The 57,671-nt window shown below is 44.2% G+C and carries 50 protein-coding genes, 1 tRNA gene and 1 rRNA gene (1 of these 52 running past the window's edge); 20 read left to right on the forward strand and 32 right to left on the reverse strand.

The features are described from left to right. The 4 genes from DVG78_RS21780 to DVG78_RS21795 all read right to left on the reverse strand — a co-directional run. Window positions 1–116: ribosomal RNA gene (locus DVG78_RS21780) — 16S ribosomal RNA — on the reverse strand; the annotation flags it as partial. 507 nt (window positions 117–623) lie between these two features. Then, window positions 624–980, reverse strand: coding sequence for a hypothetical protein (locus DVG78_RS21785; protein WP_114463155.1), 357 nt, complete (start codon window positions 978–980; stop codon window positions 624–626). A gap of 48 nt (window positions 981–1,028) precedes the next feature. Further along, a complete protein-coding gene (locus tag DVG78_RS21790; RefSeq protein WP_114068168.1) occupies window positions 1,029–1,373 on the reverse strand; it encodes a carboxymuconolactone decarboxylase family protein in 345 nt (114 codons plus the stop codon). 29 nt (window positions 1,374–1,402) lie between these two features. Further along, a complete protein-coding gene (locus tag DVG78_RS21795) occupies window positions 1,403–4,090 on the reverse strand; it encodes an MGH1-like glycoside hydrolase domain-containing protein (protein ID WP_114463156.1) in 2,688 nt (895 codons plus the stop codon). Window positions 4,091–4,193: 103 nt separating this feature from the next. On the opposite strand from DVG78_RS21795, the gene DVG78_RS21800 reads away from it, so the two are divergent. From DVG78_RS21800 to DVG78_RS21830, 7 genes are all read left to right on the forward strand, one after another. Continuing rightward, window positions 4,194–5,030: a 5'-methylthioadenosine/adenosylhomocysteine nucleosidase gene (locus tag DVG78_RS21800; protein WP_114463157.1), complete on the forward strand. Its 837-nt coding sequence runs from the start codon at window positions 4,194–4,196 to the stop codon at window positions 5,028–5,030. Window positions 5,031–5,081: 51 nt separating this feature from the next. Further along, window positions 5,082–6,650: a neutral/alkaline non-lysosomal ceramidase N-terminal domain-containing protein gene (locus DVG78_RS21805; RefSeq protein ID WP_114463158.1), complete on the forward strand. Its 1,569-nt coding sequence runs from the start codon at window positions 5,082–5,084 to the stop codon at window positions 6,648–6,650. Between the two features lie 148 nt (window positions 6,651–6,798). Continuing rightward, the gene (locus tag DVG78_RS21810; RefSeq protein ID WP_114463159.1) at window positions 6,799–8,427 is read left to right on the forward strand and encodes an acyl-CoA carboxylase subunit beta; all 1,629 of its coding nucleotides are present in this window, start codon (window positions 6,799–6,801) and stop codon (window positions 8,425–8,427) included. 2 nt (window positions 8,428–8,429) lie between these two features. Next, on the forward strand, window positions 8,430–9,236 hold the full coding sequence (locus DVG78_RS21815) for a glycosyltransferase family 2 protein (protein WP_510186800.1): 807 nt from the start codon (window positions 8,430–8,432) through the stop codon (window positions 9,234–9,236). A gap of 67 nt (window positions 9,237–9,303) precedes the next feature. Beyond that, complete coding sequence (locus tag DVG78_RS21820; RefSeq protein WP_114463161.1) at window positions 9,304–10,476, forward strand: glycosyltransferase; 1,173 nt, start codon at window positions 9,304–9,306, stop codon at window positions 10,474–10,476. Window position 10,477: 1 nt separating this feature from the next. Continuing rightward, window positions 10,478–11,086 (forward strand): sugar transferase, encoded by a 609-nt coding sequence (locus DVG78_RS21825; RefSeq protein WP_114463162.1) that lies wholly within the window; start codon window positions 10,478–10,480, stop codon window positions 11,084–11,086. Between the two features lie 4 nt (window positions 11,087–11,090). Continuing rightward, window positions 11,091–11,693: an acetyltransferase gene (locus DVG78_RS21830; RefSeq protein WP_114463163.1), complete on the forward strand. Its 603-nt coding sequence runs from the start codon at window positions 11,091–11,093 to the stop codon at window positions 11,691–11,693. Here the strand turns inward: DVG78_RS21830 and DVG78_RS21835 are convergent. Beyond that, a complete protein-coding gene (locus DVG78_RS21835) occupies window positions 11,680–12,012 on the reverse strand; it encodes a phage holin family protein (protein ID WP_114463164.1) in 333 nt (110 codons plus the stop codon). The genes DVG78_RS21830 and DVG78_RS21835 overlap by 14 nt on opposite strands. A gap of 203 nt (window positions 12,013–12,215) precedes the next feature. Between DVG78_RS21835 and ubiE the strand changes: the two genes are divergently transcribed. The 5 genes from ubiE to DVG78_RS21860 all read left to right on the forward strand — a co-directional run bounded on the left by ubiE (window position 12,216) and on the right by DVG78_RS21860 (window position 18,224). Next, window positions 12,216–12,938: a bifunctional demethylmenaquinone methyltransferase/2-methoxy-6-polyprenyl-1,4-benzoquinol methylase UbiE gene (gene ubiE, locus DVG78_RS21840; protein WP_114463165.1), complete on the forward strand. Its 723-nt coding sequence runs from the start codon at window positions 12,216–12,218 to the stop codon at window positions 12,936–12,938. 26 nt (window positions 12,939–12,964) lie between these two features. Beyond that, complete coding sequence (gene porT, locus DVG78_RS21845; protein ID WP_229598291.1) at window positions 12,965–13,621, forward strand: type IX secretion/gliding motility protein PorT/SprT; 657 nt, start codon at window positions 12,965–12,967, stop codon at window positions 13,619–13,621. Window positions 13,622–13,774: 153 nt separating this feature from the next. Further along, a complete protein-coding gene (locus tag DVG78_RS21850) occupies window positions 13,775–14,734 on the forward strand; it encodes an isopenicillin N synthase family dioxygenase (RefSeq protein WP_114463167.1) in 960 nt (319 codons plus the stop codon). 89 nt (window positions 14,735–14,823) lie between these two features. Next, a complete protein-coding gene (gene chrA, locus DVG78_RS21855; RefSeq protein WP_114463168.1) occupies window positions 14,824–16,029 on the forward strand; it encodes a chromate efflux transporter in 1,206 nt (401 codons plus the stop codon). 44 nt (window positions 16,030–16,073) lie between these two features. Then, window positions 16,074–18,224 (forward strand): S46 family peptidase, encoded by a 2,151-nt coding sequence (locus DVG78_RS21860; RefSeq protein WP_114463169.1) that lies wholly within the window; start codon window positions 16,074–16,076, stop codon window positions 18,222–18,224. A 59-nt stretch (window positions 18,225–18,283) separates the two neighbouring features. On the opposite strand, the gene der is transcribed toward DVG78_RS21860, so the two are convergent. Both der and era read right to left on the reverse strand, forming a co-directional pair. Next, complete coding sequence (der, locus tag DVG78_RS21865; RefSeq protein WP_114463170.1) at window positions 18,284–19,591, reverse strand: ribosome biogenesis GTPase Der; 1,308 nt, start codon at window positions 19,589–19,591, stop codon at window positions 18,284–18,286. A gap of 326 nt (window positions 19,592–19,917) precedes the next feature. After that, complete coding sequence (gene era, locus DVG78_RS21870) at window positions 19,918–20,844, reverse strand: GTPase Era (protein ID WP_114463171.1); 927 nt, start codon at window positions 20,842–20,844, stop codon at window positions 19,918–19,920. Between the two features lie 125 nt (window positions 20,845–20,969). Between era and DVG78_RS21875 the strand changes: the two genes are divergently transcribed. Beyond that, window positions 20,970–21,042: transfer RNA gene (locus DVG78_RS21875), tRNA-Met, on the forward strand. Window positions 21,043–21,100: 58 nt separating this feature from the next. Here the strand turns inward: DVG78_RS21875 and DVG78_RS21880 are convergent. Continuing rightward, window positions 21,101–22,198 carry a Gfo/Idh/MocA family protein gene (locus DVG78_RS21880; protein ID WP_114463172.1) on the reverse strand — a complete coding sequence of 366 codons (1,098 nt, stop codon included), beginning with the start codon at window positions 22,196–22,198 and terminating at the stop codon, window positions 21,101–21,103. A gap of 114 nt (window positions 22,199–22,312) precedes the next feature. After that, window positions 22,313–23,581 (reverse strand): aminotransferase class I/II-fold pyridoxal phosphate-dependent enzyme, encoded by a 1,269-nt coding sequence (locus tag DVG78_RS21885; protein WP_114463173.1) that lies wholly within the window; start codon window positions 23,579–23,581, stop codon window positions 22,313–22,315. Between the two features lie 229 nt (window positions 23,582–23,810). Here DVG78_RS21885 and DVG78_RS21890 point away from each other — a divergent pair, with 229 nt between their 5' ends. Beyond that, on the forward strand, window positions 23,811–24,167 hold the full coding sequence (locus tag DVG78_RS21890) for a hypothetical protein (RefSeq protein WP_114068187.1): 357 nt from the start codon (window positions 23,811–23,813) through the stop codon (window positions 24,165–24,167). Between the two features lie 25 nt (window positions 24,168–24,192). Here DVG78_RS21890 and DVG78_RS21895 read toward each other — a convergent pair whose 3' ends face one another. From DVG78_RS21895 to DVG78_RS21910, 4 genes are all read right to left on the reverse strand, one after another. Then, entirely contained in the window at window positions 24,193–25,455 is a 1,263-nt protein-coding gene (locus DVG78_RS21895; protein WP_114463174.1) for an O-antigen ligase family protein, read from the reverse strand. A 63-nt stretch (window positions 25,456–25,518) separates the two neighbouring features. After that, entirely contained in the window at window positions 25,519–26,655 is a 1,137-nt protein-coding gene (locus tag DVG78_RS21900) for a glycosyltransferase family 4 protein (protein WP_114463175.1), read from the reverse strand. A 3-nt stretch (window positions 26,656–26,658) separates the two neighbouring features. Further along, entirely contained in the window at window positions 26,659–27,420 is a 762-nt protein-coding gene (locus tag DVG78_RS21905) for a class I SAM-dependent methyltransferase (RefSeq protein ID WP_114463176.1), read from the reverse strand. 151 nt (window positions 27,421–27,571) lie between these two features. Then, on the reverse strand, window positions 27,572–28,618 hold the full coding sequence (locus DVG78_RS21910) for a glycosyltransferase (RefSeq protein ID WP_114463177.1): 1,047 nt from the start codon (window positions 28,616–28,618) through the stop codon (window positions 27,572–27,574). 155 nt (window positions 28,619–28,773) lie between these two features. Between DVG78_RS21910 and DVG78_RS21915 the strand changes: the two genes are divergently transcribed. Beyond that, on the forward strand, window positions 28,774–30,066 hold the full coding sequence (locus DVG78_RS21915; RefSeq protein ID WP_114463178.1) for an acetylxylan esterase: 1,293 nt from the start codon (window positions 28,774–28,776) through the stop codon (window positions 30,064–30,066). Between the two features lie 48 nt (window positions 30,067–30,114). On the opposite strand, the gene DVG78_RS21920 is transcribed toward DVG78_RS21915, so the two are convergent. From DVG78_RS21920 to DVG78_RS21945, 6 genes are all read right to left on the reverse strand, one after another. Continuing rightward, window positions 30,115–30,348 (reverse strand): PspC domain-containing protein, encoded by a 234-nt coding sequence (locus DVG78_RS21920; protein WP_114463179.1) that lies wholly within the window; start codon window positions 30,346–30,348, stop codon window positions 30,115–30,117. Window positions 30,349–30,504: 156 nt separating this feature from the next. Beyond that, complete coding sequence (locus DVG78_RS21925) at window positions 30,505–31,500, reverse strand: phosphotriesterase family protein (protein ID WP_114463180.1); 996 nt, start codon at window positions 31,498–31,500, stop codon at window positions 30,505–30,507. A 15-nt stretch (window positions 31,501–31,515) separates the two neighbouring features. Further along, window positions 31,516–32,586, reverse strand: a complete 1,071-nt coding sequence (locus DVG78_RS21930) for a GRAS family protein (protein ID WP_158550073.1) — start codon at window positions 32,584–32,586, stop codon at window positions 31,516–31,518. Between the two features lie 9 nt (window positions 32,587–32,595). Further along, complete coding sequence (locus DVG78_RS21935) at window positions 32,596–32,931, reverse strand: DUF5615 family PIN-like protein (RefSeq protein ID WP_114463181.1); 336 nt, start codon at window positions 32,929–32,931, stop codon at window positions 32,596–32,598. Continuing rightward, window positions 32,931–33,158 (reverse strand): DUF433 domain-containing protein, encoded by a 228-nt coding sequence (locus tag DVG78_RS21940; RefSeq protein ID WP_114463232.1) that lies wholly within the window; start codon window positions 33,156–33,158, stop codon window positions 32,931–32,933. Before DVG78_RS21940 ends, DVG78_RS21935 begins: the two co-directional genes overlap by 1 nt. A 155-nt stretch (window positions 33,159–33,313) precedes the next feature. Continuing rightward, entirely contained in the window at window positions 33,314–35,716 is a 2,403-nt protein-coding gene (locus DVG78_RS21945; RefSeq protein ID WP_114463182.1) for a 3-hydroxyacyl-CoA dehydrogenase/enoyl-CoA hydratase family protein, read from the reverse strand. Between the two features lie 285 nt (window positions 35,717–36,001). Between DVG78_RS21945 and prfA the strand changes: the two genes are divergently transcribed. The 3 genes from prfA to DVG78_RS21960 all read left to right on the forward strand — a co-directional run bounded on the left by prfA (window position 36,002) and on the right by DVG78_RS21960 (window position 38,811). Then, entirely contained in the window at window positions 36,002–37,078 is a 1,077-nt protein-coding gene (prfA, locus tag DVG78_RS21950; protein WP_114463183.1) for a peptide chain release factor 1, read from the forward strand. Window positions 37,079–37,163: 85 nt separating this feature from the next. Beyond that, on the forward strand, window positions 37,164–37,592 hold the full coding sequence (locus DVG78_RS21955) for a (4Fe-4S)-binding protein (protein ID WP_114463184.1): 429 nt from the start codon (window positions 37,164–37,166) through the stop codon (window positions 37,590–37,592). 94 nt (window positions 37,593–37,686) lie between these two features. Further along, complete coding sequence (locus DVG78_RS21960) at window positions 37,687–38,811, forward strand: acyltransferase family protein (protein ID WP_114463185.1); 1,125 nt, start codon at window positions 37,687–37,689, stop codon at window positions 38,809–38,811. 58 nt (window positions 38,812–38,869) lie between these two features. On the opposite strand, the gene DVG78_RS21965 is transcribed toward DVG78_RS21960, so the two are convergent. Further along, entirely contained in the window at window positions 38,870–40,642 is a 1,773-nt protein-coding gene (locus DVG78_RS21965; RefSeq protein ID WP_114463186.1) for a VRR-NUC domain-containing protein, read from the reverse strand. 163 nt (window positions 40,643–40,805) lie between these two features. Here DVG78_RS21965 and DVG78_RS21970 point away from each other — a divergent pair, with 163 nt between their 5' ends. Continuing rightward, complete coding sequence (locus DVG78_RS21970; protein WP_114463233.1) at window positions 40,806–42,371, forward strand: OmpA family protein; 1,566 nt, start codon at window positions 40,806–40,808, stop codon at window positions 42,369–42,371. 55 nt (window positions 42,372–42,426) lie between these two features. Here DVG78_RS21970 and DVG78_RS21975 read toward each other — a convergent pair whose 3' ends face one another. The 6 genes from DVG78_RS21975 to aat form a co-directional block, all read right to left on the reverse strand. After that, window positions 42,427–42,831 carry an Hsp20/alpha crystallin family protein gene (locus DVG78_RS21975; protein WP_114068200.1) on the reverse strand — a complete coding sequence of 135 codons (405 nt, stop codon included), beginning with the start codon at window positions 42,829–42,831 and terminating at the stop codon, window positions 42,427–42,429. A gap of 83 nt (window positions 42,832–42,914) precedes the next feature. Further along, window positions 42,915–43,430: a uridine kinase family protein gene (locus tag DVG78_RS21980; protein WP_114463187.1), complete on the reverse strand. Its 516-nt coding sequence runs from the start codon at window positions 43,428–43,430 to the stop codon at window positions 42,915–42,917. Between the two features lie 136 nt (window positions 43,431–43,566). Continuing rightward, complete coding sequence (locus DVG78_RS21985) at window positions 43,567–45,360, reverse strand: acyl-CoA dehydrogenase (protein ID WP_114463188.1); 1,794 nt, start codon at window positions 45,358–45,360, stop codon at window positions 43,567–43,569. A 182-nt stretch (window positions 45,361–45,542) separates the two neighbouring features. Beyond that, window positions 45,543–47,696, reverse strand: coding sequence for a xanthine dehydrogenase family protein molybdopterin-binding subunit (locus DVG78_RS21990; protein WP_310589133.1), 2,154 nt, complete (start codon window positions 47,694–47,696; stop codon window positions 45,543–45,545). A 56-nt stretch (window positions 47,697–47,752) separates the two neighbouring features. After that, window positions 47,753–48,241 (reverse strand): (2Fe-2S)-binding protein, encoded by a 489-nt coding sequence (locus DVG78_RS21995; RefSeq protein ID WP_114463190.1) that lies wholly within the window; start codon window positions 48,239–48,241, stop codon window positions 47,753–47,755. Between the two features lie 144 nt (window positions 48,242–48,385). Then, window positions 48,386–49,021 (reverse strand): leucyl/phenylalanyl-tRNA--protein transferase, encoded by a 636-nt coding sequence (aat, locus tag DVG78_RS22000; protein WP_114463191.1) that lies wholly within the window; start codon window positions 49,019–49,021, stop codon window positions 48,386–48,388. 53 nt (window positions 49,022–49,074) lie between these two features. Between aat and DVG78_RS22005 the strand changes: the two genes are divergently transcribed. After that, a complete protein-coding gene (locus DVG78_RS22005) occupies window positions 49,075–49,776 on the forward strand; it encodes an SGNH/GDSL hydrolase family protein (RefSeq protein WP_114463192.1) in 702 nt (233 codons plus the stop codon). 88 nt (window positions 49,777–49,864) lie between these two features. On the opposite strand, the gene DVG78_RS22010 is transcribed toward DVG78_RS22005, so the two are convergent. From DVG78_RS22010 to DVG78_RS22035, 6 genes are all read right to left on the reverse strand, one after another. After that, complete coding sequence (locus tag DVG78_RS22010; RefSeq protein ID WP_114463193.1) at window positions 49,865–50,479, reverse strand: outer membrane beta-barrel protein; 615 nt, start codon at window positions 50,477–50,479, stop codon at window positions 49,865–49,867. A gap of 12 nt (window positions 50,480–50,491) precedes the next feature. After that, the gene (locus tag DVG78_RS22015; RefSeq protein WP_114463194.1) at window positions 50,492–52,252 is read right to left on the reverse strand and encodes a serine/threonine protein kinase; all 1,761 of its coding nucleotides are present in this window, start codon (window positions 52,250–52,252) and stop codon (window positions 50,492–50,494) included. 33 nt (window positions 52,253–52,285) lie between these two features. Then, window positions 52,286–53,182, reverse strand: coding sequence for a Stp1/IreP family PP2C-type Ser/Thr phosphatase (locus DVG78_RS22020; RefSeq protein ID WP_158550074.1), 897 nt, complete (start codon window positions 53,180–53,182; stop codon window positions 52,286–52,288). After that, entirely contained in the window at window positions 53,158–54,042 is an 885-nt protein-coding gene (locus tag DVG78_RS22025) for a serine/threonine protein kinase (RefSeq protein ID WP_147277142.1), read from the reverse strand. Before DVG78_RS22025 ends, DVG78_RS22020 begins: the two co-directional genes overlap by 25 nt. A 91-nt stretch (window positions 54,043–54,133) precedes the next feature. Further along, complete coding sequence (locus DVG78_RS22030; RefSeq protein ID WP_114463197.1) at window positions 54,134–55,822, reverse strand: trypsin-like peptidase domain-containing protein; 1,689 nt, start codon at window positions 55,820–55,822, stop codon at window positions 54,134–54,136. 193 nt (window positions 55,823–56,015) lie between these two features. Further along, window positions 56,016–57,671, reverse strand: the 3' portion of a protein-coding gene (locus tag DVG78_RS22035; protein ID WP_114463198.1) for an ABC transporter ATP-binding protein. The gene runs 150 nt beyond the window's last position; 1,656 of the gene's 1,806 nt are visible here — the last part of the coding sequence; its start codon lies beyond the right edge, outside the window; the stop codon is at window positions 56,016–56,018.

Genomic DNA, 57,671 nt, shown 5'->3' on the forward strand with positions numbered 1-57,671 from the left:
GTAGGTTGCATACGCGTTACGCACCCGTACGACAGTGACATTGCTGCCCCTTCGCCTTGCATGTATTAGGCCTGCCGCTAGCGTTCATCCTGAGCCAGGATCAAACTCTCCATCGTAAATTCTATTCTATTGACTTTCACAAGTCAGTTAATTGTACTGTGTACGCAATTTGTCGTTTTTTCTCACCAACCTGTCAAAGAACTTTTGCTTGTTAACTCTCAAGCATTGTGCTGAATCGCTTCCAGCTTACTTCTATTTTACTCTTCTCTTTTTCTCCCGCCCTATTCGTTTGGGGTTGCAAAGGTCTGAAATTAAATTCGTATCTCCAAATATTATTTTAAGTTTTTTTAAACCCTAAAACTTACTCAGAACTTCCTCCTTAACTTCTCTTCTCCCGCCCTCTCTGTTTGGGGTTGCAAAAGTCCGAACTATAATTCAATTATCCAAATTTTATTTTAAAAAAATTTCACTTTCAAAATTTTATTCGGACTCTAAACCCCGCCCTCTCCGTTTGGGAGTGCAAAAGTATGAATAAATACCTGAAACACAAAAATCAAGACCTATTTTTCTTTAAAAAATATTCCATTTTATTGCAAAAGACTGAAAAAGAGGGATATATAATTTTAAAAAAACTCAAGTTCTTCTTTGAAATAACGAATCACATGCATTTTTAACAGCGTTTCTTGAGAGATAAGACTAAAATGAGGTAGCTTTTCGACTACTCTCCAGTGGGGCCATCCATCTTTATCTAGCCCTTCCAACTCATAAAAACCCGAAAGACTCAATACTTTGCAGATAGCTATATGCATTAAATCTTGCTTTTGTTCTTTTGTAAACGTGATGGGGCCTTTCCCTAACTCTTGTACACCAATCAAAAACAGTACACCGTTTAAATCCGCAGGTCTCTTTCCAAGCACTTTTTCAAGTACATTGAGAAGTTCTTCCCACTCTTCGACTAACTGCTCATCCACATTTGTCATGTCTTATGCGTTTAATTTGCTCCAGGAGCGCCAAAAAATAACGTTTATTTAGGGATTCTCGGATAAAGCATCCCAATACTCCACGGCTCGGCGGAGGTGAGGAATCACAATTGTACCACCAATAAGTGTTGCAATGGAAAATACTTCCTGAATCTGCGCTTCTGTAACACCAAGCTCTTTGCATTTGCCCAGATGGTATTTCACACAATCATCACAGCGAAGAACCATTGAACATGCCAGCCCTAACATCTCTTTTGTGGCTTCATCGAGATGCCCTGGAGCGTAGCAATTGGTATCAAGATTGAATATTCTCTTAATAACGAGATTATCGGAGTCCATAATACGGTCGTTCATCCGACTCCGATAATCATTGAATTGTTCTACTAATGACATACTGTATATATATAAGGTACAAAATTCACTTACTCGGGTGTTGTTTCGACAGATGTGGGGAGGCTTCCGTATTTGATTTTATGGACAGAGGTGTGTTCTATTAAATCCGCCACCAAGCCCGTCCAACCCGTTTGATGAGCCGCACCTAAGCCTGCGCCCGTATCTCCATTGAAGTATTCGTAAAACAGATACAAATCTTTAAAGTGAGGGTCTTCCTGAAATAACTCATTTCCAGTATAAACAGGCACATTATCCTGCTTATCTCTACGAAAAATACTAATAAGACGTTCTGCGAGCGAAACCGCCGCTTCTTTCACCGTCATTACATTCCCAGAATTGGTGGGATATTCTATTTCATAATCATCACCATAGTAATTATAGAACTTCAACAGGGAGTCAATGATGAGAAAATTGAGAGGGAACCAAATAGGGCCACGCCAGTTGGAGTTTCCGCCAAAAATACTGCTATCAGATTCTGCGGGGGTATATTTTACCCTAAGAACTTCTCCGTTTACAAAAAATTCGTAGGGATGTTCATCGTGGTATTTGGACAATGCCCGAATTCCATAAGCCGAAAGGAACTCGGTTTCATCAAACATGCGCTTTAGCAACATTTTCATCCGGTGCCCCCTCAGTAAAGCCAATAAATGTGACTCTCCTTTGCCGGGCTCGTGCCAACGCGAAATCAACGATGCCAAATCAGGGCGGTTATTTAATACCCATTCTACGCGGCGTTTAAAGTCGGGTAGTTTTGTAAGAAGTTCTTCATCCAAAATTTCAACGGCAAAAAGCGGAATCAAGCCCACCATCGAGCGCACTTTCAGCAGTTTACTTTTACCGTCGGGGGTATGAAGTACATCGTAATAAAACTGGTCTTCTTCGTCCCAAAGGCTGATTTTTTGATCTCCAAGGGATTTCATTGCTGCTGTAATGTGCAAAAAGTGCTCAAAGAATTTGGAAGCCATGTCCTGATACACTGGGCGCACCAGCGAAATCTCACACGCAATCCGGAGCATATTGAGGGTATACATTGCCATCCATCCAGTACCGTCGGCCTGTTCGAGGTGTCCTCCCGTAGGCAATTCAGCACTTCTATCAAATACCCCAATATTATCGAGGCCTAAAAAGCCTCCCGCAAAAATGTTGTTTCCTTCCGCATCCTTACGGTTTACCCACCAAGTAAAATTAAGGAGCAGTTTATGGAAAATCCGTTCTAGAAAGGCTACATCTCCAATTCCATTTAATTCCCGGTCAATTTCATATACTTTCCACGTAGCCCACGCATGTACGGGTGGATTAACATCCGAGAAATTCCATTCATACGCGGGAAGCTGTCCGTTGGGGTGCATATAATACTCTCGAAGAATTACTGCCAATTGGCGTTTGGCAAAATACGGGTCCAAACGAGAGAGTGTAACGGTATGAAAAGCTAAATCCCACGCAGCAAACCACGGATATTCCCACTTATCGGGCATCGAAAGGATATTCGCGGTATACATGTGTTTCCATGTAAGATTGCGAGGGTAAGCGCGGCCTTTAAACTCAAATGGCATTTTAGGGTCGCCTTTGAGCCATTCATTTATGTTATAATAAAAAAACTGTTTGTTCCAAAGCATCCCAGCAAAGGCTTGACGCTGAATGGTACGCAGTTCAGGGTCGGTTACATTTTGCTGGAGGTCGTCATAAAACTCATCGGCTTCGTCTTGACGCAGCTTGAATATTTCGTCAAAGTCACTAAAAGCATTGGTCTGATTAGTTTGATTAGAAAAACGTAACCGAATCGAAACGCTTTCGCCCGCAGGTACTACTTTCTTAAAATGCCCAGCGGCTTTAGAACCTATCTGATTAGGATTTACATACTGTTTTTTACCCGTAACTACATAATTATTGATTCCGTCTTTAGCGTATGGATTGGCGTTAGGCTTTCCAAAAATACGCTCACTGTTGGTTTCATTCTCGCAAAATAGCAGCTCATCCGCCCCTTCTAAAAACAGTTTATATTTTCCAAGTAAGCGGTGATTTACTTCTATCTGCCGATTGGCGATTCCATTTAATATTGGTTTATAATTAAATTGATCATACCCCCACGACCATGTATTTCTAAACCAAAGGGTCGGCAGAATGGTCAGTGGCGCATCTTCAGTATAACGGTTATGGGCCGTTATTTTGATGAGAATGTCATTTTCATCGGCCTTGGCGTACTCAATAAATATATCAAAGTAGCGATTGTCATTAAAAATACCCGTATCCACAATCTCGTATTCGGGCTGGAGGCGATTGCGTTTACGGTTCTCCTCGGCGAGTTTGGCGTAAGGAAACGCCACCTGTGGATATTTGTAGAGCATTTTCATGTAAGAATGCGTAGGGGTACTATCTAAGTAGTAGTACAATTCCTTTACATCTTCTCCATGGTTTCCTTCGGGACCAGTTACGCCATAAAAACGCTCTTTGATAATTGGGTCTTGGTGATTCCAAAAGCCAAAAGCCAAACAGATATGGCCTTTATTATCGGAAATACCCCCAAGGCCATCTTCACCCCAACGATAAGAATAAGAGCGAGAGAGCTCATGAGAAATAAAGCCCCAAGAGTCTCCCCAGTAGCTATAATCTTCGCGAACGGTTCCCCACTGGCGTTCGGCCAAATAAGGACCCCATTTCTTCCAACCTTTGTTATCGGCCCGCGCATGAATACGTTTTCTTTCGGCAGTATCTTTCATCGTAAGTTAAAGTGGGTTAACTGGGAATCCACAAAAATAGTGAATACCCAATACGTTTTTGTGCAAATTTGTACCAAATAAGCATTTATTAACCCTCATCGCTATGGTATTTAATTCTTTTTTTCGCCAGAAGTTAATAATTCTTCTGATTATCACCCCTTTTCTGGCTGGTTTTGCGCAGATTTATCCCCATAAACCCATCACGGCGTTGTTGGGCGCCATGGATGAAGAAATCGAATTATTACGTAGTTCGTTACAAAAACCCAAGATGAAAATGGTTCATGGAATACCATTTTACTACGGTAAAATCGGAAAGCACCGCGTTGTAATTGTAAAAACGGGAATCGGGAAGGTCAATGCAACCATGACTGCCGCCTTTTTACTACAAAAATTTCACCCAGAGCGCGTTATATTCACTGGCATTGCAGGAGGGCTTCATCCCGATTTAAACCCTGGCGACATTGTTATCGGGAAACAAACCTTGCAATACGATTTCGGGCAATTTACCAACGAGGGCCTCCAAACTGGAAAAACCCGCAACCCCATCAATCGTGAGCTGAACCCTTTGTTTTTTCAAGCCGATTCTTTGTTGCTGGTTGCTGCGCAATTGGCCGCAAAAACCACAGATTTTCAAAAATTAGCCAATCAAACCAAACTTCCTTATATCATAACAGGGACCATAGTCACAGGCGATTTGTTTGTTACCTCAGAAACAAAAGTCAATGACCTTCGTAAACAATTTAATGCCGATGCCACCGAAATGGAAGGCGCCGCCGTGGCACAGTTATGTTGGCAACAACAAGTCCCTTGTTTGGTCATTAGAAGTATGAGCGATAAAGCCGACAGCAAAGCGCGGGAAAGTATTGACAGCTTCAAAAAAACTGCCTCTTACAATTCCGCCCATCTTTTACTCAATATGTTATCTAAACTGCCTGATTAGTAAACTTTTTGCGCTTAATTTGCCTTTCAACCTTACCTCTCATAATCGGTCATGAAAAAAATCAAATGGTCAGCCTTCGGGTGGGTGTTTTTAGCCATTATTTTAGTTCTGACGGCGTTTGCCCTCTATAATGGCAGAGACCATCACCCTGGCTATTCACTCAATTTAGACATCAAATCACCCAAAGACTCTGTCACCTACAAAGCAGGATTTTCTGCTTTAAAAATTACGCCTAAAATAACGGAGAAATGGGTTGACAGCAACAAAGATGCCGCTTTTAACGAAAACGACGGAGATACCTTTGAAGACAAAAACGGCAACGGAAAATTTGATACTTATTGGATAGCTGGCTTTAGTAAAAAACGCGCGGCCAACGGTATTCATGATGATTTGTGGGCGAGAACGATGGTTTTGGATGATGGTCATACGCGCATGGCGGTCGTTGCGGTTGACTTGATTGGCTTTCCGCACACCAATGTATTGAACGTTCGTAAAAAACTCGCGGACCAATTTGGCATCACTTACACTGTTATATGCAGCACGCACAACCACGAAGGCCCTGATATGCTCGGACTCTGGGGTGAGGGAACATTTACGAGAGGCGTCAACCCCGTTTATGAAAAATGGGTGGAAGACCGCATCGTTGAATCCATCGGTGTTGCAGTAAAAAACTTAAAAACCGCGCATCTCCGCGTAGCCCAGGATATATCAGGGACCGCCGACTCCCTCAATATGGATACCCGAAAGCCTATTGTGAAAGATGCTGGCGTTTATATTATACAGGCAACTGATGCCCAAACAGATTCCACATTGGGCAGTTTTGTGGTTTGGGGAAATCATCCCGAAACCATGTGGAGCAAAAACACATTAATTACCTCGGACTTCCCCCATTATGTGCGTGAGGGGATAGAAAAAGGCATTTATGATGATACAACTTTAGCTAAAAAAGGTTTAGGGGGCATTGTCGTTTATGCTTCAGGTTGTGTCGGTGGCTTAATGACCACTCGCCCAGTTGTCAAAATCAAAGACCCATTTAAAGACGTTTATTATGAAGAACCCTCCTTCGACAAAATTAATGCGCAGGGAACAACTTTGGCTTTATTGGCGCTAAATGCCCTAGAAAAGGCCGAGCCAGTCTCGGGCGGAATCAGTCTTTTGGCCAAAACGATTGAATTGCCCTTGGGAAATTGGCTATTCCGTTTAGGAATTGCGTTGAACGTTATTGAGGGTGGTTACAGTAGTTGGGGACATTTGCGGACAGAACTAGCCGCCTGGACCATCGGCGAAGTCAGTTTTATTACCATTCCGGGAGAATTATACCCCGAAATCGCCAACGGAGGTATTGAAACACCCAAAGAAGGTGATTTCAAGTTGACAAACGCCGTAGAGACCCCGCCATTGCGGCAACTCATGCCTGGGAAGTATAAGTTTGCATTGGGACTGGCCAATGACGAACTCGGTTATATCATTCCTAAATCCGAATGGGACAAAGAGGCTCCTTTTTTGTACGACTCACCCAAGGCACATTACGGAGAAGTAAATTCTTCGGGGCCCGAAACCGCACCTATTCTGCATAAAACCCTGAAAGAAATGCTCGAAAAGCTCTCTCAAAAAAACTAAACGTTTAGCGCATAAAATCGCGGTTTTAAAAGAAAGACGAAATGTTCTATCTTTCTTTTAAAACAACGCATATTTCAACTGTGTCTTTAGCGTTACATACTGTATTCCCAACAATCAGCGTCTATCAAGCGCAAAACCTTCATCACTTATGACAAATCGAGAATTTCATCAACAACTGCTGGACCAACTTCAAAAACGATATGAACAAGTCAAACTTGGCGGTGGACAAAAAAACATTGAAAAACACAAAGCAAAAGGAAAACTAACCGCCCGCGAACGAATTGCGTACTTGTTGGACAATGAAAATGATTTTGTAGAAATCGGCGCTTTTGTCGGCGACGGCATGTATGCCGAAGAAGGCGGCTGCCCGTCGGGCGGGGTGGTGATTGGAATTGGCAATGTATCGGGTCGGCAATGCGTGATTGTCGCCAATGACGCTACCGTCAAAGCGGGGGCATGGTTTCCGATAACGGCCAAGAAAAACCTGCGGGCGCAGGAAATTGCCATTGAAAACCGTTTACCCATCATTTATTTGGTCGACAGCGCGGGCATTTATCTTCCCCTTCAAGCTGATGTTTTTGCTGATAAAGAGCACTTTGGGCGTATTTTTCGCAATAATGCCATCATGTCGTCCATGGGCATTTTGCAGGTAGCGGCCATCATGGGAAGCTGCGTGGCGGGGGGAGCTTATCTGCCGATTATGTCCGACGAAGCCCTGATTGTAGAAGGAACAGGTTCCATCTTTTTGGCAGGTCCTTACTTGGTCAAAGCCTCCATTGGCGAAGAAGTAGATGCCGAAACTTTAGGCGGAGCGTCTACGCATTGCGAAATTTCGGGCGTGACCGACAATAAATATCCTGACGACCCTTCTTGTTTGGATGCTATCAAACGCATTTTTGATAAAGTAGGCCACAACGAAACCGCTGGTTTTGACCGTATTGCGCCTACTCCGCCAGTCAAAAATCCCGATGAAATTTTTGACATTTTGCCCGCCGACCGCAATAAGCCGTATGATATGCGGGAAATCATTGAGCGGATTGTGGATAATTCAGAATTTGAGGAATATAAAAAGCTGTACGGGCAAACGATTCTCTGCGGATATGCACGCGTAGAAGGTTGGGCGGTGGGCATCGTGGCCAACCAGCGCAAAATTGTGAAAGCCAAAAAAGGAAGCGGTACCGCTAATGAAATGCAAATGGGTGGCGTCATTTATTCAGATTCGGCCGACAAAGCCGCTCGGTTTATCATGACCTGTAATCAGAAAAAAATTCCGCTCGTTTTTCTGCATGATGTCACTGGTTTTATGGTGGGCAGTCGGTCCGAACAAGGCGGAATTATCAAAGATGGCGCCAAAATGGTAAACGCCGTTGCCAACTCGATTGTCCCCAAATTTACGTTTATTATCGGTAACTCTTACGGTGCCGGCAACTACGCCATGTGCGGAAAAGCCTACGACCCTCGGTTGATTTTTGCGTGGCCCACATCGCAATTGGCCGTCATGAGCGGGGCATCAGCTGCCAAAACGTTATTACAAATTCAGGTGGCAACGCTCAAAGCCAAAGGCCAAACCATCACCCCTGAAGCCGAAAACGAGCTATTGACCGAAATCACGGATCGTTATACTACGCAACTTTCCCCTTATTACGCCGCTTCTCACCTCTGGACCGACGGCATCATTCATCCTTTGGAAACCCGCCATATTATTGCCACGGGGATTGAAGCCGCTAATCACGCACCACTTTCAAAATCGTTCAGTGTAGGTGTCATTCAAACATAAAAATCAAATTTTCAAGGCATTCAGGGACCATGACAAAAGAATCTGCCGCCAATATCCCAAAAGTCACCATCATAATGCCCGTATACAACGGAGCAAAAACATTGGAACGAGCCGTCAGTTCAATTCTTAATCAAACCTATCACAACTGGCAACTTCTTATACTGGACGACGGCTCTACTGATGAAACCGTTGAGGTAGCAAACCACTTTCAGGATATTCGGATTCAAGTATTGACTGACGGCCAACATAAGGGTATTGCCGCGAGACTAAATCAGGCAGTTACCCTAGCCACTGGAAAATACATTGCCCGAATGGACTCAGATGATTTTTCTTATCCTGAGCGTCTTTCCAAACAAGTGGAATTTTTGGAAACGTACCCTAGCGTTGATCTGGTAGGGACCCATATTCGTCTCCTCAACCGTGAAGGTCAAGACATAGGCACCCGTATTTTCCCGAACTACCATGCCGAAATTACCGCAAAACCTTGGCTCAAAAGTATTTCAGTTGCCCACCCCACTTGGTGTGGCAAAACGACATGGTTTCAACAATGGAAATACCGAGACATTCTAAAAAACGAGGATCAGGATCTTCTGCTCCGTGCGCATGAAGGCAGCACTTACGCCAATTTGCCCGAAATCTTATTAGACTATACTTTCATTTACTCCTTCCGAAAATCCCTTTTTTCTCGTTGGGGCTCCGCGGTGACAATGCATCATTTTTATATACAAAAGAGGATGCCCATTTGGTATAAAATTAGCTTAATTTTTGTTTTTATTAAATTTTTCCGTGATTTTTTCACAAAAAGATAGCCAGAAAAAGTTGACATACCGAAGATAATAGCGTCTAACCAGTAGACCTAAATTACTACCGGTAGGGATGATTCATATTGTACAGACCTTCACCATGCCCATGTCGCTTCTCTTTTTGGAGGGGCAGACATATTTTTGGCAGCAAAATAGCTATAAAGTACATGTTCTAACCAGCGGAAGTGATGAGCTATCGCGTTTCGGGACACTTAATAATGTATCAACTTCCTCAATTTCATTCTGCCGAGCCCCGTTTTCTATCATCAAAGACCTCAAAAGTTGCTTTCAGCTAATCCATTTTTTCCAAAAAATAAAGCCCCTTTTTGCGCATGGAAACACTCCAAAAGCGGCTTTATTGACAATGATTACGGCCAGAATTACAAATATTCCAATCCGAATATACGAAATGCACGGCTTACCCCTCGAAACTGCCAACTGGAGAATGAAAATAGTTTACTTTTTAGCCGAAAAAATATGCTGCCGACTCGCCACTCACGTCATCGCCGTTAGTCCTTCGTTAAGAAAAGTGGTAATTACAAAAGGGTTGATAGTTCCTTCAAAAATATCGGTTATGCACAATGGTAGCTGCAATGGTATTGATGCGATGCTTAAATTTAACCCTTCATTCACGAACATTCAGGAAGTTGAAGCCCTCAAAACAAAATACGGGATTGCCCCTAATCAGTCTGTTGTGGGTTTTGTGGGGCGTTTGACCAAAGAAAAAGGTGTTATAGAACTTTATGAAGCTTGGCAAAAAGTCAAACAACGGTTTCCAACGGCGATGTTATTGGTCATAGGCAGCGTGGATGAACGGGTCCCGCTTTCCAATAAATGGTTGGACAAATTGGCCGCTGATGAAACCATTGTTTGTGCGGGGGAAGTTAAAAATATGGCATCACACTATGCATTGATGGATTTTATGGTGCTTCCAAGCCACCGCGAAGGCCTTGGAAATGTAGTCCTAGAAGCAGCTGCCATGAAAAAACCGTCTATTGTTTCGTATGTGACGGGATTGAAAGATGCGATTTTAAAGAATCATACTGGTCTTTTTTGCCAAGCCCATTCAGCAGACGACCTGATGCTTAAAATCATCTATTATCTTGAAAATAAACCTACTATGGAAGCACACGGAATCGCCGCCCGCACCTGGGTTATTCAACATTTTTGTCCAGTTGATGTATGGGAAGCAAAATTACAGTTATACCAACGCTTGGTCGCTGAGTACGAATCTGTAATTTTGTAAAATGAGCTATCAACGATTTCTTAAACCGGTCATTGATAAAATTGCCGCCCTTTGTATCCTTCTACTGACCCTTCCCATTACGTTGGTAGTCACCGCATTATTGTATTTTTACAATCAGGGAAAACCTTTTTTCTTTCAATTACGTCCTGGGCAAAACGGTAAAATTTTTAAAATTATAAAATTCAAAACCATGAACGACCGCCGGGCGGTCAATGGAGAATTATTGCCAGACAGCGCCCGCTTAACGCCCGCGGGACGGTTTGTACGCAAAACATCTTTGGATGAATTGCCACAGTTAATCAATGTTTTGAAAGGTGATATGTCGCTGGTTGGGCCAAGGCCACTACTGCCCGAATACTTGCCTCTTTACAGCCAACGTCAGCAACGAAGGCATGAAGTAAAACCAGGTATCACGGGCTGGGCGCAAATCAACGGGCGCAATACTATTTCGTGGTCTCAAAAGTTCGAATATGATATTTGGTATGCAGAACATATATCTTTGAGCCTTGACATTAAGATACTTTGGCTTACGCTGATAAAAGTTTTCAAACGCGAAGGCATCAGTTCGGAGACGTCGGTTACAATGGAGAAATTTAAAGGAAACAACTAATACAATGCTTTTATACGGCGCAAGTGGCCATGCCAAGGTCATTATCAGTTGCTTACGGGCAAACGGAGTTCCTATTTCTGGAATTTTTGATGATGATTTACAAAAAAAAAGTTTATGGTCGATTCCCGTTATTGGCAAGTACGACCCCAATTTTGATAATAAAAGCTTACTTATCATTGCTATCGGCAACAATCAAATCCGCCGCAAAATAGCCAGTTCCATTCATCATCAGTTCGGGAAAGTAGCGCACCCTTCGGCCATTATCGACGATTCGGTAAAGATGAGTGCAGGTTCCGTCATATTTCATAATGTGGTGGTACAAGCCGATGTAAGCATTGGCAAACACGTCATTATCAACACTTCATCGTCGGTAGATCATGATTGTACCCTAGGCGATTTTGTACACATTGCACCCAATGCAACACTCTGCGGAAATGTACAGGTAGGCGAGGGAACGCTCATTGGTGCTGGAACCATTGTTACTCCCAACATCACCATTGGAAAAAACTGCCTGATTGCGGCAGGGAGCGTTATTACGAAGGATATTCCTGACTTTGCCATTGTCCGGGGAAATCCAGCGCGTGTCCTTAAAATTACTTTTGATTAAACACCCGAAACAATAATTGACGCACCGCTTGTTGTACCTGTCGTCCAGCTCCCGCCCAAAAAACGGTACCTGCCGCCAACAATCCAAAGACAATAAAAAAACCTATATAGCGGCTATCGAGCCATTCGTTGATACCAACCGCCAACATAATAAACAGAAAAATACCAGTCAGACCTGCCAACAACAATAGCACCACTAAATAAATAAGCCGGATGGCAATGTTTTCAAGGCGCTCCTGTGTTTCTGTTTTTATCAAATCCAGGCGCGTTTCTAGGTATTTAAAAAGGTAATTTCGGACCTCTTCTATTTTTTCAAACATTGGTTTTTGAATTGATGATGTATATTTTTTTGTTATCCGACGCTGATTAATTGTGTCTGATAACAATTTTACATAAAACTATTGAGTCTTACAAAGCGTTTCCAATTTGTGGTTCGTAACTTTGTCGCTTTGAAAAGTTCCAGTTGCAGAACTGCAAAGGAGTGTTGTTTTCACTTTCTTTCTTATTTTGACTTCAAACTATTATGACGGTTGTACCATACAAAGACAAAGATTCAAGCAAACGCGAACAGATAGCGGAGATGTTTGACAATGTTTCGCCCAAATATGACTTTTTGAACCACCTCCTCAGCGCGGGCATTGATATTTATTGGCGCAAACGTGCCATCAAACTCCTAAAAAAAGAAAATCCACAAACGATTTTGGATATTGCTACTGGTACGGGCGACTTTGCCATTGAAGCCTTAGCTCTCAAACCAAAAAAAATTGTCGGTATTGATATTTCGGAAGGTATGCTTTCAGTGGGGCGGGAGAAAATCAAAAAACTTGGCATGGAAAATGTCATTGATCTCCGTACGGGAGACTCGGCCAATTTGCCTTTGGAAAGTAATTCTTTTGATGCAGTGATTGCCTCGTTTGGTGTTCGAAATTTTGAAAATCTGCTTCATGGCCTCACTGACATGTGTCGGGTGATGAAACCAGGTGGCACTTGCGTGATTTTGGAATTTTCAAAACCGAAAACTTTCCCGTTCAAACAATTATACAACTTTTACTTTCGTTACATTTTACCGATTGTAGGACGAATGGTTTCCAAAGATTCTGCGGCGTATACCTATCTTCCCGAATCGGTGCAGGCGTTTCCAGACGGAAACGACTTTTTGAAAATTTACGAACAGGCGGGCTTCAAAAACACAAAATGCATACCACTCACGTTTGGAATTTGTTCGATTTACATTGGAAAAAAATAATACTCGGATTATTGATAGGCTCCGGCATGCTTAATACTGCCGATGCACAAACCGTCGGCTATTTCCGAAAACATCAGGAGTTTTATGACGACAAGCCTATCCACTACGGTTTTTTGTTTGCGCTGCCCGTTACACGCTTTCGCCTTGTTCATGACGATTCATTCTTAACACAAGACACCACAAACCGCATTACGGCCCCCGTCACCGTCGGATTTCGTTTTGGTTTTGTCATGAATGGGTATCTCAATGACCACTGGGACATTCGCACCACCCCCTCCGTATCACTCTATAACCGCGCCGTAGAATATGAGTACGGCAGCGGCAAAAAACGCCGTGAACTACGCGAAGCTACGTGGATAGAAATTCCACTTTTGTTTAAATACAAATCGCAACGGCGAATGAATTCTCGCATGTATATGTTGGCTGGGGCAACGTTTGGGTTTGAAACCAATGTTCGCAAACGTCAATTACCTGGTTCTGACCGTCTGAATGCCAAAAGTGCTGACTTGACCATTGATTATGGATTTGGATTTGAGCAGTTTTTGGCATATACCAAATTTTCTCCTGAACTACGATTTTCTCACGGAATCGTAAATTTATACCGTACCAACGACCCAAACTCTACTGCTAGCATCCGCCGGCTTACGTCGCATACCGTTACGTTGTATTTGATGTTTGAATAAACCGATTGTTTTTCTAAACTTTGCAGTAAGTGTTTATCCCCGCTTACTGTACGTGATTTATTAAGTACTTGTTTATCAAATCATTAATTTATTTAGATGAATAAAACAAGGATAATAATCGCGTAGAATTGTTCACTACCAACTTTCCAAATCATGTCAGAAACTGCACTTCTAGACGAAATTCCGTCATTAGATATTTCCGATTTTACCAGTGGAGACCCCGCCCGCAAATCCCAATTTGTCCAAGATTTAGGCACCGCTTTTAACAACATCGGTTTTGTTTGCATCAAAAACCACGGCCTTTCTGAAGACCTTCGCCTAAAGCTGTATGATTCAGTACAGCAATTTTTCAAACAACCCGACGACGTAAAGAAAAAATACGAATTCTCGGAGTTGTCTGGCCAGCGCGGCTACATCGGTAAAGGAAAAGAGACCGCCAAAGGCTTTAAAGTAGCCGATTTGAAGGAGTTTTACCACGTAGGACAGCCTGCGCCAGAAGGCGAAATGCCACACAATATTTTTCCCGAAGAAGTCCCCGAGTTTAAAGAATATACGCTAAAAGTCTACGAAACTTTTGAGAACACGGGCAAAACCCTCCTGCGGGCCATCGCCGTATATTTGGGGCTAGATGAAAATTATTTTGAGGATAAAGTCCGCAACGGCGACAGCATTTTGCGGGCGCTTCATTATTTTCCCCTTGACCCCACAACGGTTCCCGACGGGGCCGTTCGGGCGGCGGCGCATGGAGACATCAACCTCATTACTCTGCTCATGGGTGCCAGTGCCGAAGGTCTTGAAGTACTTCGCCGCGACGGCAAGTGGATTGCTATCACGGCATTACCGGATCAAATTGTGGTCAACGTAGGTGATATGCTCGACCGATTGACCAATCATAATCTCAAATCCACGATTCACCGCGTGGTCAATCCCCCTCGGGAGAAAATGAATACCTCTCGGTATTCTATTCCGTTTTTTATGCATCCACGAGGCGATATGAATTTGACGTGTCTGGAGAGTTGTGTCGATGCCAATCATCCAAAACTCTACGTCGACATGACGGCGGGAGAATTTCTCAATGAGCGCCTCATTGAATTGGGTCTAAAAAAAGCATAAATTGCTTTTTCTCCAGTCGGGTAGTTTTCGAAAAGGCAGAAAACTACCCGACAGATTTTTTTGTTAACCCCTAAAATCCCTTCTTCAGCGTGTCAGAATCACTCCTTCACCCGCCCGTTAAGCGGATTCGACACCTCATCTTTTTGAAAGATGTGCTGATTCTAGCGTTAACCTGCTTTGGAGGACCACAAGTACATTTAGTAATGTTTTTGGAACGGTTTGTGCAAAAACGCCGCTACCTTACCGAGGAAGAATTGCTTGAGTTACAGGCCCTTTGCCAAATACTGCCCGGCCCAACCTCTACCCAAACAATCACCGCTTTAGGTTTTAAATTAGGCGGGCCTAATCTGGCCTACGCTACGGTTTTGGTTTGGTCATTGCCCGCAGTACTAGTGATGACACTCGCCGCACTCGGGATTTATTACCTCCAACAAAATCAGATTTCGCTCACTTTCATGCGTTTTGTGGAACCGATGGCAATTGGTTTTTTGGCGTATGGTGGATATACGATTGGCGCCAAGGTTATTCACAAAAACACGCATTGGTTCATTTTGATTACGGCTGCGATTATCGCTTATTTGTTCCCGTCTCCTTACATGACCCCCATTGTGATTGTTTTGGGTGGATTTATTACTTCTTTGGGGTTTCGCAAACACGAAAAAATGGACAAAAACCCTATTCACATTCAGTGGGCCAATTTCATTCTATGGCTTAGCGTATTGGTTTTTGCGGCCGCGCTTGGAGCAATTACCCAATCGCTGCCAGTTCGTCTTTTTGAAAACTTTTATCGCAACGGTAGCCTTGTTTTTGGAGGGGGGCAGGTACTAAATCCGATGCTTTACACGGAGTTTGTTGAATTTAAACAATACCTGACCCGACAAGAGTTTTTGAGCGGTATGGCGTTGGCCCAAGTAATTCCAGGGCCTGTTTTTTCGATTGCTTCGTACATCGGGGCTTTATCCATGCGCTCCGAAGGCGGGCTAGGAAGTCAACTTTGGGGAAGTTTAGCGGCTACCACTGGGATTTTTTTGCCCGGAACATTTTTAATATTCTTTGTTTATCGTTTTTGGAACAGCCTAAAAAAATACCGTGGTGTACGGGCCTCACTCGAAGGGATAAATGCCGCAAGTGTAGGTCTTACCGCAGCCGCTGTAATCAGGATGTTTATTCCTACCGCCACCAATACCACGGCAATCATTACCATCATCGGAACACTCGGTATACTGCAATATACCAAAACCCCTCCTTATGTGATTGTGCTGGGAGGCATCTTGTTAGGAATCCTTTTTCATTAATTTTATTGTATATCTTTTCTTTTTCAATCATTCCAAACTTTTCTATGAACAGACTAAAAATCACACTCTTATCTTTTGTTTTGGGGATAAGCGTGTCTTATGCCAGCGACCCTACCGACGAAGGTATGTGGCTGCCTTCTTTGATTGGCAAAAACGAAGCCCAGATGAAAAAACAGGGCTTCAAACTAACGACCAAAGACATCTACGATATCAACAATGCCAGTCTTAAAGATGCCATTGTACGCATGGGTGGCGGGTTTTGTACAGGAGAAATTGTCTCTGATAAAGGGCTTTTATTTACCAATCACCACTGCGGGTATGATGCCATTGCCACGCTTTCTACCCCTGCCGACAATATCTTAGACAATGGTTTCTGGGCTAAATCCAACGCCGAAGAACGCGCCGTAGAAGGATTATTTATTGATATTTTGGTCAGAATGGAAGATGTGACGGATAAAATTATGCCCGAACTCAAAGGACTCAGCGAAAAAGACAGAGCAGCAAAAGTCAACCAGTTGGGCAATGAGCTTTCAAAAAAAGCTACCGACGGAACGACTTACAACGCCTCTGTGCGTGAATTTGCCAAAGGAAACGCCTATTATTTGTTTGTTTTTGAGAAATTTTCGGACATACGCCTAGTAGGGACCCCTCCCCAAAGCATTGGTAAATACGGCGGCGACACCGACAACTGGGAGTGGCCACGCCATACGGGTGATTTCTCGGTGTTTCGTATTTATGCCAACAAAGACAACAAAGGCGCGGACTACTCGCAGGAAAATGTTCCTTATAAACCTAAGAAATTTTTACCAGTGTCGCTCAAAGGAATCAAACCAGGCGATTTTACCATGGTTTTTGGTTTTCCGGGCCGCACCAATCGGTACGAAACATCAATGGGCATCAAACTGGCAATTGAAAAGGTAAACCCAGGCATTGTTAAAAATCGGGACATTCGCCTAAAGGCCTGGAAAGAGGAAATGGACAAGGATGTGGCCACCAAGCTTGCCCTTTCGTCAGAGTACGCCAACATTGCCAACTACTGGAAATATTTTATCGGTCAAACCCAACAGCTTCAACGCCTCAAAGTGTATGACCAAAAGGTAGCGATGGAAGCCAAATTTAACGCATGGGCCAAAGGCAAAGCCGAGTATGAAGGGATTTTTGAAGAATGGCAGAAAGCATACGCTGCTTATGAACCTTATGCTACTCACTCAACTTACCTTAATCAAGGCATCATCGGCGCCAATATCGTCAATCTAGCGATGCCGTTGGTCATGGCCGAAGAACAACTCAAAGATCCCGTGAGAGCTAAGGCAATGGCCGAACGCATGAAAGGCTCGGCGGATGAGTTTTTTAAATCATTCAATTTGCCTTCTGACCAAAAAATTGTAGCTCAAACGTTACTGGCGTTTTATAACGATATTCCCAAAGAACAGCATCCAGCCATTATTCAGGAGATTTTGACGAAGTTTTCGTCGGGAACCCCCGAAGAGTCATTCAAGAAGTTTGCGCAGGAAATGTATCTAACAAGCGTTGTAACCAACAAAGACCGTTTTGCTAAATTTATAGAAAGCCCTTCGGCTGAGGTACTTGCCAACGACTGGGCATTGAAATATTTCAGCGATTTTCGAAAGAACTATATCACTAAATATGCAAAATATAACGCTGATTTTCAGGAAGCTGACAAAAAACTTTCGCGTATTTATATCAAAGGACTAACCGAAATGGACCCTTCTTTGGTTCAATATCCAGATGCCAACAGCACGCTGCGCGTCAGCTACGGAAATGTGCAGGATTATGACCCGCGCGATGGCGTACATTACAATTATAAAACGAACATTACGGGTGTAATTGAAAAATACAAACCCAACGATTACGAGTTTGACCTGCCCAAAAACTTTTTGGAGTTGTATAAAAACAAAGATTTTGGCCAATACGCTGATGCACAAGGAGAAGTACCCGTAGGGTTTATTACCAACAACGACATTACGGGAGGAAACTCAGGTAGCCCCGTACTGAATGCCAAAGGCGAATTGATTGGTTTGGCGTTTGACGGCAACTGGGAAGCAATGTCGGGCGATATTGTATTCGATAAAAAATACAAACGCTGCATCAACGTAGACATTCGCTACGTACTCTGGTGCATCGAAAAACTCGGTGGCTCCGACTTAGTAAAAGAATTAAAAGTAGTAAAGTAACAGTTAGTAAGCAGTTTACAGTAGGCAGTTTTTAAAGGTTGCCTACTGTAAGCTATTTTCTATTTCTCTCTGAAGAAAATGGTAATCGGTGCACCTTCAAAACCGAAGTTATCACGCATCCGGTTTTCCAAATACCGCACATACGGCTCCTTGATGTGTTTGGGATAGTTACAAAACATCACGAAGGTCGGCGATGGTGTCGGTAACTGAATCATGTACTTGATTTTGATGTGCTTACCACGGTGCGCAGGCGGCGGATATTTCTCAATTTCAGCCTGCATTACTTCGTTCAACCTAGAAGTTGTAATCTTCTTCGTCTTATTTTCGTACACCTCCATTGCTTTTTCCATGACTTGGAAAATCCGCTGTTTTTCAACTACGGAAGCAAAGATAATGGGCATATAATCCATCGGCGCTAAACGTTCGAGCATCTCTTTTCGGAGTTTATCGACCGTTTTTGAGTCTTTTTCGACCAAATCCCATTTGTTAATCATAATCAGAATACCCTTTTTGGCCTTGTGCGCCATCCCAATGATGTGCATATCCTGCGCCTCCAAGCCACGGGTTGCATCGAGCATTACGATGACTACGTCTGATTCTTCCATCGCTTTTACGGTACGCAACGTAGAGTAAAATTCAATGGCGTCTTTGACCTTGGCTTTACGACGGATACCAGCGGTATCGACCAAAATAAAATCTTTTCCAAAAGCTTTGTAGTGGGTATTGATGGCATCCCGCGTGGTGCCTGCAATATCCGTTACAATGCTGCGCTCTTTGCCCGTCAAAACATTCAAAAATGATGATTTTCCAACGTTAGGGCGTCCCAAGATGGAGATTTTCGGAATTCCTGCATCAGGATCTTCTATTCCAGCCGTTTTGAAGTGTTTTACCACATCATCTAGTAAATCGCCAGTTCCGTGGCCTGTTTGCGAAGAAACAGGATAAGGATCACCCAAACCCAATTCATAAAACTCCGCTGTAGCGTGTTGACGTTCAACCGTTTCAGCTTTATTGGCAATCAGAAAAACGGGTTTTTTAGATTTACGCACCACATTGGCAAAATCTTTATCCAAATCGGTAAGCCCAGACATACTGTCTACCATAAATAGAATCACTGTGGCCTCTTCCATGGCTATTTCGACTTGCTCGCGGATTGCATCTTCAAATACATCTTCCGAGCCTACCACATATCCACCCGTATCAATGACGGTAAAATACTGCTCAGTCCAAAAGGCATGGCCGTAGTGACGGTCACGCGTTACGCCGCTTTGGTCATCCATGATGGCCTGGCGTTCTTTAATCAAACGGTTAAAAAGCGTTGATTTGCCCACATTGGGGCGTCCTACTATTGCTACTATATTTGACATTGTAATAAGTGTAAAGGAGAGAGTGTAAAGTGAAGCGTTTTACTTAATACGCTCTCTTAATCGTTTGATAGGCAAATAATATTTTTTATTTGCCTACATTTTTGTCTAATTCAATAAAACTAACTGTTATTTATTACGCCAATTTTACGATAAGTCCCAGCATTATTCCGTTTCTTATCATACACTAAGTGGAATTTCAGAAGAAATTAGCTATATATTTGAAGCTTCTGTATAAAATAACAATGCCTCAAACGCGAGAAAGCCAGCCCATTATTAGGAAGTTACCTTACAAAAACGCGGCGTTTTCTTAAACCTTTCCCTTATACTTAGCCTTCGTACCCAAACTGTTTCAATTTCTGTACTTTATTGCGCCAATCAGGTTCCACTTTGACGTATTGTTCTAAGAACACCTTTTTACCAAAGAACTGTTCCAAATCTGCGCGTGCTGCCGAACCTATTTTTTTTAGCATGGTTCCTTTATCACCAATAATGATTCCTTTTTGGCTCTGGCGTTCCACCAAAATCACCGCCCTGATAACCAGAATGTCCTTTTTATCTTTAAACTCCTCCACAATGATTTCGGTACTGTAAGGAATTTCTTTTTTATAATTCAGGAATACTTTTTCCCGGATTATTTCAGCCGCAAAAAAGCGCTCAGGTTTATCGGTTAGCTCATCTTTGGGGAAATACGGTGGATGCACCGGCAAACATTCCATGATGGCCGTAAATAAGGTGTTTATTCCTTCCTGTTTGAGCGCAGAAATGGGAATAATAGCCGCCGTAAAAAGTTTTTCTTTCCAGAAAGCGATTTTTTCATTGATTTGTTCCTCCGTGGCAAGGTCGGTTTTGTTGATAATCAAAATGACCGCTCCCTCGGTTTTGGCCAATCGTTCGAGCACCTCTTCGTCGTCGTGTTTTTCAAAAATATCTGTCACAAAAAGCACCACGTCGGCGTCTTCAAGCGAGCCCTGCACAAAATCCATCATCGATTCGTGCAGTTTGTATTGAGGCTTAATAATCCCTGGCGTATCGGAGTAAACCAACTGAAAATCAACACCCTCGTGAACGCCATTCAAAATTCCCATAATACGGTGGCGTGTTGTTTGGGCTTTAGAGGTGATAATTGACATCTTCTCACCCACCAATACATTCATCAACGTTGATTTTCCTACGTTGGGTTTTCCCACAATACTCACGAATCCTGCGCGGTGATTGGGGTTGTTGTAAACTTCTATATTTTCTGTAGTCTCCATTCGTATTCCGTCTTTACTGCGCTATTTTTCTTTTGTTTTGGTCAAAGAAAAATATTCAATAAAATATTTTTTCACAAAGATAGTTGTTTTTTCTATAAAAGCTCTTACCTTTGCACTCCCAACATCGCGGGATAGAGCAGTTGGTAGCTCGTCGGGCTCATAACCCGGAGGTCACAGGTTCGAGTCCTGTTCCCGCTACGAAAAAAGTCGCTGAAATTCAGCGACTTTTTATTTTTTTTACCAGTAATTGTTTTTTCTACAACTTTACTGGCTTACCCGTTTTGGAAGATTGTACCGCTGCTTCTAAAATTTCCACTACAATTTGATTCACTTCCAACGAAGAAAGGTCTTTTTGGGGCTTAATATCTCCCTTTACGACGGCCGCAAAATAAGAGAATGGGTCGTCATAAGGAGCAGAAAGGGCAGGAATATCGCGCTTTTCTTCTGATGCATCCCGTTTTATGCCATCACCGAGGCGAACGCGCATTTGCTGGGTTTTATCACATACTACGTAGCCTTTTTGCCCATAAATTTCCATGTCCTTACGGTCAAATGGCCAATTCCACGAGGCCTGAATAATGGCCTGCGCTTTGGGATAGGTCAAAATAATGGTGGCTTCGTCGTCTACTTTCGGATACACATCTGGCTTTATTTGTTGGGTCACGGCCGTTACTATCAGCGGGCGTTCACCTTTCATGAGCCAAGTCATCAGGTTGGCTCCGTAGCAACCAAAATCAATAATGGCTCCACCACCGTTCTGTATGGGGTCGGTCAACCAACTCAAAAACTCCTGCGAACAACCTATTTCTTTGGGACCACGGTGCCCATCATGCACTACTACTTTACGAATATCTCCCATTGCATTTTGGGTATGAATCAAATCATACGCTTGCTGATGGCTTGAATACCAAGTGGTTTCAAAGTTAGTTAGTAATTGAATATTGTGCTTTTGGGCCAACTCAATCATCGCCTTAGCATGAGCGGTATTGACCGCTAATGGTTTTTCCACCATGACGTGAATACCTTTGGGCGCACAAATGTCAACGACTTGTTTATGCTCATAAATGCTGTTGAACGCACAAACGGCTTCGGGCTTGGTAGCCGCAATCATGGCTTCGAGTGAGGCATACCAAAGCGACTCAGGCAGTTTATAGCGCTTTAGATAGCGCATCGCCAATTCTTTATTTGGCTCCGCAACACCTACAATCTCAACATCTCCCTGCGCAGGACGCCGTAAAATCTGGTGTACGTGGTCGTGTGTAAAGCCTGCAATGCCTAACCTGAGTGGTTTGGCAGCAACGGCAGATGCCCATAAAATTAAAATGAGCGAAAGAAAGCGTAGCGAAAGGTTCATAATCAACGAGTTTTGGTACTAAAAGTAAACGCTGTTCTAAACTTCCCCATTGGATTTCAATAAAAAGGGGCGCTTTCGATGAAAGCGCCCCTTTTTATTGAAAAAATATTTTAGCTAGGCAGGTACGGCCAAATTGGCCCGGTAGATACCAGCGTCTAATTTTTCACGCATTGTATCAAATGCATTTAGTGTTTTCTCAACGTCTTCAAGCGTGTGTGAGGCGGTAGGAATAAGGCGTAAAATAATTTGCCCTTTCGGAATCACTGGATACACGACAATAGAACAGAAAATGCCCATATTTTCGCGTAAATCACGTACCATGTTGGTCACTTCTGGCAAGCCGCCTTCCAACCCCTGCATGAACACCGGCGTTACAGGCGACTCAGTGTCACCAATGTTAAAGCCCCGACTACGCAAGCCATTTTGAAGCGCATCGACGATTTCCCATAATTGTGTACGCAATTCGGGATGCGCCTTGATTAGCTCCAACCGTCTACGTCCTCCTTCTACATACGGCATGGGTAGTGCCTTTGCGTAAGTTTGCGAACGCATATTGTATTTGAGGAACATGATAATGTCTGGATCATCGGCCGCCACAAAAGCGCCGATTGCGGCCATTGACTTGGCAAATGTGGAGAAATAGAGGTCAATCTCTTTGGATACGCCAAACATCTCCCCTACGCCGCCGCCGTTTTCGCCCATCGTTCCAAAACCGTGTGCATCATCAACCAACAAACGGAAATTATATTTTTTCTTGAGTTCAACAATTTTATCTAAACTCCCGACTTTGCCCGACATTCCAAAAACTCCTTCCGTAATCACCAATATCCCTCCACCTTTTTCTTCGGCGAGTTTGGCCGCTCTAATCAGGTTTTTCTCCAAACTAGCCATGTCGTTATGGTTATACTTATAGTATTGCCCCATTTTGGCTTTATGCAGTCGAATTCCGTCAATCAAACACGCGTGGGCTTCGGCGTCGTACACAATCACGTCGCGGTGGTCGCACACACACTCAATGACCGACATCACCCCTTGGTATCCATAATTGAGCAAAAACGCATCTTTCTTTCCCACAAACTCCGCCAACTCTTTCTCAAACAGTTCGTGCAGGTCAGAATTTCCAGACATCATACGGGCACCCATTGGGTAAGCAAGGCCCCATTTTGCAGAAGCTTCCGCATCGGCTTTGCGGACTTCTGGGTGATTGGCCAAACCCAGATAGTTGTTCAGGCTCCAGTTGAGCACGTTCATACCGCGAAACTTCATGTGCGGTCCGATTTCGCCTTCCAGTTTCGGAAATGAGAAATAATGATGACTGTTTAGCGCTTTTGCAGAAGCCCCAATTGGTCCCCAGTTGTTGCGTAGTTTCTCGAAAATATCCACTTTACTATGCTATTTTTTGGGTTTGATACCGTTTTTGAATAAATTTTGTGCAAAATTATATATTCCTAACTCAATTTCAAAGAGTTAGGAACTATGACGTGATTAAGACAAAGTTTAATACTACGAATTTTACCCCAAAATTAAAAATGAATCCGGGCGAATAATCCATCTGTGAATATTCTAACTTTGTGTGTTGCCTTATTTTACATACTTTAAACCAATAAACTTTATGGACGAACAATTGAAGTCTGCCGCAGAACAAGCCAAAGCGAAAGCGCAAGAATTAGCGGCTGAAGCACAAGAAAAATTTGAGGAAATAAAAGGTGAAATCACCGAAAAACTACAAAGTGTTGACGTAGAAGCGCTGAAAGCGCAGGCCTCCGCCAAAGCCGAAGAAATGAAAGCAGAAGCAACCGAAGCCTTTGCCGAAGCGAAAGTAAAAGCGGGAGAGTTGGCCGTGGAAGCACAGGAAAAGTTTGAAGACCTGAAAGAAGAAGCTGAAGAAGCCATTGAAAAAGCCACTGGCTTCATCAAAGGTCTTTTCAGCAGCGATGAAGAAGGCGAAGCAAAAGAAGAAAAGAAATAATTGAGCGCAGGCTGTAAACAACCCATCAATTGGGGTTTGCGGCCTGCATCTTTTTCTTTTTGGAAATATTCATTTCAGCTACGGAAAACTGAAGGGAAGAAAGGTGAATATAGTAAAATAAAAAGGTCATCCAGGGGAAAAACAAAAACTGCCCAGCATTAAGATTAGACTCAAAGTACGGAATCACCATCAGCGCAGGCAGAAAAATAAAGGATTGACTATCAAACCGTACGTACTTCAAGAGGGCATTGAGCGCAAAAAAAACAATAAAGCACAAAAAAGAAAAAATCCCTCCCGAAAACAGAATTTCTAAGTACGAATTATGCGATGCCAAGTCGGTTCGTATTCCTGCATAAAACTGGAGCCCCGCCCGAAAACTGTCAAATCCAAAGCCCGTAAAAAGCACTTCTGGATTGTTTATAAATATCCCCAAAGCCTGTTCGGCCAATTTAAACCGTACTTCTCCTTTCTGCTTTCTAATATCTGCGTACTGCGCCCGCAAGTTTACTACCGAGTCTGGACTAGCGATGATATAATAGGCAAACCCAAGAATACATAGGGTGGCTGCTACTTTCAGATAAATGGAAATTTGTTTGCTGCGCAACACCAACACCAGCGTAGAGAGCGCCAAAGCGGCAAAACTGCTCCGCGAACCCGTCAAGACAATGGCCCAAAGTGCTAAAAAAACCACTAAAAAAAATAGGTTGCGGGCCCATTTAGCCATGGGTCGATTGGCAAACAAATCAAAACCCATGACAATGAATATTGTACACCCCCATCCGATTACGTTTGCCTTGTAAGAGCCGATAGATTGCCCATATATATTTTCAGATTGAAAAGCCACGCCTGTGACGAGCATTACAAGCACGGGATAGAAATAGGCCAAGCTAAAAATCTGTAATAATTTGATTTTGGCTTCGTCTTTGGAATAATGGGCAAAAAGATAGACGATGAAGTAGTTGGTGTAAATTAAAAAGGGTATCCAAGCCACGATACGTTCAAAACTGCGCAAAAAATCAACACTAAACGGTAAAACAACCAAATTTAAAAACAGAAATAAGTACAATACCCAGTTCTTCTTTTTATCGAAGATGTACTTTATTTCACCTTGAGCTAGTATAATACCCGCCAAGGAAAAAACAACTAAACCCGTTCGAAAGAGTTTGGCCGCCTGAAAGTCATCTCCCCTCAGGCTGTACCCAAATACCACTAAAAATACATTGAGAAAATACAAAACAAGATGCCAGTCCCAATGCTGTTGATTCCGAAACAGATTACGCCAGTGCATTAGTTTACAGTTTACAGTTCACCGTTTATCAAAAATCCATTCGAGCGCACGGCGGCCAACCGACTATCGTTTACGGGTTACCGATTCAAGCATTTCCACAAAATTGCGTAACATTTCGTCTTTTGAAAACTTTTGGATAAAACTCAGGCCATTTTCCGCTTTTTGGACGCGCAACTCGGGCATTTGAATGCACTCCGTTATGGCATCGGCCAATGCTTGGCTGTTTCCAGATTCTACCAACCATCCGTTGTTTCCATCGTCTAATACTTCGGGAATACCTCCCACCGACGTACTTATGACCGATATTCCGTGGGCCAATGCCTCAATATTGGCCACCCCAAACGCCTCGGTATAGGAAGGTACACAAAAAATATCGTAGGTACTCATGTACTCAAATACTCGCTCCTGAGGTTGTGGGCCTACATAATCAAGCGTTATATTGGAAATCCCAACAAAAAGAGACCGTAAATGCGGTTCAAATGGAGGCTCTGGCCCCACGACGGTCAATCGAAATTGATATTCTGTTATTTTTTGAAGAGCCTGCACCAGCATTGGCAGATTGCCAACCAAATAATCTGCCTTAACAAACAATACGTTGATGATTGCTCCAAAAGCGCGTTGCGGGTTAAATTTCAGTCCATCCAACGGAATGCATTTATACAAACGCCTTACTTTGGCTTCGGGTAGGTGATACGTATTGATGAGGCGTTGTTTTAAAAATTCTGAATTGGCAATCACAAGCTGATGCTTAACGGCCGAGAGCTTTTCAAATTGCTGAAACGTAAATCGTTTTAGCCACAAAGGCGTGAATTCTGCATTTTCCCACGTCGCCAGCATATTCTTCTCGTCGTTGATCATCCCCACTGTGGGTTTTGGCGACACTAAACTTGCCCATGTACCATTAAACGAGTTAATGAAAACCAGTACATCAAAATCGTATCGCTCTTCGATTTTTTTTATCTGGCGATAATAGATAAACCAGCGCAAAATCTGCCCTAATGGCCTGAGCAAACGGGGAATGTTGAGCGAGACTTTATACACATAAGGCACATCCTTCAGGCGTTGTTGCGAAACATCTTCCGTTAAAATCCTGATTTCGTGTTGCGGAAACAACCTATTGATTTCGGGTATGATATTGGCAAATCTTACTGGGCCGTTGGTAATATTTTCAAAGGCGTTGGTGCAAAAAAGTATTTTCATCCTTTACTTTCTGGCGATGTAGATTTTCTCATTAGGAGAGATTCCATACCGCTTGTTATCTATCTGTTGAGCATATGTATCATCCTCTATTTCAAAGCCTTGAGCGCACAGCCGGTCGGCATAATCAGCCCCGTAGTACCAGCGTTGGTCATGACCATGATACAAGCCCAGTTTCTCTTCTTTCGTCAAACTCGTATCTGAAAACGAAAAGGGCTGCTTATAATTGATGGGGTCATGGAAAATAGCGTATCCCCTAGGTTTGAGCACCCTATACACTTCCCTCATCGCCTTGGTATCATCAGGCACCATGACTAACACACCGATGGCGATGACCACGTCAAAAGTACTGTCTTCAAATGGAATATCATCAATTGACATCACACAATCAGGCTTGTCAGTAATACTGTTGGTAAATGACGTCATGTTATCGGCCGTAAGATAGTCGATATATTGATTCCCTTTAACAGTCATAGACAAGCAAGTATCGGGCGCAAAATGCAGTACTTTTTTGAGAGGTGCATCATAAAAACCCAGTCGGTCGCGTAACGTAAGATAAGCGTACCGATGCCGTTCGAGCGATTTACAGCTCGGACAGTAGGCATTCTGCCGGTAGCGAAAAGGCATAAATGCCTTATAATGATTTTCGCAAATAGGGCATTCTACGGTGTCTCCCATTCGGTATGGAATACTCCGTACCTGTAAGCGCACATTGCGCAAATGGTTCATAAAAACTTGACTGACAATTAATTGAGCGTAGGGTTTCATGTATAGGCATACGATAAGGTAACAACGAAATTTTATGGCAGTGGTGTGGTCAAGCAACTAACATTTGCAGTACAGCGATGTAGTAGCATTATCCAAATCAAAGAACATTTTCTTTCGTAGTCTTTCTATTTTTGGCGCGTACTTACTGTTTTTACGCTTCAAAAATCCTTACAATGTCCCGATAATTTGTTGTATCAGCTATTTCAAAGTTTTGTTTGCCAATCGCCGAAAGATCAATCTTTTGGGAAATTTTAAGGCGTTCTGTTAATGGGTAAAATGTATTATCGAATAATAATTCTGACTGATGGCCCAACAATCGAAGTGTACCCTCAGTTCGTAATGTAATAATAGGTTTTCCAAATGACATGGCCAAATCGATGGTGCCCGAATGATCAATTCTTACAAAGGGCAAGACGACAACATCAGCCGCATTGAAAAAATATTGAACGTCTTCATCTTCGATAAAGCGATGATGCCAATGAATGGTTGGTTGATTGTTGCTTTCGGCTAATAATGATTCCCAATAATCATCATCGTAACTTTTTCCAGCAATAACAAGACAAGTATTTGAAGAGTCCAACGCTGAATAGGCTTTCAATAACTGATGAAGACCCTTGTAAGGCTTTATTTCTCCAAAGAACAAAAATACAAAAACCTCTCTATTTACTCCTAACTTTTCACGACTTTCAGCTTGGGTTGACTCATTGGGGTAATACGTATGATACGGTAAATCCTGAATTACCGAAACAACCTCAGGTTTCAATCCAAACCGACGAATCGCCTGTTGTTTAGTTGTTTCCGAATAAACCCTGATAGAATCGCATCGACGTAAAAAAAAGCGATAAACGCGTTTTTCCAAACCTAACCAAATCCCCGCGTGGTTTTGTAGATTATGCAATGTATGTACGATTCTGACCCGTTGGATAGATTTTGCCCACAGGATTTCGGCTATGAAGACCAGCGATTTTATCCAACTCCAAAGCAATGATTTACCAATAATAAAGCTATGGACCCAATCATAATAGAGCACCTCGGGGTGGTGTGTTTTCAGGGCTTGAAAGGTGCTGCCCAATGTATATTTCTTACCAACGGTCACTGTCATTCCGTGTTTTCGTAGATACCGCACCAATTCGTATTGAAAAGGATTTTCAGCACCCGCATCGGGCAAAACAACGACTTTGGGTAAAGCAGAAGACAATGGAAAGTGGTTTTAAAAAATTCGGAACGACAAAAATACAAATTGTGCTTAGAAATGTACAGATAAACGCTTTTGTATATTTACATTGTCTGTGGAAAGCTCCCATTTAGAAAGTCCCATGGCGCTCCCGCAAAATCTTTCAACCCCCTTATTCAATGAAAAAAACAGCGAACATTCTTTTCTTCGTCTTGAGCTTTTCGGTTGCTTTTGCCCAACCAGTAGAGAAACTGTACAAAGTCGTAGTCGCTCCCGACCATTTTGACTGGAACTACAAATCGGGCGAAAATGTAAAGTTTACCATTTCAGTCTTACAAAATGGCAACCTCGTCAAAAACGCCCGTGTACGTTATGAAATAGGGCCTGAAAAAATGGAACCCACCAAAAAGGAGACCATTACGCTCCCCAGCGGCAGCATTACGCTTGACGGTGGAACAATGAAAACGGGGGGATTTCTGCGCTGTATCGCCATTGCCGAAATCGACGGTAAAGAATACCGAAACCTCGCCACGGCGGGCTTCGACCCTCTCACCATTCAACCTACAGTAGAGAACCCCGCTGATTTTGACACTTTCTGGCAAACAGCAAAGGCAGACTTAGCCAAGATACCGATGGATGCCAAAATGACCCTGCTGCCCGAACGCTGCACCGAAACAGTCAATGTGTATCACCTCAATTTGCAGAATTTTCGCAATGGTACCCGTTTGTACGGCATTTTGTGTGTACCCAAAAAAGAAGGAAAATACCCGGCGCTTTTACATGTTCCCGGGGCGGGCGTTCGTGCCTACGGCGGTGATATTGCCAACGCCGCCAAAGGCATCATTACCCTGCAAATCGGCATTCACGGTGTTCCGGTTACAATGGACCCTTCGAACTATCTTGATTTAGGAGCCGGCGCTTTAAACGGCTACATGAATTACGGCTCCGACGACCGTGACCGTTTTTATTACAAGCGAGTATATTTGGGCTGTGTTCGGGCCAATGATTTTCTGACGAGTTTGCCCCAATACGACGGCAGTAATCTGGCCGTAACGGGCGGAAGCCAAGGCGGAGCCCTTTCTATCATTACGGCAGCACTCGACCCTCGGGTCAAATGGCTGGGGGCTTTTTACCCTGCACTCTCAGATGTAACGGGTTATTTGAAAGGCCGGGCGGGCGGCTGGCCGCATTATTTTGACAAAAATGCGCTGGCCTACAATAATAAACCCGAAAAAATCACCACACTCGGCTACTACGATGTGGTCAATTTTGCGCGTCGGGTAAAAGTACCTGGCTATTATTCGTGGGGCTTCAACGATGAAACTTGCCCTCCTACCTCCATGTATGCTTCCTACAATGTCATTTCGGCTCCAAAAGAATTGTATCTAGCGCTCGAAACTGGCCATTGGACATATCCTGAGCAACATGAAAAAATGACGGGCTGGCTGGTCAAGAAATTGAGCAATAAATAAACAAAAAGCCGAGTGAACACTCGGCTTTTTGTTTGGTTTTCAGGCTGTTTACACTTGATTAACTTCGAACGTACCATTCCTGCTTTGACGAACTCCTTTAGGCATGATGGCCCAGAGGATGATGTAAAAAACAATAACGGGTACGTGAACAAAAGCGAAAAAAGACGCTATCCACAAAATACGCATTAAGGTAGTATCTATTCCAAAATAGTCGGCTAAACCGGCTGCTACACCACCTATTTTACTTTCTGAAGGGATTCGATGCAATTGTTTCGTTGTCATGGCTTTATGTATTAAATGTTTTTAAGGCTGTATTTGTTTTTTTTGGCTGTTATGTTGAATCAAAGGTACTATGCATTACCAAGTAATCAAAACCGATTTGGACCAATGGTTTCAGCATTTGCCAAACGGTTATTTTTAGGGAAGAATAAAGTGAAATTATTGTTTTCTAACCCGAATTTGAAAAGCCTCGGCAGGGTTACGGATCAGCAGTTGGTCAAAATCATCTTGCGTAAAGCCTTTTTGGCGTAGAATAGGAAATACTTTTTCAAAAATGGCGGTAAAACCCACAAAATTTCCACCATTCGTTTCGCCAGGTTTGTACCAACCAGCGTCGTGAGAAATAAGAACACGGTGCAGCAAACGATTGGATTTAAGAAGGTCTATCCAAGAAGCGTAGTTTTCAAAATCGCCCCAGCCCATGCCGTCAAGGCTTACCCAAGCGCCCAGCTGCGCTGCTTTTGTGTACAAATTTTTATTGGACTCGCCCTGCGCATGAACCCACACAAAAGCGCTCGGGTGTACGCCCATGCGCTGCAATTCCTCCATTTCTTCAAAAGCCGCCAATGCGGGACCAGTATGCGAGCAAACGGTCAGGCCAGTTCGCAGATGAGTTAGACTTGCCGCACGTACCAATTTTCGATGTAGTTCGGAGAGCGGCCCAGGATTTACGCCTATTTTTATAAATCCGGGACGAACATCGGTGCCGTCAATACCTTTTTCAAATTCAGCGACCCAACGGTCGGCCAGTTGTTCGGCGGTTTCGGTAAACGCCCATTTTGGTAAATATTTATTGTCAACTGCCCCATAATAACCCGTATTGGTCAAGATTTGAAGGCCGCTCTTTTGCGCGGCCAATTGCAGCAAATGCACATCACGACCCAGGAAAGCGGGGGTACAATCCAAAAGCGTTTTTACGCCCTGCTTTTTTACTTCCAATAAATAAGGCAATACCACTTTTAGAACATCTTCCCGATTCCAGCGGTCAGCACTGATTTTATCCGCTCCGATAAAATCCACGAGAAGGTGTTCATGAATAAGCGTCCTACCCATTTTTTGCGGACGAATTGCGCCATTTACCGTGATAATTTGCTCTTTTTTTTGCAAAAAAGGGGCGACAGAGGCGGTCAACAAGAACTGGCGACGTGTAAGCATAAGAGTGTATTGAAGTTAGGGTGTTGCCAAAAACACATTTGTAATCTCCTCGTCTTTGAAAACAACCGCGTAACGTTCCGTCAAATCAGTACGCAGGATGGCTCCGTTCATTTTCTGTACATCATACGAAGTTAACAGTTTTCCCAACGTAAAGCCTGTTGTTTTAAATAACTCCAACCATTGGTGCGTGGCGTACTGTTTTTCTACGCGAACGTCTTCGGTATAGCCCAATACATCGTCTATCTCTCGACTAAAAAATAGTTTCAACGCTGCCTTTTCTTTATTGGTAATATCCAGACTGTCAATCACTTCAAATACCAGTCCGTAGTGAGTAACAGCATTATGAAAGCGAGTGGCATAGTGCGGCTCAAAGTGATCGGAAACTGGTTCAGACAACACAAAAGCCTTGGGCGCTAAGTCGCGAATGTACCCAAAAACCGCTTCACGCTGTGCCGCCTGTTGGATATGGTGCAGTGCAAAAGACGCATTGACCACTAGAGCATCGTAATGAGTCGGCAACAATGCCCGTATTTCAGCTAACATCATTTTCTCAACAAATCCAATAAATGAAGTGAAGCTTACCTGAAAAGGGAGCTGCAATTCCGCAAAATTCTTTTCTGCCGCTTGAATGGCTTCGGCAAAAGGTTCAATCCCCACTACCGTTATCTGCTTCACCCGACAATCAGGCTGTTGTGCCAATAACTGAAGCACATTGACAATCTGCATTCCGGTTCCGATGCCAATGTCCAAAAGAACGGGATTTTGTACATTATTTAAGCTTTCCACCAACAACGCATTGGCGCACTTTTGCGTAAGAGCCGCCAAAGGCAGCTGTTGAATCAGTAATTCAAACAGCCGAATCTGTGGAATTTCAAATTGTTGGACATAAATATGCTCATTCGACTGCCCACCCGCGACGTGTTTACGCATGGCTTTGGCCAACACATACCCAAACATCGCCTCCGAATCGTCGAGATTTTCAAGACATTGTTGATAGATTGCTTCCAACTCCACTTTATCGGCTTCGGTGAGTTGGTCGGGAAGGCGTTGGGCGAGGGATTGGAGTTGGGGAAGATGAGTATACATGGCGGCCAATTAGAAAATTTCTAAAATTCCATATTCTTGCGAAGCCCATAATTGTTCGATATCATCTTTATGAAGAATCAACAAATCGGCCAATTGATTAGTACTTTGGTTGCCCGTTCTTAATAAGACGACTTTTGGAGGAAAACCATAAAGACTGGATAAGTGATAAAAATCTTCGTCATTAGAGACAATCATATATTGATTTTGTCTTGACCAATTCCAAATAGCAATATCTTCGGCTGGAGTTGGCAACTCTGTTTTAGTTACATGCAGACAGTTTTGGTATATGCCTTCCAACTTTTTGATAATAAGATAGGAAAGATTGGCATCAAATAAGAGTCTCATTAGGCCGCAATCAATCTGGTACGCCTTTCAATATCCGCAGCAAAAGCTAATGCAGCTCGAATGTGTTCCTCTTTAAGTTCTGGAAAATCGGCCAAAATTTCCTCAAAAGACATCTCGGAAGCTAACCAGACCAAGATATCCTGAATCGTTATCCGCGTGCCCTTGATACAGGGCTTTCCAAAACGAATGTTAGGATTAATGCTTATGTATTGCTGATAATTTGTCATTGCCGTAAAAGAAAGGATTGTATCAAAGTTAACCATAGTCCTTGATTAGACAAAATCAATAAGAAAAAGCCACGACGCAAATGCATCATGGCTCTACAAAACTATTTATGTAGTGTCAAACATTCCAAATTTTTGAAAACTTGGAATGTTTCAGATTAATTCCTCGGCGGCTTGCCTCCAGTCAGCAGCCCCTGCATCCGCGCCATGGTTTTCTTCTCACCCGTAAGCGATAAAAAGGCTTCGCGCTCCAGATCAAGCAAATACTGCTCGGTAACATTTTGAGGGTAACTCAAATCTCCACCGCAGATAACGTACGCCAATTTATCCGCAATCTTGGCATCATGCTCGGTGATGTAATTGGCCATGCGCATACTGCCGATACCTGCTTTAAACAACGCAATTCCCGTTTTTCCCTGCACTTTGATGTCGGTGCGGTGCTTGGGTTGGGTATAACCATTCTCGGCTAGGTCAATAGCCGCCTGTTTCGCTTCAGCAATCAGGCGGCTGCGGTTCAGCACAATCTGGTCGCGGTCGGCTTTGATGTAGTTCATTTCTACCGCTTCCTGCGCCGAAGTGGAAACTTTGGCTTGGGCAATATTCATGAACGCCGATTGCAGAATATTCAATTCAGGGTCGCCCGCTTGATACAAATCCGAACAACGCAACGCCATTTCTTTGGTACCACCGCCGGCAGGAATCAAACCAACGCCCAATTCCACCAACCCCATGTAGGTTTCGGCATGGGCTACTACTTTATCTGCGTGTAAGTTCAATTCGCAACCACCGCCCAATGCCAACGAATGTGCGGCCGTCACTACCGGAATCGAAGAATACCGCGCCCGCATCATGGTTTGCTGAAATTGGGCAATCATCATGTTGATTTCTTCATAATCCTGCTCAATGGCAAACATGAATAACATGGCCAAATTGGCTCCTGCCGAAAACGCTTCATTGGAATCATTTCCTACTACCAATCCGCGAAAATCTTTTTCCGCTACGGCGTAGGCACGATTGAGACCTTCCACTACTTCGGCGCCGAAGGTGTTCATTTTAGAATGGAACTCTACCCCCGCAATGCCATCGCCCAAGTCATAAATGGAAGCCCCAGCATTTTTCCAGATGATATTTTGTGATTTATTTTCGAGAATAATAAACGCCTCCTGCCCCGGAATGGCCTTGTACGACTGCGAAGGAATGTCGTAGTATAGTTTTTGTCCGTTTTGTAATTTGTAAAAACTTTCGTTGCCCGCCGCCAGCATATCATAGACCCACTGTGCCGGCTTGGCGTCGAGCGATTCCATAATTTCAACCATTTTTTGTACACCAATGGCATCCCAAGTAGCAAAAAGGCCCATTTCCCAGCCAAATCCTGCACAAATAGCTTGGTCGATGCGGTAAAGTTCATCCGAAATTTCAGGAATGCGGTTGGATGCATAGCGAAATCCACTCGCAAAAGTCCGACGATAAAATTCACCTGCTTTATCGGTGCCTTTAAGCAATACACAAAAACGTTTTTTGAGGTCGTCAATGGTCTTGGTCCCTTCCAATGTAGCAAATTTCACCTTCACGGAAGGCTTGTATTCCAACGTAGCGAGGTCGAGCGCCAAAATGACGGTTTTGCCCTTTTCGTCTTTTGTTTTCTTGTAAAAACCCTGTCCCGTTTTATCACCCAGCCATTTGTTTTCCATGAGTTTAGCCATAATGGGTGGCAATTCAAACGCCGCGCGCGACTCATCATGCGGCATCTGTACGAGATTGTTGCACACGTTGACCGTCGTATCCAAACCCACTACATCCGACAAACGGAAGGTGCCCGATTTTGGACGTCCTACCACTGGCCCAGTCAATTTATCAACTTCCTCTACTGTCAGACCCATTTCAGCGGCAATACGAATCGTTTCGACCAAGGCATGAATACCAAGTCGATTGGCAATAAAGCCAGGCGTATCTTTGCAGAGTACGGTCGTTTTTCCTAAAAACAAATCACCGTAATGCAGCAGAAAATCAAGAATTTGAGTTTCAGTTTTTGGTCCGGGAATGACTTCAAACAAACGCAGATAACGCGGAGGATTGAAGAAGTGCGTTCCGCAAAAATGCTGTTGAAAATCATCACTGCGCCCTTCCGACATCAAATGAATCGGAATCCCAGACGTGTTGGATGTAATGAGGGTTCCGGGTTTGCGCAAGGCATCTACTTTTTCAAACAACGACCGTTTAATGTCTAGCCGCTCCACAATTGCTTCCAATACCCAGTCGTAATTTTTGATTTCGGCCAGATTATCATCAAAATTCCCGAGTTTGACCCGACTTGCAAATTTAGGGCTGTATAAAGATGCTGGTGTGGATTTCAAGGTATTTTGAAATGCCTCATTGACTATGCGATTGCGCACGGCAGGATGCTCTAAAGTCAGCCCTTTGGCTTGTTCGGCGGCGTTAAGTTCTTTGGGAACAATGTCTAACAACAATACCTCTACGCCAATATTAGCAAAGTGGCACGCAATGCGCGACCCCATAATGCCCGAGCCTAATACGGCTACTTTTTTAATGCTGCGGTTCATTTATGTATCTATTTCAATTAGTAAATGTATAATCGGATGAATTTTGCCCTTCAAAAGTAAAAAAAAAAAGTATGCAAGCATACCATTATTAAAAATTGTCTCTCAAAAAAGTCTAAAAAATTAAGATTTAGATGATAGAGCGTTTGCGAGATGCATGGGCCAAGCTAAAGTCCAGCGTCTGTGGGGCAAATTCCATCCAACTATGGAGTTTAAATCGTAACTTTGCGGTTTGAATCCGTTAGTACTCATGCAAGTTATCGGATAACGATTAACCATTAATGACCAATGTTAGAACAGTTAGAGGCCATAAAAGAGCGTTTTGATGAAATTGCACAGCGAATTGTGCAACCTGAAGCCATGGCTGATCAAAAACGCTTCTCAAAATTAAGCAAAGAGTATAAAGACCTGGACAAGATTGTTCAGAAATATCAAGCCTACAAAAAAGTATTGAGCGATATTGACGGAGCGAAGGACTTGGTTGCAACGGAGAGTGACGAAGACATGCGTGACATGGCCAAAGCGGAACTTATTGAGCTTCAGCCACAAGCCGATGAACTTGAAGCAACGCTCAAAGAAATGCTCATCCCCAAAGACCCCAACGACAGCCACAACGTAATCCTCGAAATCAGAGGCGGGACTGGCGGCGACGAAGCGGCGATTTTTGCGGGAGACCTATTCCGGATGTACCAGCGTTTTTGCGACCGCATGGGCTGGAAAATGGAACTCATGGACTTCACAGAAGGAAGTACAGGGGGGTATAAAGAAATCATTGCGAGTGTGACCGGCGAAGACGTCTACGGAAAGCTCAAATTTGAATCAGGCGTACACCGCGTACAACGCGTTCCGGTCACAGAATCGCAGGGGCGTGTACACACCTCGGCAGCTACCGTGGCCGTGATGCCCGAAGTGGAAGATGTAGAAGAAGTGGAAATCAACCCTGCCGACATCGAAATCATCACATCCCGTTCGGGAGGTGCTGGTGGTCAGAACGTTAACAAAGTAGAAACCAAAGTACAGTTAACCCACAAACCAACGGGCATTGTGGTGGTGTGTCAGGTAGAGCGTAGTCAGCACGGAAACCGCGAGCGCGCCATGAATATGCTGCGTTCAAAACTATACGAAATGGAGTTGAAGAAACAAAACGACGCGGTATCTTCACAACGTAAAAGTCTGGTAGGCAGCGGCGACCGTTCGGACAAAATCAGAACGTACAATTATCCCCAAAGCCGCGTGACAGACCACCGTATCGGTTATACGGTATATAATTTACCAACCGTGATGGATGGTGAAATCGGCGATTTTATTGAACAGCTGCGGATTGCCGAAAATGCCGAGCGCATGAAAGAAGGAATGCCAGCCTAATCGTTGAATTTTTAGATTTAGGAGGATTTAGTTAGATTTGTTTTTAACACAACCCAATATCCTCTAAACTCTATCGCCAACGAAAATGGAAAAGCAGATTACCAAAAAATACGATAATGGTGAAGTGACGGTCGTGTGGCAACCCCACATGTGCATTCACTCCACCGTTTGTTTTAAAGGACTACCCACAGTTTTTGACCCTCGCAAGCGCCCGTGGGTTACCCCTGAAGGCGGCACTACTGAAGCCATTGTAGAGCAGATAAAAAAATGTCCTTCGGGAGCGCTATCTTATTTTATGAACAATGAAATAGAAGGCCCCGTAGAACTGGAAGGCGATACAGTAGTGGAAATTTTGTCTAACGGACCTTTGTTGGTATACGGCAATTTGAAAGTGAAAGATACCGCAGGCAATGAAACTAAAAAATCGCAGGTAACGGCTTTTTGCCGCTGCGGCCATTCTGGAAACAAGCCCTATTGCGATGGTTCACATGTAAAGGTAAAATTTGAAGGATAACGCCGATAGTACATCATCCCCGCTTTTGAGTAAAGTTAAATAACCGTTCCTTCAAACTTTATCTAAATACTCACTACTCATCTCCCCTTAACCTATGAGTCAACCCTCTACCGATACCCGGCCGCATCGGCTATTGTCTTTGGACGCCCTGCGCGGTTTTGATATGTTTTGGATTACTGGCGGCGAAGAAATCTTTCACCTTTTAGCCAAAGCTACTGGCTGGTCGGTGGCCATTGTGATGGCGGAGCAACTCTCCCACCCCGATTGGAACGGTTTTCGCGCCTACGATCTTATTTTCCCTTTGTTTCTTTTCCTATCAGGAGTTTCGGCTCCTTATTCGTTGGGCACTCGTCTTGAACGCGGGGATGACAAAGGAAAAATGCTGCGTAAAGTAATTCAACGGGGTTTGACCTTGGTTATTTTGGGAATTATCTACAACAATGGTCTACAAATCAGACCTTTGGAAGACATGCGTTTCCCGAGCGTATTGGCACGCATTGGTCTGGCAGGAATGTTTGCCCAAATCATTTATCTGTATACAAGTACCCGAACCCAATACATCTGGTTTGTAAGTCTACTGCTGGGGTATTGGGCTTTTGTCATGTTGGTTCCTGTGCCCGGATGCGGTGCCGGTCTTATGACCATGGAGTGTAATCCCGTCAGCTATCTCGACCGTTTAATTATCCCTGGCCATCTGCACAAAGATATTCACGACCCAGAAGGGCTTATTTCTACGGTGCCCGCCATTGCAACGGGTTTATTGGGGATTTTTGCGGGAAATTTACTCCGTGCCGACGAACGCTCCACGTCTCGTACCCAAAAAGTATTGTTTTTGTTTGTAGCTGGCATTCTTTTTCTGATTATCGGAAAACTCTGGGATTATGTTTTTCCCATCAATAAAAACCTGTGGACCAGCTCGTTTGTGATGACGGTGGGCGGCTGGAGCCTCATTCTTTTATCCATTTTTTACTGGCTCATCGACGTACAGGGGTGGAATCGCTACGCTTGGGTATTGGCGGTTATCGGCATGAACTCCATTTTGATTTACATGGCACAACACTTTATTGATTTTGAACATACATCCGAACGTCTCTTTCGGGGTATTGTCAAGTATTTTTCTGAACCCTACCAAAAAGTGTTCTACGCCATTGGGTATGTCATCGTGGAATGGCTGATGCTCTGGTTCCTGTATAAGAAGAAGGTGTTTTTGAAGGTGTAACCTCACCCACTCGCTTCGCTCGCCCCCTCTTCTTATCCAAGGAGAGGGGGCTTGTTATTTAAATGGCTTGATGATTTGTAGACGCAGTTGGCATTTCCCATTCGACTCGTAAAACCCTTGCTTTTACGCCTAAATCAGCCATGAAATGCATCCAGTGGAGTTGTTGGGAAGATAAATGGTCGGTAGGAGATTTTACTTCGATGAGTTCCAAACCCTTTTCATCCCAAACCATCAAATCTGGAAAACCACGTGTATTTTCGCGGAGGTTGGTTGCCATTTCGAGCAAAATTGCCCTTAGTTGCATCGGTGTTAAATTCAGCGCCATGAGTTTTACCAATTCCAACAATACTTCGTTCCAATCTACCAATACGTTGGCAATTCCGAATTTTTCGATGAAGGTGCTTTCCAATATCTCCGCCACTTTTTCGGAGGTTTCCAACTCCGACAACCGTTGCCGAATTTGTGCAACACGCTTGCGGTAAAAGTCAGGTTGGTAAAAATCAGAAGGCATTCGTTGCAACGGATGGTGAATGGCCTGAACGTTGGTATCGTAGATAATGTCCCAGAAAATAAGCCCAAACAGTCCCCGCCAAGGGTAATTTTCGGCATGAACCGCTACCCGACCGTTATTGATAAAGTACTCCACCACCCCCTGTTCTACCCGATATTTAAAATCAATCGAAATCTGTACACTTTCAGAATCCTGCAAAAACCGCGTCACACTTTTCTTTACTCGCTTCTTGGCATTGGCTATTTTTTCCTGAAAATCTAGCGCAAAAAAGCGCTCGTCGGCATTTTGAGGGTCTTGGGCAATGGCTTCGCAGAGAGCAATGGCTTCTTCCAAATATCCCATGCGGTGCAGCAATCGCACCCGTCGCTCCCGCGAAGGAATATGGTCGGTCAGTTGGTAGACCGTCAGGGCTTGCTCGGGCAATTTTTGCCGCTCCAAATACACCCCAATCCGATTAATCAATTTTATGTATCCCGGTTGCGCAACTTCTCCCAGCGTATGAATCGACGCCTGCCAGTTCATAAACCAATCAAAAATTTCCTCAGGCGGGGTTGTGGCCTCCTGCATTTCGTAGAATTGCTCCGCCATTAGCGATACCATGAGTTTATCTTCGGCATCTTGGCGCGTAGGAAACCGCGCGGTGTAGGCATCGTCGCGGTAGCGTTCAAAGTTTACTTTGCCCAAATCACGTACCACAAACTCCGTCATATCGGCGTATCGATTGCCGAAAAACAGGAATTTTAACATCATTACTTCCACCTCAAACCCTACTTTAATGACCGTTTCGGTAAATGCGTCTGACGGTTTTAAACGTCCGACGCCCAGTCCGTCGGACGCATTTACCGAATTGATTTGATCTACCAACAAACCAAACGTATAAGTATGATTCAAATAGCGAATCAAGTCAGGTTTTTTGAGGGGTTTGAGCGAGAGTTCAGTGGGCGGGGCCAGCTTAATCCATTCTTCTTTGGTAAATAAATTGAGGATTTCCAGCGCATAGGATTCATGCTGGGCGCTCAATTCTTTGATAAAACCTTTGTCTTCCAACTCATACAAAGCGGCAGGAATATCTTCTATTTCGTTGTATTTCAGCTTACTCGTCCGAAAAAATAACCCACGCCGATTGCTAAAACGCACAAACAGACATTGCGCATCTTCGGATAACGCCCGAAAACCTCGAATAAACTCTTTTTCGTCGCTGTTTAGAATATCACCATACAGCCTTTCCACAAACGTCACCAAAAACTGGAAATAATCAAGATAGTATTTGGGGGGCAGTTCGGTAGGTGCCGCAGGTTCACGTGAGGGGATTGATTCCATATAAAGTACGTTCAGCTTTTTGGGAAAAACACAGGGCCGCTACCCATCAAAAGGGAAGTTTTACAGTAAAAACAATTTGAATATCAATTTTATCCGCAAATTCGTTAAAATGGTACGAAATTCGCTTTTTGCGGTGATGTTATTCCCTAACTTTTCATTTGTGATGAATCCAAAGCTAACGGCCTTTTATTATTTACTAATCCAATCATTTTTCTATTCTTTCATTGCCTTTAGCCAGCCAAAGGTAGAAAATCTGGGCAATTCTGTTAATTCTGAATACAATGAAATCAATCCCGTTATCTCTCCAGACGGTAAAACATTGTTTTTTGCGCGGGTAAGCCATCCTCAAAATGCGCATGGATTGGAAGGAAGCCAAGATATTTGGTTTTCTGAACTCGCTAATAATCAATGGGGTTTGGCTCGTCGCATGACTCCGCCCATTAACAAGGAAGAATACAATTGCGCTTACAGCATCACCCCCGACGGAAATACATTACTTATCATGGGTGCTTATGAGAAAGGCGCTTACCAAACACGTGGTTTTTCGTTTAGCAAACGTACAGCCAACGGCTGGTCGGCACCTCAAAAACTCGCCATTGCTGGTCTTGAAGGAATGAGTAAAGGGGAGTACATGTGCGGATTTTTGTCAAACGACGGTAAAACGCTGGTGATGGCCTTTAGTGAGAAAAAGAAGAGTACCAAAGATGATATCTACGTAAGCTTTCAGCAAAAAAACGGCACATGGACCAAGCCCACGAGTTTGGGCCTTGACGTAAATACCGACGATTTTACCGAAACCACGCCTTTTTTAGCCGCAGATGGGGCCACCTTGTATTTTTCGAGCGACCGAACTGGCGGACAGGGGAGCAATGACATTTATTACACCAAACGAATTGACAAAACGTGGAAAGTTTGGTCTAAGCCCGTCAATTTAGGCCCAGCCATCAACACCGATGGCTATGACGCGTATTACACCATTGCCGCTGCGGGCGATTATGCCTACATGGTCTCCAAAAAGAATACACTCGGCAAAGGAGATATTGTAAAAATCAAGATTAAATCCGATGAGCCCAGTAAGCCTTCCATTGTGCCCGCACCCGATCCCGTGGTGTTGTTGAGCGGAAAAGTATTGGACACCAAAACAGGAAAACCCATTGACGCACGCATCATTTATGAAAACCTGGCCGACGGTACCGAAGTAGGCACCGCACAAACCGACCCCCGAACGGGCGAATATAAAATTGTGTTGCCCAAAGGGATTAAATATGGCGTACGAGCCGTTGCGAAAGACTTTATTGCCGAAGCACAAAACATTGACTTAACGAATGTAACTGATTATAAAGAAGTTGCAGGGACAAATCTAAAATTGGTCCCCATCGAAATCAACGCCGTCGGAGTTTTGAATAATTTGTTTTTTGATACCGGTAAGGCCGAGATACGCTCCGAATCTAATCCTGAATTGGACCGAATGGTGCTGACATTCAATGAAAACCCAGGATTAGTGTTGGAAATAGGTGGCCACACCGACAATGTAGGAAGCGATGCCTCTAACATCAAGCTCTCTCAAGACCGCGCTGACTCCGTGAGAGAGTATTTTATTGGAAAAGGAATTGAGCCCGACCGCGTGCAAAGCAAAGGCTACGGAGAATCAAAACCCAAAGCATCCAACGATACGGACGAAGGCAAACAAATCAACCGTCGGGTAGAATTTAAGATTTTGAAGAAATAACATCCACGTCAACTAACTACGAAAGATAACTCGTAGTTAATTGACAATGAACACCTTACTCAATATCTACGTCAATGTGTCGACGGAAGTTACGCGTCGGATGATTATAGGGTAATGTTATGTTAAGTTCACGGGTTGACTGCTCATAATGCGCCACGATTTTGTCAACATTGACGTCGTTAGGCAAAAATAAATTGCCCAGCGTACGTGCAGTTTGCAGGTTATCCATCCCGTCGGGGCGGTCTGCAAAGAGGGGTAATAAATGATATACCCACAAACGATTGTTCAGCACATCTACCTGAAAACTATCGGGGCCTAGACCAGCCGCTTTGATTCGTACTTCATACCCTTTTTCGTCTTGAGTGATGGCTAAATCAGGTTCACTCATTCCACCATTGGTCGTATTAGCGTAATCTATTGCGGTCAGAATTTCTTGCGGAATTTGAATTTTTGCTTTCATTTTGCTATTTGGCTAGTTGATTTTAAATTCTCAAACAGCGTACCAAGACTTATTTTATGACAAAATGACTATTTATTGTAAAATCATTTGTCAAAATGGCGCAAAAATTCCTCTATTTCCCCCATTTGATACGGTTTTTCCCCATCAATGACCATCAGATTCTTTAACTTTTGGGGAGGTTGACCATATTTCAAAAAGCTTTCCCAAATATGATTGATATACCAAACTGGCTCTTCGCCCCAACGTGTGTCCGCGGCCTTACGAATACGAAACGTTTCTTCTGAAATGTGGGTAAAAAAGCAAAAATCATACAACGCATTCAAATCATCATCAGCAAATGCTAAAATCCCTTCGATAACCAGTACCTCAAAATCCTGATGCAAAAATGCAGTAGCTTTCCTTAATAACTCAAAATCAATGGATTCTGGTGTTTCCCAATCTGTACGGTCACGAATGAGGGGAATGTCGTGAAGAATTTTAACGAAATCGTCTTGGTGCAGCGCTATTGCCCGTTTGTTTTCAGCACGAAAATGCCAAACCAATGTTTCAGCAAACGTCGTTTTTCCAGATCGGCTACGTCCGCCAATGCCAATAATCATGGTAGGTGATGAGTGAGGGTTCAGGCGCAAACATAAACCCAAACTCCCTTATAAACAACAAATCCCGACAAATGTCAGGACTGTTGCTTCGGTTTTTAGTTGATGATAAAATTTTTTGGGTATAAACCCCATATCGTTACAAAATCACCTCTTTTTCGGTGGCAATTGTCAATACTTCATTGTCTTTTAAACGTACGGCCAATCCAAGCGTTTTGGGGACTTCATAATGGAAGAAAAACTTCATTGTGTGAATTTTTCCTTCGTAAAACGCCAGCTCTTCTCCATCAGGATTTTGCGTAACAATAGTACGTTGTGCCACAACGGCCTGCTTCAGCCACTGCCACGCCACCGTACTAATACCAAACATTTCCATGTATAGGGTCGCATCCATCAAAAATCGCTCAATATCGCCTTGCATTGCATACGGCATCAAGGCCATCGTTACTTCCTGCAAACGAGCCAATTCAGCTTTCAATTTTTGGGCGTAAGGTTTTAGGTTTTCGTGGGTTTCTGCTTCAGCAATGGTTTTGGCCACTTCCCCAAAAAGATATTGCGCAGGTTTACCACCTTTCATGGTCATCTTACGACCAAGCAAATCTTGCGACTGAATGCCAGTGGTTCCTTCATAAATCGGCGTGATACGAATGTCGCGGTAAAGCTGTTCCAACGGAAAATCTTCCGTAAAACCATATCCTCCCAGTACTTGTAGTCCATTGCTTACCGCCACCAAACCCATTTCGGTCGGGTAGGTTTTTGCGACAGGTGTCAGCAATTCAAGCATCAAATGGTATTTTTCCTTCTCTTCGGGATCTTCACTCGCATGGGCAATGTCGGCACAGCGGGCAGTTTCCATCAAAAGTGATAGCGAACCTTCCACGATTGCCTTCTGCAACAGCAACATTCGTTTTACATCCGGGTGTTGAATGATTGGAATTTGAGGGCTATCCAAGGCCGACTTTTCATTCAATCGACGGCTTTGGGGACGCTCTTTGGCGTATTGCAACGAAGCGCCATACGCCGCCGAAGCAATTGCCACGCCCGTCATTCCTACACCGATGCGGGCTTCGTTCATCATCTGAAACATGTAATTAAGCCCTCGGTGCGGTTCACCCACCAGCCAACCGTGGCAATCATCGCGGTCACCCATAGTCAGGTGCATAGCTGGAACACCCCGTTGACCTAATTTATGATAGATTCCTGTAGAAGTTACGTCATTTTCGGTGCCATCGAGGCGGTATTTGGGTACTATAAAAAGAGAAATGCCTTTGGTACCTTTGGGCGCACCGTCAATCCGCGCCAACATCAGGTGAATGATATTTTCGCACTGATCGTGATCACCAGCCGAAATAAAAACCTTTTGGCCTTTGATTCGGTAAGAGCCATCTGCCTGCGGCGTAGCTGAGGTTGTAATATCAGATAATGAACTTCCAGCTTGGGGTTCGGTCAGGGCCATCGTGCCTTGCCATTTTCCGCCCAGCATTTTTTCTACGTAGGTTTGTTTTAATTCTTCGGAAGCAAATGAAGCAATCAGCCGGGCCGCTCCCGACGTGAGGCCAGTGTACATCATGCCGTTGTTAGCTGCCATTAAAATAAACCCAAGAATGGAATTGACAATTTCGGGCAATTGCTGGCCACCGTCTTCAAAAGAAAAGCCCGTTCCAATCAGTCCCGCGTCGCCCATTGCTTTGAGGTATTCGCCTACTTTGGGGTGTACAGTCACTTTGCCATTTTTCAGTTCTGGCTGGTTTCGGTCCAAATCACGAAAATGCGGAAACATGATAGTATCGCCTATCTGGGTTACGGCATCAATCGTCATGTCAAACGTTTCGCGGTCATGCGCGTTGTAGTAGGGGTAGTGCGTTAACTCGGTAGCATTAAATACTTCGTAGAGAAGAAAATTAAGGTTACGACGGCTATAGTACTGGGCCATTGACAGTTAAGCATTTAGAAGATTTAGCAATCAGGTTTTATTAGTATGCAAGCATACCGAATTGCAAAGATATATAAAAACTTAATAAGATGAACTTACCTACAAAAAAAGCGACCCGAAAGCCGCTTTTTTAGGATGTTCATACACTTTCAAAGTTTTGGAGGCTTGGAAAGTATTTATTACTACGCCAACGTATTCAAATCAAACGGCAATTTTCGGATGCGCTTGCCCGTTGCGGCAAAAACAGCATTGGCCAGCGCTGGAGCTATCGGAGGCAATCCTGGCTCTCCTACTCCACCCGGTTCAGCGCCGCTTTCTACGATATGAATCTCAACCGCAGGCATTTCATTAAAACGCATTACATGATATTGATGGAAATTGGTTTGCTCTGCCTGTCCGTTGGTGAAAGATATCCCTTTTTTGACCGCCGCCGTGATGCCCATCACAATATTTCCTTCGGTTTGCGCTTTCACGTTATCGGGGTTTACGTAATGTCCGCAATCAATGACCGACACTACCTTTTCCACTTTCACACCCGCTCCCTGTTTAGACACCGTTACGCAACAGGCACTGATACTGCCGAATGACTTGAAAACAGCGATGCCTTTACCATGGCCGGCGGGAAGTTTTTCGCCCCATTTGGCTTTTTCGGCTAAGGTTTCGAGCACTTTTTTGAATCTGGCGTCGGTCATCATTTCCAGACGCGCTTTCAGTGGGTCTTTGCCCGCCGAATGAATAAGTTCGTCCAAAAACCCTTCCTGACTGAATCCAAAATTGGACGCATACACAGAGCGCCACCACACGATCGGAATCTCGGTGCTGACGTGCGTAAACGACACTTTGAAGGCTGGAATCGTATATTTTTGTTCTTTTTGGCTCAACTCTCCGCAAATCCAATCGTCAGGCTTATCATTTGGTGCTTTGAATACCTGAAACTGAATAGATTCTCCAATAGGATGGTGATGATAGGCTACAATGTTGCCTTTCTCATCAACTCCTCCCTGCATCCGAGCCATCATACCGGGGCGGTACGGCCCTTGCGTGATGTCATCCTCGCGCGTCCAAACCAATTTGACTGGTTTTTTCACTTCTTTCGAAAGAAAACAGGCTTCCAGCAAAAAATCATGGTAGGCTTTACGGCCGAACGCCCCGCCCAACAGCGCTACGTTTATTTTTATTTGTTCGGGTTTGATTTTGAGATACCCAGCCAAGTCACGCAGAGCCCAATCCGGCCCCTGAATTGGTGCCCAAACTTCCGCCGTACCGTCTTCTTTTACGTGCGCAATGGCATTTTCTGGCTCCATCGGTGCGTGTGCCAAAAACGGAGTTTCATAAAGTGCTTCCACTTTTTTGGCTGCACCCGCAAATGCCGCTGCAAAATCACCCGATTCTTCACCTTTTAGGCCTTCTTTAGTAGCCGCTTCAGCGCATTTTTTGAAATAGGCATCGGTAGTCAAGGTATGGGGTATTGTTCCATTGTCCCAATGAACTTTTACCACTTTTTTGGCCGATAAGGCCGCCCAATAATTATCTGCGATGATTGCCACGGCTTCGGCCGTGCGGTGAGGCATTGGGCGCTCACACTTCAACACTTTTTGTACACCCTTGATTTTGAGGGCTTCTGTATCATCAATCGACACTATTTTTCCAAAAACATGGGGATTGTGAATCATGACGGCATAGACCATTCCAGGTACGTCAACGTCGATACCAAAAACGGCTTTACCCGTTACCCGCGCTGGTACGTCGAGTCGGGGGGCATATTTTCCTACAATCTTAAAGTCTTTGGCCTCTTTGAGTGCGGGGTTTTTAGGTACTTCAAATTTTGAGGCGTCGTCGGCTACTTCTCCGTAAGTCAACGATTTTCCACTCGGTTTGTGAAAAACTTTGGCCTCTTTGGCATAACACTCGCTTTCGGGAACGCTCCAGCGCTGAGCGGCGGCTTTCACCAGCATTTCCCGCGCAGCGGCTCCTGCCTGACGGATTGGCTTCCATAAGGCCCGCACGCTGCTACTTCCGCCCGAGGTTTGGTCGCCGTACTTTCCTTTTCCATCTGATTGCCAAATAGTTACTTGGTCAAGACGTACTTCAAGCTCTTCGGCCAACAGCGACGGTACAGCCTGCGTAGAACCTTGACCCATGTCAGGTCGCGGATTAATCAAAATGATTTTCCCGTTTGGCTCAATCACAATAAATGGATTGATTTCGAGGGCCAATGCAGAAGGCCCTACTCCGTTTAAATGAATGACCGTTGGCTTAGAGGAAGCCGAAAGGCCCATCATCAGACCCGCCGATGATAAGCCAAGGGTTTTTATAAAATCTCTACGATTGCTCATCTTTTTTGTCTTTTTTATTGCCTCTGACACATCACTGTTCATCCGCATGTTGTGGTTTATTTTCCGCCAGTTACATTGGCTTTCGCCGTATCTTTCGCAGCTCTTTTAATCGCTTTACGAATACGGTCGTACGTACCACAACGACAAATATGTCCGCGCATGGCGGAATCAATATCGGCATCGGTAGGATTGGCTTTTTCTTTCAACAAAGCACTTGCCGCCATGATTTGGCCCGACTGGCAATAACCACACTGCGGCACTTGCTCCTCAATCCACGCCTGTTGTACTGGATGCAGATTTTCTTCGGTGCCAAGGCCTTCAATCGTCGTAATTTTTTTGCCGATTACGGCCTGCACAGGAAGCACGCACGAACGGGTAGGTTTGCCTTCTAAATGAACAGTACAGGCACCACACTGCGCAATTCCGCAGCCAAATTTGGTACCTTTCAGTCCTACAAAATCGCGGATTGCCCAGAGGAGCGGCATTTTGGGGTCAATATCAAGGGAAAAGTTTTTCCCGTTGACATTCAGAGAAATCGCGGCCATAGCTTCAAAAAGGTTCTATTGGAGTTTATTTTTAAGTAAAGTTTAAGAGAATATGGGGCAAAACCAAGTTTTACGGATGAAAGCCCAATTTTCCAAACTCAAAATACATAAAACCCGCCTGAAATGCCCATAGATGCAAGTTCGTTATTTTATTTTTCCGAACGGATTTTGAAAAAGATGTTTAATATCGGTTTCAACAAAATGGGCTTTTTTAAGAAGGGCTTTTTTTAACAGCTTTATATATTCTGATTTGGGAATCTCAATGGCCCCAAATCTACGTACATTGTCATTGATGAACTGCGTGTCCAGAAGATCGTAACTTTGCTGTTTAAGAATTTCAATCAAATAATGAAAAGCGACTTTGGAGGCATTGCTTACGGTGTGAAACATGGATTCTCCAAAAAAAACACCGCCAATGGCAACACCGTATAAACCACCCACCAGTTCATTATTTTCGTAGGTTTCGACGCTATGTGCAAAACCCATTCGATGCAACTCAGAATAGGCACTGATGATTTCATCAGAAATCCAAGTGGATTCTTCGTCTTGTCTGGGCAAAGCGCAGCCTTTCATTACGCCCTCAAAATCAGCATTAACTCGAATCTCAAATTGTTGTTTATTGAGGATGGGCCGCAGCGATTTAGAAGGTTTGTAGGTTTCGAGCGGAATGATGGCCCGGGGGTCTGGAGAGTACCAATAAAGCGTACCATCGGCATCGGCCATTGGAAAAATTCCATTCATGTACCCATAAATAAGATCGTCGGCCGACAAAAAATTCATAAAAAACCACCCGTATTTCAACCCCAAAAATACAATAAAAACGTCAATGAGCGATGAAATGGACGATAAGTATTCTAATTTTGATGATGGCTTGTGCCGCCGAATCTCCTATGAACAACGACCAGACTCCAGCGCCTACTCTCGTCCCCGGACAATACCGTTATTTGTCGCTGGGCGATTCTTATACTATTGGTGAACGGGTAACGCCCGAAGAACGATGGAGCGTTATTTTGAGTGATTTGTTGCGCAAAAACAACATAAACATCGCCAATCCAGAGATTATCGCCAAAACGGGCTGGACTACGGCCGAGCTGATGGAGGGTATTAAAGGCCGAAACCCTAAGGGCCCTTACAATTTAGTTTCTATCTTAATTGGGGTAAATAACCAATACCGTGGCCAATCCATTGAGCGATACCGCGAAGAGTTACGAGAACTTCTTCAACAGGCCATTGGGTTTGCAGGTGGAAATATAGAACGCGTTTTTATGCTTTCAACCCCCGATTGGGGCGTGACACCGTTTGCCAAAGGAAGCAATCAGGCCAAAATTGCCACAGAAATTGATGCATTTAACAACGCTGCCAAGGAGGAATGTGAAAAATCGGGGATTGTGTTTATTGATATAACTCCGCTCTCGCGAACGGCGCGCAATGATGTCTCACTTGTTGCGGATGACGGGCTTCATTTTTCAGGAAAAATGTACCGTCAGTGGGCGGAATTTGCCTTACCAACGGTACAAAATCGGGTAAATAAGTAAGGTAAAATGTGTTACAGGAAAATAAAGTATCCTAAAACGACTTTGAATCTCTCCATATATATACGCATTGAATTAAAAAAAGTCACTTTTATTCATTAAAAAAATAAACTATCCCCAAAGACCCCCGAAAAGTGCGCACATCAGGACGGTCTTCAAACCCCTGACCGTTTGCTAAAAAACTGTTAAACTTCCCAAAAGTACCGCCAATCCGACCATTAATAGCCAATTGAGGGGTGATAAAATAGTTTACGCCACCGCCCAACCATACCCCAGGGCCTTTCAACTGAAACTCGTAAAATCGACCATTCAATAAAACAGGCTTTATTTTCAGGTTTATCAATGCGTAGCCACCTTCTACAAATGGGCGCACTTTTTGCAATGTTCCGCCAAAATTGGCCCTTATGCCAGCAACAAGTGTTGCCATTCGATTGATGTCCCATTCAGACTTGAATTTTAGAGTTTGGGCCTCGTATTGGGCAAATGCCTCAAAACGCTGATTAAAACCATATCCCAAACGAATCCCAACTCCTATTCCATTTGGATCTGATTCATCTAATTGGTCAAAAAAAGTGGACGACCATTGAACAAGACTGCCATACAAATGCACGTTTAAGCCTTCGGTATTGGACTGAATATCCTGCGCACGTAGTAAAGGTGAGGTGGTCAGAAATAAGAGGGGTAATAGAATTATTTGTCGTAGCATTGTTTTAAAAGGTTAGAATGGAACGGTAAGGCTGGTACGAGTGGTACGTAGATTATTGATGCGGCGGCCTTGCTGAAACACCACCTCATCGCTGGCTTTATCGCTGTATTCGGGGTATCTGATGGCTATCCATTGATTATTGACCGCTTCAACGGCTTCAAATTGAACGGCTAAAAGCGCTTTTTGTGAATTGGAAGCAGGTCGAGCTGAGGTAACGCGGGCCCGCACCCGAGCTCCTGTTGCCACCACCGTTAGGCCATCTATTTGAACGGGTGACACCGCTCTCAGCCAAACGATTTGCCCCGCTACCGCGTCTGATGAAATTGTTTGGGCGAACTCTACCGCAAAAGGCTCATTTCTTACTTCAACCGTTGCCATTCGAACGGGTGCTTTGTGCTCTGGTTCTTTGGGTTTTTCTTCTTTTTCAACGGGCTTAGGCTCTTCCTTCACAGGGTTTTTATCTTCTGGTTTTTCGTCCATCGGTACCTGCACCTTCTTTTTCCCTGGATTGGACGGGTTATTGTCAACGGGCTTTGAGGGTTTTTCAATCGGAAGGGCTGATTCTTGTTTAGGTGGCAAACGCACTACCACTTCCGATTGAGCAATAGTAGGAAGGCTATCCCGTTTTTTTTCAACCGCTGGGCTGAATACCATTTTTGTTGTGTCTTTTTGAACCAGACCAAACGGTGGTTCTTTTAGGTCATCGTCTTTTTTATTTATGCCAACGAGCCAAAATCCGACAATTCCCGCCGAAATCACGATAGCTCCCAACAATATCAATCCTTCCAAACTCAACAAATTAGCCTTGAGTTGTTGCGTTCCAGATTGCTTCTTAGGTTGCGTGTCGGCACCCGCCAACCGCGTAGGTGCTACCTGTGGTTTGTCAGTCTTAACATCGGCCAAACGAGTGGAGGGTAGGGGCTTGGGAGTCGTATCAAAAATTTGGAGGTTAATCGGCCCTGGCGCAACCACCAACGCCAATGCTTGACGTAATTCTAAGGCTTTAGAAAATCGTTTTTCAGGTTTCTTTTGAAGCAGTACTTCAAGAATTTCGTCTATCTGTTTGGGCAATTCACCCACCCGTGTTCGTACTGAAATGGGTTTTTTAGTCAAAATTTGGTTGATGAGGGTTGTATCAGTCGCGGGTTCAAATGGCAGTTTTCCCGTCAATAGTTCGTACAATAGCACCCCAACGGCGTACAAATCCGACTGTACGGAAGGCTCCGCACCATTCAATAATTCGGGGGCCATGTATTCCAACGTACCAACCACCCTATCTACGCGGGTGAGGCGCTGACTGCCCACCATTCGCGCAATGCCAAAATCCATCAGCTTAACCATTCCTTCACGGGTCAGCATTAAGTTTGCAGGTTTGATGTCTCGGTGCAAAATCCCTTTATAATGGGCGTGTTGCAACCCATCAAGTGCCTGAATAACAATCCTGATGGCCGTTTCTAATGGCAATTTTCCTTGCTTAGACACCAAGCGCTCTAAAGTCATTCCGTCCACCAACTCCATCACCATCACGTTGTCGGACCGAACTTGAAGAAAATTGTATAAGGTCGCCACATTCGGATGGTTAAGTTGGGCAGAAAGTACGGCCTCATTCCGAAACCGTTCCATGAAAGTAGCGTCGCGCAACAAATGTGGATGCAACATTTTGATGGCTACCGGACGACGAAGAAACGTATCGGTGGCACGATACACCGTCCCCATACCTCCTTCGCCGAGGAGCTCTTCGATGTGATAGTTTTGTAGGGTTCGGCCAATCATTTTAGTAAACAGTAACGGTTAATTATCTGTATATCAAGCAATTTCTTCGGTTGGGCGGAGGGCTTGCGGTGCTTCTGAAGAGAGACGCTCAATCAACAACACGGTGATATTGTCGTGTCCACCGCGTTGTTTGGCGGCTTCTACCAACTGCTGCGCCGATTCATTTAAGGTGGGTATAAGCATCAGTTGCGCAATTTCATCATTGGTGAGATAGTCGTACAAACCATCGGTACAGAGCAATAAGCGATCATCACTTTCGAGAGAATGTGTCATGGCTTCAACATCAATTTCCACTTTGTTGTGGGTACCCATGGCGCGAGTGAGAACGTTTCGTTCTGGATGTTTTTCGGCTTCCAAAGGAGCAATAACTCCTTGCTGAACAAGCATTTGAACATACGTATGGTCGGTTGAAAGTTGTAAAAGTTGGCCGTTTTTGAGCAGATATAATCGGCTGTCACCAACATGCGCGATGTACAATTTAGCATCGCACACCACCACCGCTGTGCAAGTTGTGCCCATGCCGCGCTGACGTGCATTGCGGCTTGCCGCTTGCCAAATGGCACGATTGGCTTTGGTAAATGCCAGAAACAAACTTTCTTCGGGTGTTTCTTCCCGTTGATAATACGTTTTGGCAATGGTTTCGACCGCCATTTGAGAAGCGATTTCCCCAGCGGCGTGTCCTCCCATGCCATCGGCTACAATCGCCAAAAAACCTTTTGATGACCGAACAAACAAATCTGCTGGACGCACAAACCGCGCCGCATCTTCATTGTTGGTACGCACACAACCTACATCCGATACCACCACGGCCCGTAAGTCGCTGAAAGATTCTGACAGTGAGGCGTCAGTTGCTTTAGTTGATAACCATTTTTTCCAGAACATGGCACGTAGAGATTCGATGTAGGTCAATGATTTTTTGTTTTCAGCCAACGTTTTACGGGGATTTTTTCCATAAAATCTGTGAAAGTATCCACCCATTCTGCAAGCGAAAATCCGTTGTCTGCTGGGCTTTTTAATTCTTGCAGCAGTTCTGTCGCCGTCATTCGATTGGTGCTATTGATTCGCAACAACTTATGAATGAGACGCTTGCTTCTTTTTGTCAAATGTGGAACCAATAAATCGGGGGAAGTGTACTGTCCTCGTTCGATTTTTAAGCGAACTTCCGTTTCGCTGCGACCGTCGAAAGGCAAATGCCCCGTCAGCATTTCGTAGAATAAAACCCCTAACGACCAACAATCAGACTGAATGCTTACTTTGCCATGAAACTGCTCAGGAGCCATGTAATGCGACGTTCCGACGATGTATCCTTCCTGTGTGAGTTTAGGCGTATAAGTCGATTTGGCGATTCCAAAATCCAACAATTTGGCAAAACTCTCACGGTTTACTTTTACGTTTCCCGGTTTCAAATCGCGGTGGATGATGTGTCGTTCGTGCAAATAAACTACTGCCAACACAATCTGCTCCATTACCTTCCAGACAAACGCTTCGGGCAGTCGCCCTTGTCGTTTGATGAGTTTTTCAAGCGTAATTCCTTCGACGTATTCCATGATAATGCAGGGCGTACCGTTTTCAATCGCATATTCGTAAAGGGCCGCAATGTGAGGATGTTGCACAGAAGCCTGAATGTAGGCCTCGTTCCGAAAGCGGGCCGCTTGGTCGGCGCGGTAGAGGACTTTCACCGCCGCGGGGCGGCGAGAGGTTTGGTGTTGTGCTTGATACACTTCGCCCATTCCTCCCGAGCCGAGCCATTGCGTTAAAACGTAGCCTTTTATGTTTTGGCCTAATTGCATTTTATTGGTTTTTCGATGATTGATTTTATCGAACAAAGAATCTGATTATCAGAACACTATACTCTTAAAGCATGGACTAATAAGACGCTAATTATTCACTTTTAGGCGTTTTTAACAATTCCATTCCGTACTTAATAGGGATGGCGAATGAGATGATTCCCTGCCGAGCATCGCCACCACCCGCGTAATAAATCCCGATGACGTTTCCTTTTTCGTCAAACATCGGCCCACCGCTGTTGCCGCCGCCCGTGGCGTTCAAGTCCAGTTGGTAGCTGTCGCCGAAGCCTGATTGTTTGGTTGAAAATTCGGTGGAGCTGGCCACTACTTGCTGCACATGGCCAGGCGAAGTAACGGGCGAAGCCACTTCAAACACCTCAGCATTGGGTTTGAAAGGGTCATTTGACTTACGAACCACGCGCTGCTGCGGAGCACCACCGGGATAGCCCATCACGATAATTTCTTCGCCCGCTTTTACCGAACCGTAATTGTCTTTGAGCGTCACGGGAGCTAGATTGTTGACATCCACCTTGATAAGCGCCACATCATGACTTTGTGAAGGCGTAATCAAACGGGCTTCATACGGCTGTGAGGTATTGGCAAAGACTACTTTTAAGTATTTGTTGCGGCCTTCCACCTGCGCCGGCCGACCATCCACCATGGTAGCTTCCGAAGGAACCCAGCCAAAAATTTGTTCGGCCCCCACGGTTGGCTCTTTGGCCAATACAGGCTGTCCCGTTTTATCAAGCCCCTGCACCAAAAAGCCCGGGAAGTTGTTCCAAGCAAAGCCCGAATAGCGCGTTTTCCAAGCGGCACCCACGTGGCGGTTGGTCAAAATCTGACCGTCGGAGCTTACCACAAATCCGCTGCCCGTTCCGGTAGAGCCCACGGGTAAACCCACCAATGATTTTTTCTTGGTAACCAAATAAGGCTCGATGCCGTTTTGGGTCTGCACAAACAGCGGGCGGAACATACCTTGCGCATCGGGGCGGTATTCATGGTACAACTCCTCGTTTTCTTGCACTTCGTACAGTTCCCACGAAATAAAAATCTTTACTACTTTATCGGTATTGGCGGAAGCGATAGCGGCGGTAGAAATCGGCTTGCCCTGCTCTACTTTTTCCTGCAATGCCACCATTTGGATTCTGGCTTCTTCTTGTTGTTTTTGGAGTGCCTGATTGTATTTAGCATCCAGTTCGGCCTGTTCTTCTCGGGTAGAATTCCAGAAGACAAATCCTAAAGAGCCAAAAATCACAAAAGCGGCGGCCATAGCAGCCCAAAGCGTACGACGAGATTTGCTGCGTTCAGTGCTGATTACCCGTTCAAATGTCTGCTTGCCAATGCCCGTTTTGATGGGCGTTGATTCAGAAACTTCCAACGGAACAAATTCATTGGTAGGCTTAACGACTTCTACCAATCGAGTGGCGGGCATTAATTCGGCGGGACGCGGGTCAATGTCAAAAATAAAAGCGGGGCCATTGTTGCCGAGTTGGATTTCGTCGCCTGGCTCGATGGGAGTCTGTCCTTTTACACGTATTTTGTTGACAAAAATTCCGTTGCGACTGTTGTTGTCAATCAACACAAAAGCCAACGGGCCTTCTTTGACGATTTTGCCGTGCTCACGGCTCACAACGGTATCAATTTCAGGGTCAAACTGAACATCGCTGTCGTTTGAGCGGCCCAATGTAAGTTCGTTGTGGCCGTTGAAATCAAATTCTTCTACCTGATTTGCTTTGGCTCCCACAAGGTGACGAATGACGAATTGTTTGACTGTAGCATTCATTGTTGTAATGTTTTTCAGATTTTTATGATGACTATTTCTTTTTGAATATCAGGAAGTTGCTTTATTTTCAGTGCTTTTGTTGCCTCGCTTCTGATGATACAAAGTTCCTCCAAAAAGCCACGCTGGTAAATCCGGAAACACCTACATTTTGGGTAAGGGAAACCTGTATTTTGAAGTATAGGAAAACCTGTAGTTAGCCCAAAACCGTGGCGGCAAGCCGCCCGATATTGAGGGTACGGGCATTTGAATCGATGATTTCGCGGTAAAGCCCTCCTGCCGCATACAGCGTTTCGTGGCTGCCTTTGCCAATGATTTCACCTTCCTGCATCACATAAATTTGGTCAGCGTCCATGATTTGGCTGATACTGTGCGAGATAATCAATACGGTACGATTTTTCTTGATGGCATCGATGCTGTCTTTGATTTGCTCCGCCGTGATGGCATCCAAACTTGCGGTGGGTTCATCCAAGAAGATAATGGGGGGATTTTTGAGGAATAAACGCGCAATAGCAATCCGCTGCTGCTGCCCACCCGACAATGCTTTGGCTTCGGTTTGATAGCCATTGGGCATCTGTAAAATTTGTTCGTGCAGACTCGCTTGCTTAGCCGCCGCTACGATTTCGTCTGGGGTGGCTTCCAATTTTCCGTAACGAATATTTTCTTCGATGGTGCCCGAAAAAATATGATTTTTCTGCATCACCAAACCCACATTTCGACGAATCCAATGCGGGTCGTATCCCGTTAAGGGTTTTCCATCGAGCAGAATTTCTCCACGCGTTGGTGAATAAAAGCCCGCCAATAAATTCATGGCCGAGCTTTTACCTGCCCCCGACAAACCCACCAATGCCGTTGTTTTTCCAGCTTCCAGATGCAGATTTACGCCTTTCAAAGCTTGCTTTCCGTTGGGATAGACAAAATCAACGGCTTTCATTTCAAATGTTCCAGCAAAAGATTTATGAACAGGATGTCGAGGGTTTATCGTTTTGCTTTGACTGTTTTCGAGATAGGAGTTGTTCTCAATCATGTCAAAAAAGCCTTCGGCGTAGGTGAGGGCTTCGCTGTATTCATCATAAATGCGGTGGAGGTGCCGCACGGGGGCCGAAACGTTGTTGAACAACATCAAGTGCAGCAAAATCGCCCCGATGGTCATTTGTTGGTTCAGGACAAAGTAGATGGTGACCACAAAAACCATGACTACGCCCAACTGCTCCGCAATGCTTTTGAGGCCATCAAAAAGATAATTGGTGCGGTGGTGTTTTACTTCGCTATCGGAGAGTTGCTGGGTTAGTTTCCATTGGCGACCTGTCTCGTATTCTTCTCTTACAAAGGACTTTACGACAAAAATAGACTCAATGAGGTTAAAAAGTGTGTTGGCTTTTTCTTCACGAAACTGTTGAATATTGCGTCGAATCAGTTTCTGACGTTTGGATTGTTCCCGACTGATAAGCGCATAAAGCGGCATGATGAGGGTGGCACACACGCCCACCCAAATGTTTTTTTTGTACATCAAAGCCAACGCCAACAGCGCATTAGCAAACATGGGCACAATATCCACAAACAAATTTTTGACGGTTTTGGTCAGACTTTCGATGCCTTTGTCGATGCGTTTTTCAAGCTTTCCAATTTGGTTTTGCGAAAGCGCAAAAAAAGACAAATGATACGATACCATTCGCTTGATGCTGTAGTTGTGTAAATCGGCCGCTAAGCGAAACCGCAGGCGATCGCTCAAAAATTTTTGCCCCAATTGTACCAGCAAATTGACAATTTCTTTGGCAAACAAGACCATCACCAGCCCGCCCACTATCCAAGCGATTTGTTCTTGGGTTTGGTTTTTTTTATCAAGAATTTC

The sequence above is a fragment of the Runella aurantiaca genome (assembly GCF_003339505.1).
GTDB lineage: Bacteria > Bacteroidota > Bacteroidia > Cytophagales > Spirosomataceae > Runella > Runella aurantiaca.

Bases quoted from the DNA above. Each gene is read 5' to 3' on its own strand.
- DVG78_RS21785 (WP_114463155.1), bottom strand. From the start codon at position 980: ATGACAAATGTGGATGAGCAGTTAGTCGAAGAGTGGGAAGAACTTCTC.
- DVG78_RS21790 (WP_114068168.1), bottom strand. From the start codon at position 1,373: ATGTCATTAGTAGAACAATTCAATGATTATCGGAGTCGGATGAACGAC.
- DVG78_RS21795 (WP_114463156.1), bottom strand. From the start codon at position 4,090: ATGAAAGATACTGCCGAAAGAAAACGTATTCATGCGCGGGCCGATAAC.
- DVG78_RS21800 (WP_114463157.1), top strand. From the start codon at position 4,194: ATGGTATTTAATTCTTTTTTTCGCCAGAAGTTAATAATTCTTCTGATT.
- DVG78_RS21805 (WP_114463158.1), top strand. From the start codon at position 5,082: ATGAAAAAAATCAAATGGTCAGCCTTCGGGTGGGTGTTTTTAGCCATT.
- DVG78_RS21810 (WP_114463159.1), top strand. From the start codon at position 6,799: ATGACAAATCGAGAATTTCATCAACAACTGCTGGACCAACTTCAAAAA.
- DVG78_RS21820 (WP_114463161.1), top strand. From the start codon at position 9,304: ATGATTCATATTGTACAGACCTTCACCATGCCCATGTCGCTTCTCTTT.
- DVG78_RS21825 (WP_114463162.1), top strand. From the start codon at position 10,478: ATGAGCTATCAACGATTTCTTAAACCGGTCATTGATAAAATTGCCGCC.
- DVG78_RS21830 (WP_114463163.1), top strand. From the start codon at position 11,091: ATGCTTTTATACGGCGCAAGTGGCCATGCCAAGGTCATTATCAGTTGC.
- DVG78_RS21835 (WP_114463164.1), bottom strand. From the start codon at position 12,012: ATGTTTGAAAAAATAGAAGAGGTCCGAAATTACCTTTTTAAATACCTA.
- ubiE (WP_114463165.1), top strand. From the start codon at position 12,216: ATGACGGTTGTACCATACAAAGACAAAGATTCAAGCAAACGCGAACAG.
- porT (WP_229598291.1), top strand. From the start codon at position 12,965: ATGCTTAATACTGCCGATGCACAAACCGTCGGCTATTTCCGAAAACAT.
- DVG78_RS21850 (WP_114463167.1), top strand. From the start codon at position 13,775: ATGTCAGAAACTGCACTTCTAGACGAAATTCCGTCATTAGATATTTCC.
- DVG78_RS21860 (WP_114463169.1), top strand. From the start codon at position 16,074: ATGAACAGACTAAAAATCACACTCTTATCTTTTGTTTTGGGGATAAGC.
- der (WP_114463170.1), bottom strand. From the start codon at position 19,591: ATGTCAAATATAGTAGCAATAGTAGGACGCCCCAATGTGGGCAAATCA.
- era (WP_114463171.1), bottom strand. From the start codon at position 20,844: ATGGAGACTACAGAAAATATAGAAGTTTACAACAACCCCAATCACCGC.
- DVG78_RS21880 (WP_114463172.1), bottom strand. From the start codon at position 22,198: ATGAACCTTTCGCTACGCTTTCTTTCGCTCATTTTAATTTTATGGGCA.
- DVG78_RS21890 (WP_114068187.1), top strand. From the start codon at position 23,811: ATGGACGAACAATTGAAGTCTGCCGCAGAACAAGCCAAAGCGAAAGCG.
- DVG78_RS21895 (WP_114463174.1), bottom strand. From the start codon at position 25,455: ATGCACTGGCGTAATCTGTTTCGGAATCAACAGCATTGGGACTGGCAT.
- DVG78_RS21900 (WP_114463175.1), bottom strand. From the start codon at position 26,655: ATGAAAATACTTTTTTGCACCAACGCCTTTGAAAATATTACCAACGGC.
- DVG78_RS21905 (WP_114463176.1), bottom strand. From the start codon at position 27,420: ATGAAACCCTACGCTCAATTAATTGTCAGTCAAGTTTTTATGAACCAT.
- DVG78_RS21915 (WP_114463178.1), top strand. From the start codon at position 28,774: ATGAAAAAAACAGCGAACATTCTTTTCTTCGTCTTGAGCTTTTCGGTT.
- DVG78_RS21920 (WP_114463179.1), bottom strand. From the start codon at position 30,348: ATGACAACGAAACAATTGCATCGAATCCCTTCAGAAAGTAAAATAGGT.
- DVG78_RS21925 (WP_114463180.1), bottom strand. From the start codon at position 31,500: ATGCTTACACGTCGCCAGTTCTTGTTGACCGCCTCTGTCGCCCCTTTT.
- DVG78_RS21930 (WP_158550073.1), bottom strand. From the start codon at position 32,586: ATGTATACTCATCTTCCCCAACTCCAATCCCTCGCCCAACGCCTTCCC.
- DVG78_RS21935 (WP_114463181.1), bottom strand. From the start codon at position 32,931: ATGAGACTCTTATTTGATGCCAATCTTTCCTATCTTATTATCAAAAAG.
- DVG78_RS21940 (WP_114463232.1), bottom strand. From the start codon at position 33,158: ATGACAAATTATCAGCAATACATAAGCATTAATCCTAACATTCGTTTT.
- DVG78_RS21945 (WP_114463182.1), bottom strand. From the start codon at position 35,716: ATGAACCGCAGCATTAAAAAAGTAGCCGTATTAGGCTCGGGCATTATG.
- prfA (WP_114463183.1), top strand. From the start codon at position 36,002: ATGTTAGAACAGTTAGAGGCCATAAAAGAGCGTTTTGATGAAATTGCA.
- DVG78_RS21955 (WP_114463184.1), top strand. From the start codon at position 37,164: ATGGAAAAGCAGATTACCAAAAAATACGATAATGGTGAAGTGACGGTC.
- DVG78_RS21960 (WP_114463185.1), top strand. From the start codon at position 37,687: ATGAGTCAACCCTCTACCGATACCCGGCCGCATCGGCTATTGTCTTTG.
- DVG78_RS21965 (WP_114463186.1), bottom strand. From the start codon at position 40,642: ATGGAATCAATCCCCTCACGTGAACCTGCGGCACCTACCGAACTGCCC.
- DVG78_RS21970 (WP_114463233.1), top strand. From the start codon at position 40,806: ATGAATCCAAAGCTAACGGCCTTTTATTATTTACTAATCCAATCATTT.
- DVG78_RS21975 (WP_114068200.1), bottom strand. From the start codon at position 42,831: ATGAAAGCAAAAATTCAAATTCCGCAAGAAATTCTGACCGCAATAGAT.
- DVG78_RS21980 (WP_114463187.1), bottom strand. From the start codon at position 43,430: ATGATTATTGGCATTGGCGGACGTAGCCGATCTGGAAAAACGACGTTT.
- DVG78_RS21985 (WP_114463188.1), bottom strand. From the start codon at position 45,360: ATGGCCCAGTACTATAGCCGTCGTAACCTTAATTTTCTTCTCTACGAA.
- DVG78_RS21990 (WP_310589133.1), bottom strand. From the start codon at position 47,696: ATGAGCAATCGTAGAGATTTTATAAAAACCCTTGGCTTATCATCGGCG.
- DVG78_RS21995 (WP_114463190.1), bottom strand. From the start codon at position 48,241: ATGGCCGCGATTTCTCTGAATGTCAACGGGAAAAACTTTTCCCTTGAT.
- aat (WP_114463191.1), bottom strand. From the start codon at position 49,021: ATGAATTTTTTGTCGGCCGACGATCTTATTTATGGGTACATGAATGGA.
- DVG78_RS22005 (WP_114463192.1), top strand. From the start codon at position 49,075: ATGAAATGGACGATAAGTATTCTAATTTTGATGATGGCTTGTGCCGCC.
- DVG78_RS22010 (WP_114463193.1), bottom strand. From the start codon at position 50,479: ATGCTACGACAAATAATTCTATTACCCCTCTTATTTCTGACCACCTCA.
- DVG78_RS22015 (WP_114463194.1), bottom strand. From the start codon at position 52,252: ATGATTGGCCGAACCCTACAAAACTATCACATCGAAGAGCTCCTCGGC.
- DVG78_RS22025 (WP_147277142.1), bottom strand. From the start codon at position 54,042: ATGCAATTAGGCCAAAACATAAAAGGCTACGTTTTAACGCAATGGCTC.
- DVG78_RS22030 (WP_114463197.1), bottom strand. From the start codon at position 55,822: ATGAATGCTACAGTCAAACAATTCGTCATTCGTCACCTTGTGGGAGCC.